Below are 53,754 nucleotides of genomic sequence, written 5' to 3' on the forward strand. Positions count from 1 at the left end.
CCAGCGAGAAGAAGATCAGGAAACGCGGCGCGATGCGGTCGGCCAGCCAACCGCTCGGCAAGTAGCTGAGCAGGAAAATCGTCCCGAGCATCGAGTACAGATAACCCAGCTCGCTGTGGTTGATCTGGAACACCTCGAGCATGGTGGTCTGGTAGACCTGGCGCAGGTACAGAATCGGATAGATCGCACCGGCGGCGAGCACCAGCAACATCAGTTGGAAATAGCGACTTCCCTTGTCGCTGTGGCTTTTCGAAGCCGAGTTGGAACCCTGAACAGCGGCAGCAGAGGATGCATGCTTGGACATTGAAGTGACCTCGGGCGACCCGTGCTCCGGGCGGCCCTGATAATTGTTTTTATAGGTGTAGCGTGAGGCGTGATGCGGTGGATCAGTACTTCATGACCACGAGTCGGGTCTGGGTGAATTCGAGCATGCCGTGCTTGCCGTCATCGCCGCCCAGGCCCGAGCGTTTCCAGCCGGCGTGATAGCCCTGATACGGATCGGCCGGGGTGCGGTTGACGTACAACTCGCCGGCCTCGATGGCGTTGGCGACTTTCTGCGCGGTGCGGTAGTTCTCGGTGTAGAGCACCGACGACAGGCCGAACTGGTGGTCGTTGGCCATGGCCAGCGCTTCGTCGATGTCGCGGTACTTGAGTACCGGCAGCACCGGGCCGAAGATTTCTTCCTGGACGATTTCCATGTCCTGGCGGCAACCGCTGAGCAGCGTTGGCGGGTAGAAATGCCCCGGGCCTTCGGGCAGCACGCCGCCGCTTTCGAGGACGGCGCCGTCGGCAATCGCGCGCTCGACCATGGCGTGAATGTTCTTCTGCGAACTGGCGTTGACCAGCGGGCCCATCAGGCTCGCGTCTGTGGCGCGGTCGCCGAACTTCACGGCGGCAATCTTGGTCTTGAGCAGCACGAGGAAACGGTCGTAGACGCTTTCCTGTACATAGACCCGCTCCACTGCCGTGCACAACTGGCCGCAGTGAGTGGTTTTGGAGGCGATGATTGCGCTCGCGGCCGCTTCAAGATCAGCGTCGGCTTCGATGATTGCCGGAGTCTTGCCGCCCAGTTCCAGCGACGGCTTGGCGATGTTGGCCTTGCAGTAATCGAGGACGATGCGCCCGGCGTTGACGCTGCCGGTCAGGGTGATCAGGCCCACGGCTTTATGCGTGCAAACGACTGCGGCGGTGGCGTGATCCATGGTCAGGATATTGATTACGCCGGCCGGCATGGCCGATTGCTCCACGGCTTTGGCGATTTCGAATGCCGAGGTCGGGGTGTTGTTGCTCGGACGCACCACCACGGTGTTGCCGGCAATCAGCGCCGGAGCGATTTTGCGCAGCAGGGTGTAGACCGGGTAGTTGAACGGAATCAGGCACGCGACGACGCCAATCGGCTCGCGGTGCAGGAACAGGTTTTCGTCGGGGCTGTCGCTGGGAATGATCTCGCCTTCGATGCGGCGCGCCCATTCGGCGTGGTAACGGGTGATCTGCGCGGCATAGCGGGCTTCGTTGCTGGCGTCGCTATGGCTTTTGCCGGACTCGGCGGCCAGTGCGGCGCCGATGGTTTCGGCGCGATCTTCAAGGGCCGTCGCAAACGCTCGCAGATGCTCGGCACGTTCGATGCTGGTGAGTTTGCCCCAGGTCTTTTGCGCCTTGGCGGCGGCATCGACTGCCGCCGTGGCTTCTTCAGCAGTGGCGGCCGATACCTGGCCGATCAACGCTTCGGTGGCCGGGTTGTAGACCGCGATCAGCGCCGCGCTGGCCGGCTCGATGAAGTGGCCGTTAACAAAATTTCGCTCGACTCGCATGTGCATCGCCCATCGTTTGTTTTTATCGATGCCGCCAGTCTTGTCATCGACAGCGGGTTCAACAAACGATTTATCCGGCGATCAAACATTCGAAAAATGCACGTTACTCAGAAAATCGCCTTCGAAGGCTCAAGCTGGCGCTGCGCCAACCAGATCTCCTCCTGCAACCACTGGCTGAACGCCTGCAGTTGCGGCATCTGCGTCTGTTCCGGGCGGGTCACCAGCCAGTAGGACTGGTGACCTTCGACATGCACGTTGTGCACCTGGGTCAACTGCCCGCTGGCCAGCTCCGAGGCAACCATATGCCAGTCGGCAATGGTGATTCCCAGACCATCGACCGCCGCCTGAATCGCCAGGTCCAGCAGGTCAAATTCATAACCGCCCTGGGTATCGACCCCGCTGATGCGCGCCGCGTCGAGCCAGTGTTTCCAGGTCAGGTAACGCTGATCCTCCCGGGCCAGCACATGCAGCAGGGTCAGGCGATTGAGGTCGATGCCCTGCTCGCCGCCCTCCCGCGCATAAAGAGTCGGCGCGCACACCGCGATGTGCCGCTCCTGTATCAGCAGTGAACTGTCGAGCCCGTCCCACTCGCCGTCGCCAAAACGGATCGCGCAATCGAGGGTGCTGGTTTCCGCGAGACTGTCCTGCAAACGGGTGGTGATGCTCAGTTCCAGTTCCGGATGCTGCTCGCGCAGGCGCCCCAGGCGTGGCATCAACCAGCGGCTGGTAAAGGTCGGTGGCGCATTGATGTGCAGGCGGTTGGCGTGGGTTTTCTGCTGAATGCTGCGCACGGTCAGTTCGATCTTGTCGAACGACTGGTGCAACGCCCGTAGCAGAATCTTGCCGGCACCGGTCAGTTCGAGATGGTGATGGCGGCGCTCCAGCAGACTCTCGCCGAGCTGCTCTTCCAGTTGCCGCACCTGACGGCTGACCGCGCTCTGGGTGACATTGAGCAACTCGGCGGCGCGGGTGAAGCTGCCGGTGCTGCCGGCCACTTCGAATGCTTTGAGTGCATTCAGGCCGGGCATTTTGCGTTTCATACAAGGCACTCGAAAACCACTGACAAGGCGCAAAGCATCCCACGATGCTGGCGAATTGTCCTACAGGATTTTCTGAGTAACATGCATTCGATGCAGGTTTCCCCACCGTTTTTATCGTTTGTTCAACCAATCGCAGATGGCAAAACTGCGCGGCATCTCTAATAAAAACAATCGAGAGCCGCTCCATGCCCTTCCCTGCCTCTTTGCGCCTGCGCACCACCTCCATCGCCCTGTTCTGCAGCTTTGCCGCCCCGGCCATGGCGGTCCAGGTCACCGACAATCTCGACCTTGGCGGCGCCATTCGTGCCCGTTGGGACGTGGACCCGGATCGCGACATCCAGAAGTTCGGTCTCGACACGGTGTTCCTCAGCGCCAAGTACAACTCCGACACCTGGATCGGTGAGGCGCAATACCGCTTCTACGGTCGCTCCTACCCGTATCAGTACACCAAGGACTACGGCGACATCCGCTTCGCCAAGTTCGCGTGGGTCGGCTACAAGTTCAACCCGGACCAGCAAGTACAGGTCGGCCTGAACACCGTACCGTTCGGCTTGCAGCCGTACTTCGGCAGCACGTTTTACGAAACCCTGGGCAACGTCATCGGCCTGGAAGACGTGCAACAGGTCGGCGCCAAGTACATCCAGCAAAGCGGCGACTGGAACGTTCAGGCCGGTTATTACCTGCGTCCGGCGTGGCAAGGCAAAGGCACCAGCAAAGGCGTGACCTATTCCAGCGTCGTGTCGGGCGCCGACAGTTATGTGGCCGACGGCAGTGACAACCAGGAACGCAACACCGTGGTGCTGCGAGTGGCCAGGTCGCTAGATCTGGGGTCGTGGAAATCCGAAGTGGGGATCTCCGGCCTGACCTCGACCCTCGAAAACAAGGACACCGACAACGACGGCCGACGCAACGCCGTGGCCGTGCATTACCTGGGCAAGAACGGCCCGTGGGGCGTGCAGTTGCAGGCGGCGCGACAGCAGATGTCGCCACGCAATGCCGGCACCGATGAACTGGTGACCCTCGGCGGTTACGACGGCACTTACAACGTGGCCAGTCGCGGCAATCTGTATGTGGCTGACCTGAGCTATGACGTCGGCGGCAAATACCTGTTCGACCAGATCAGCGGGATCAAGCTTTACGCCAACTACAGCGCGTTCGACAAGTCTGCCAGCGGGTTCAAGACGTCCGAGCGGATGATCCTTGGGACCTCGTTTTCCGTCAGCAAATTGTGGGTTGCGACCGAATGGCTGTTCGGTAAAAACGATCCGTACATCGGTGGCAGCAGCTACACCCAGAGCCTTGGTGCGGGCGGGCTGGATCAGTGGGAAAACCAGTTATATGTGAACGTCGGATATTACTTCTGACGCTCGAAAAAATCGCAGCCAGGGCTGCGATTTTTTTTGCCTGCCCGCTGCGAATTCACCTTGCATCCGCACCGTCCCGATAGTCAGATAGCCCTCATTCCAAAAAAACAAAAACCGCCCGATCCGGAGTCCCGCCTCCATGCGTCAACTGCCCTCGCTCAACACCCTGCGCGTGTTCGAAGAAGTCGCCCGTCATCGCAGTTTCAGTCAGGCCGCCATCGGGCTGAACGTCACCCAGGGCGCGGTCAGTCGCCAGATCAAACAGCTTGAAGACTACCTCGGCGTGGCGCTGTTCGTGCGCACGCCTCAAGGGCTGTCGCTGACCGAAGCCGGCAGCAATCTTTCCCCGCATCTGGCTGAAGCTTTCGACCACATCGAACGTTCTCTGCAAGCGGTGCGCGTGCCCAATCTGCGCCAACGCTTGAAAGTGCTCGCACCGCCGACCTGGGCCACCCGCTGGCTGTCGCCACACCTGCGCGCGTTCTGCCAGCGCTACCCGGACATCAACCTCAGCGTGACCAACCAGATCGGCCACGACAGCCTCACGGAAGTCGATTGCCATATCCGCTTCGGCCTCGCTGCAGCGCCCCACTGCGTCAGCCAGTTGCTGGTGATGGAACGGCACATCGCAGTGGCCAGCCCGGAACTGTTCAACGGCGATCAGCCGCCGGATCTGCGGGAGTTTCCGCTGCTGCACATCCTGCACGACGGCAAGCGCTTGAAGGTCTGGGAGAACTGGCTGGCGGCCATGGGCCGGGATGACATCGATGCCGGGCAAGGGCTGGAATTCAGCACCCTGGACCAGGTGATCCACACGGCGCTGGCCGGCGGCGGTCTGGCGGTGATCGACCGGCAGATGATCGAAAAGGAACTGGCCAACGGCAGCCTGCTGCCGATCACCCCGATTGAGGTGATCGGCCCTTATGGCTATTGGCTGGATGTGGCGAATGACAAACAGGGGTTGTCGAAGGTGAGGCTGTTTACCGAGTGGCTAGGGGTTGTCAGCAACCCCTGACCTGCACTCATCAGATGGGGGTGGCGACTTTGCCGACCGTCCCGACTCCTGCTTCCACCGGGCTCTGCGCCTTGCACGCCTGACTCAACGTCAACGACTTGGTCTCCGGCGCCCACGCCCACGACAACAACGCGCCAATCCCCAGAATCGCCGCAAGAATCCCCATCGTCGGGCTCAGACCAATCCCCGCCACACTCACCGGCAACAGGAATGTACTGACCGCCGAACCGAGGCGGCTGACGGCCGTCGCCAGACCAATCCCGCTGGCCCGCACCTCCGTCGGGAAACTCTCCGCCGGGAACACGCCCACCAGATTGCTCACCGCCGACAGCACCAGCGTGAACACACCGAACACCAGCACCATCAGCCACGCCGCGCTGCCCGGCAACACCGCCAGCAGAAACAACGCCACCGCCAGAATGATGAACGAGTTGATCAGAAACCCGCGCCGGGTGAACTTGATCGTGCACCAGATGCCGATCAGTGCGCCGAGGATCAGCAGCATGTTGAGCATCAGTTCGGTGCCGAAGCCTTCGGCCAGGCCCATCTTCTGCAGGATCGACGGCAGAAAGGTGTAGATGGCGAAGTACGGCATGACGATGCAGACGAAGAACAGGCAGTTGAACGCCGTGCGCTTGCGGTATTCGCGGCTGAACAGCACCGCATAGCCCGAGCGGGTTTCCGTGGAGCGGGTTTCATCCAGCTCGACGTTATCGCCCAAGTGCTTTTTGACGATGGCACGGGCTTCGGCCACCCGGCCCTGATTGACCAGCCAGCGTGGCGATTCCGGTGTGCCGATTCGCGCGATCAGAATCAACGCGGCGGGGATCGCCGACGACGCCAGCATCCAGCGCCAGGCATCGTCACCGAGACTGAGCATGGCGGTGCCGACAAAGGTCGCCGCGACGTAACCGAAGGTCCAGATCACGCTGAACGAGCCCAGCAACACGCCGCGATGTTTCTTCGGCGCGAATTCCGCGAGCATTGCGTGGCCGACGCTGAAATCACCGCCCAGGCCGATGCCGATCAGCACCCGACAGAGGAACAGGCTCATGGCGGTTTCGACGTAGAACTGCATCACCGAAGCGATCGTGATCAGCACGAAACTGACCAGGAAGATTTTCTGCCGGCCGACCTTGTCCGAGATCCAGCCGAAAAACAGACTGCCGAGAAACAGACCGATCAGCGCCGATGCGCCGATCAGGCCCTGCCAGAACGCATCGAGCTGCATCTGCGGGCTGAGCAAGGTGAACGCGATGCCAATCAGGCCAAGGATATAGCCGTCGGTGAAGTGCGCGCCGAAGGTCAGGCCGGCGATCTTGATGTGGAAGCGCCCGATGGGCAGGTCATCGATCTTTACGGGTTGAGCGGACATGTTCGTCTCCAATTGTTGTTATTGACGGAGAAACGGAAAGCTCTGGGAGAAACCTGCGGGAGCGAACTCCCACAGGTTTCGGGGAGGCCTAGAGACCGCCCATCAACAGGTATTTGATCTCCAGATAGTCATCCAGACCGTACTTCGAACCTTCACGCCCAAGGCCCGATTCCTTGATGCCACCGAACGGCGCCACCTCCGTGGAGATGATCCCTTCGTTGATGCCGACCATCCCGGCTTCCAGCCCTTCGGCCATGCGCCAGACGCGGCCGATGTCGCGGCTGTAGAAGTACGCCGACAGACCGAACGGCGTGTCGTTGGCGCGCGCCAGCACTTCGGCTTCGTCCTTGAAGCGGAAGCACGCGGCCACCGGGCCGAAGGTTTCGTCCTGGGCGATGAGCATGTCGCCGTTGGCTTCGGTGAGGATGGTCGGCTCGTAGAACGTGCCGCCCAAGGCATGACGACGACCGCCACACAACAGCGTGGCGCCCTTCTCCAGCGCATCGCTGACGTGGGCTTCAACCTTGGCCAGCGCAGCGGCGTTGATCAGCGGACCTTGCTCGGTGTCACCGTCCAGCGCACTGCCCACACGCATCGCCGCCACGGCTTCGGCGAGTCTGCCGGTGAAGGCTTCGTAGACGCCGTCCTGAATAAAGAAGCGGTTGACGCACACGCAGGTCTGCCCGGTGTTGCGGAATTTCGAGGCCATCGCGCCTTTCACGGCCGCGTCGATGTCGGCATCGTCGAAGACAATGAACGGCGCGTTGCCGCCCAGTTCCAGTGAGACTTTTTTCAGAGTGTCGGCGGCCTGGCGCATCAACAATTTGCCGGTGCGGGTCGAGCCGGTGAACGACAGCTTGCGCACCACGCTGGACGCTTGCAGCGCGCCGCCGATGGCCACCGCATCGCCGGAGACGATGTTGAACACACCGGCCGGAATCCCGGCCTGCTCGGCCAGCACCGCCAGGGCAAATGCCGACAGCGGGGTTTCTTCCGACGGTTTCAGGATCATCGTGCAACCCGCCGCCAGCGCCGGGCCGACCTTGCGGGTGACCATCGCCAACGGGAAGTTCCAAGGGGTGATTGCCGCGACCACGCCGATGGCTTCCTTGGTCACGATGATCCGCGCATCGGCCTTGTGGCTCGGGATCACATCACCGTAGGCACGCTTGGCTTCTTCACCGAACCACTCGAGAAAACTCGCGGCGTAGACCACTTCGCCCTTGGCTTCGGCCAGCGGTTTGCCTTGTTCGCAGCTGAGCAAGGTCGCCAGTTCCTGCTGGTTGGCGAGCATCAGATCGCTCCAGCGTTTCAGGCGCTGACTGCGCTCCTTGGCCGTGAGTTTGCGCCACGCTGGCAAGGCACGATTGGCGGCTTCGATGGCGAGGTTGGTTTCCTCGGCACCGGCCTTTTGCACGTCAGTGATCAACTCACCGTTGGCCGGGTTGCGTACCGGATAAGTCGCACCACCTTGACCCCATTGGCCGTCGATGAAGTTGCCGTGACGGATCAATTCGCTCATGCCACCGCCCCCTGCAACGTGAAGCGTTCCTGCCCTGGACGGGCCGTGCGCAGGATGCGTTTGCCGGCGGTGTAATCGTTGATCACGTCGCACGGAGTGTAGTTGCGTTCCAGCTCGTGCAGCTCTTCCGCATCGAGTCTGGTTTCCAATGCCGCCAGTGCGCTGTCGAACTGCGCGGTGGTGTCGGCGCCGACCAACATGCAGTCCACGCCCGGATGATTGGCGACCCAGGCCTGGGCGATCTGCGCGTTCGACACGCCACGGGCACGGGCCACGCGCTGCACCGAATGAGCGATTTCGAACGAGGCTTCGTCGCTGTACATCTGCTGGGTGAAGAAGTCGGTCTGGTTGCGGGTCGATTGCACATCACCGGTCAACAGGCCACGCGCCAACGGGCTGAACACCGACACGCCGATGCCCTGATCGCGGCAGAACGGAATCATCTCGCGCTCTTCTTCGCGATAAGCGCAGTTCAGTTGCAGCTGCATGTTGATCGGCTTGACCCAGCCATTGCGCTCGCAGGCCATGAGGATTTTCGCCAGCTGGCCGGTGAGCATGGTCGAGACGCCGATGTAGCGCGCCTTGCCCGAACGCACGATGTCGTTCAGTGCGCCCATGGTTTCCTCGACCGGAGTGTTCACGTCGAAGTAATGCAGCATGAACACGTCGACGTAATCCATGTCCAGACGCTTCAGCGACGCATCGATGCTGTCCATGATGTGTTTGCGCGAATGGCCGCTGGCGTTGATGCCGTTGCGGGTGCCGTAACCGACCTTGGTGGTGATCACCAGGTCTTCGCGACGGGCCAGACGCTTGACGATGCGCCCTACCACTTCCTCGCCGACACCGGCGGAATAGAAGTCCGCCAGGTCGATGAAGTTCACGCCGTTGTTGAGGGCGTGAGCGACGATCGGTTCGCTTTGTTTTTCATTGAAGATCCACGGTTTCCAGTCCGGGGTGCCCATGTTCATGGTGCCCAGGCACAGGCGGGAGACTTGCAGGCCGGAGTTGCCCAAACGGATGTATTGCATGGTGCGGACCTCAGGCTTTTGGCGTGTAGAAAGGGTTGCTGATGTGGTTGACCACATCCTTGAGCTGCGCGGTTTCCGGCTTGCCGGTCAGGGCGGCGCGGATCGCTGTGCGGCAGGCGTTGTAGTTGTTCAGGTAGACCGCATCGAGGTCATCGCAGGCCGGGTTGACCCAGTTGGCGGTGACGATCGCCCACTCGTCTTCGGCTTCCGGTGGCAGCGTGCCGTCGAGCAGCGCTTCGAGCACAGCCTTGGCGATACCGGCCTGTGAAGCGCCCCACGTCGCGTTACCGTGCAGATCGCTGCTGATGGCAGCCTTGTTGACGTACAGGGTCATCGGCTTGACCGGAATGTTCGGCTGGGCAATCACCATGAACGGGCAATGGCCCTGGCTCGGCGACGCCAGACTGTTGGCGAACGCCTGCCCTGCCGGGCCGTTGCGCGGGCCGATCAGGATATTGATGTGCGCGGCGTTCACGCCCGGGCCTTCGAAACCTTCACCGATGTACAGGTCGAGTTCTTTCATCAGTCATTACTCTTTGCGATGCAGAGGGATTTTTTTTGGGGTGATCGACAGCTCACGCAGACCGGATGGCCAACGGGATCAATAACGGACGTGGGGAGACGCGAAGGGAGAATCGGGACATGGCTGCAAACGCTCTCTGGTTGTTATTGATGAGCTGTGTTTGCGATTTTTTAACACCGGGGATCGGGCCGGCCGTAACCATTAAAAATCATGGGGCCATGAGGTTTAGTCATAGCCCCGGCGGGGGAGGATTCAGGCGGGGGTTTCTTCGGGCAGGCGATGCTCGCGACAGATCAGTTCGATTTCCGGCGGTGCCAACGCTTCGCCGGTCAATCCGCAGACGGCGCCGGCAGTCGATGCCTGGTGAAAACGACAAGTCCGGCAAAGCCCGTAACTGGGTACGTTTTCGCTGTGTTGAATGTGGCGCAGCAACTCCAGCAACAAGACCTCCAGATCGCCGGCACGCGCGCCCATGCGTTGCGCGGCATCGCTCAGGAAATCCGGCGGCATCACTGCGTCGATCAGTTCGCGCGCAGTGGTCGTCAATTCCAGATGCACGCTGCGTTTGTCTCGGGCGTCCGGAACCTTGGTCAGAAAACCATGGGTCTCCAGCGCCTTGAGTGACTGCGACACCGTGCCCTTGGTCAGGCCGAGGTAATCGGTGACCGCCAGCGGCGTATTCGAATAGCGGTTGCACCGCGCCAGATACAGCAGCGCACTGAGTTGAATCGGTTGCAGTTCGGCCAGCAGCGGGTGCTCGCGAAACCACACACGGGTCAGGCTCGACAATCTTTCCAGCAGGTCAAACAACACGGTCATCGCCTGTTTCAATGGGATCGATAAATAGTATCGTTTAAAAACCTTATTGACAAAAAACAGTGCCACCTTAGGATTGCGGTGTCGATTCGAAACTTAAACCGCACATCGAGGCATCCCATGAAAACCGCATTGGCATTGACCATCAGCACGCTTCTGGCAACACAAGCCTGGGCCCACGGACCTGAAGGCATTCACAGCGAACCCGGTAAAACCGACGCCGCGTTCGACCTGGTTCACACCCGTGTTTTCAAGGACGGCGACACGCTGGTCTTCGAACAATTGGTCGATGGCAAGGCCGGCAGCCGCGTGCCGACCGCCAAGGGTTCATTCGCCGGCGCCGAGGTTTACAGCTACGTCTGGCCCACCAGCCTCGACAGCGGCGCCGTCGGTTTTGAAGCGAACTCCGGCATCCTCGCCCTCGCCCTGACCTCGCACCCGGACTTCGATGACACCCCGCAGCTGGATGAAAACAAGGACGGCAAGAAGGACAACGACGGCGGCCTCTGGCACTCGCACTGGGTGGTCCTGAGCAAGGATGAAAGCTGCGGCCCCGGTGGGCTGAAAGTGCGCGACATCCCCAAGGACGCCAAACCGAAACTACCCGCGACCTGGCCCGGCGCGCCGATTTACATCGACTCCCCCGGCTACGACCTGAGCGTGAAACAGAACGCCGCGCAGATCCGCGTGCCGCTGGCTGCCGTCGGTTTCCCGCAAAGCTTCAACTATGACGGCGTCACCGCAGCGTTGAAGGTCAATGCCGACCTGCACAACCCGCTGCTGTGTGTCAGCAGCGTCTACGACATCGCCTCGGGCAACCTTTCGCTGCCCGGCACCTGGAAAATGCAGGAGAGCCAATAATGTTCGTCAAAGTATTCGATACCCACGTGCGCACCAAAGATGGCCGCTATCTTCATTTCGACGTGCTGACCGATCGCGAAGCCGAAGCCGCGAAGGCTTACGCCCGGCAGTTCCTGATGGACAACGGCTTGCAGGACGAAGACATTTCCCAGAGCCAGTGTCTGTTCTGCCACAGCGAGCCGGCCAATCCGCAGGTCGCCAAGGCCATCGCCGAAGACGGCTATTTCATCATCACTCTGCAAGGTTTCGAGGAGTAGCACCATGACCCGTTATCAGCCGTTGAACTGTGATCTGCACGACTACCTGGAAATCGCCTGCCTGCGCGGCTATCAGCTGGACATCGAGTTGATTGACGGTCAGCAGCTGATGGCCCGGGCCGTGACCACGCGAACCAGCAGCGACAAAGAAGAATTCCTGGTGATCGAGCAACAAGGCGCGCAACAGGAAATTCGCCTCGATCAACTGCTCGCCATCACACCTCAGGAGGCCAACGCCGAGTTCGGTCGGGTGGTCCTTGCCGGAGGAGTTTGCGGAATCTGAACGAAAAAAAATCCCGCCCGGCATCAACCGGGCGGGATTTTCTATGACACGACGTTTTACGCGACGACAGGGATCATCGGATCCGCAGCCGCCAGCGCGATGGCACGGTCAGCCGCTGGTGGGTAGATCCATTGGGTGTTGATCTGGGTTTTGAGCGACTTGCCCTCTTCTTTCACCAGTTTCACCTGACGATCCCAGCCTTCGGTGTACACCGCGCCCCAAGCGCCGAGGTCGAGGCAGGTCACGTACTTCGGTTGGCTGTACGGCGTCGGGTCTACACCCAGAATCTGCGCCGCGACGTTGTTGCCAGCGTGACGACCGAGGGAAATCGCGTGCTGGCAGGTCATCAGGGCGAAGTTGCCGACATCGTCGGTGGCCGCGTAAGCCACGTCGCCGGTGGCGAAGATGTCGTCCTGGCCGATGACTTTCAGGTTGGCATCAACGTGCAGGCGGCCCTGGCGATCTCGCTCGGCAGGAATCTGCTCGGTCAGGGAGCTGGCGCGTACACCGGTGGTCCAGACCACGGTTTTTGCCTCGATACGCTGGCCGTCCGACAGGGTCACGCCGTTTTCATCGACTGACAGCACCGACACACCCAGTCGCCATTCAACGCCCAGTTCCTCACTCGCTTCGGCAATCGACACGCTGATCGCTTCGCCCATGGAAGCGCCGACTTTCTGCGCACGGTCAACGATGATCACTTGAACATTGGCATCGTCGCCCAGCACGGCCCGCAGACGCGCCGGCATTTCAGTGGCGGTTTCGATACCGGTGAAACCACCGCCGGCGACGACCACGGTGTTGCGCGCCTGGCTTTCAGGCTGACCGATCAGGGAATCCAGATGGTTTTCCAGGCGGATGGCGGCTTCGATCTGATCGACGTCAAACGCGTATTGCGCCACGCCCGGGGTGTCCGGCAGGGCCAGGCCACTGCCGGAGGCCAGCACCAGTTTGTCGTAGTTGAACACCTGCTGCGCACCGGCTGCGTCGGTGTAGCCCACGGTTTTCGCCTGTACGTCGATGGTGTTCGCGGCGCCTTTGATGAAGTTGACGCCGACCGCGTCGAACAGATCGCCCAGCGGCGCCGCAAGCGTGTGGGCATTCGGCTCGTAGAAACGCGGACGTACGCGCAGCTCGGCTTGCGGCGCCAACACGGTTACGTCGATGTTGTCCCGATTGTGAATGTCGACCAGACGCGTGGCGCTCAACGCCGTCCACATGCCACCGAAACCTGCGCCGATTACCAGAATGTGCTGTTTCATTGTTCTCTCCAGGCACGAAGCCAAGTCACTGAATGAGGTTGAAGGATTCACATCATCGGGAGCGGACACGTCTGTATTTTTCAAGAACGCGAAAGGCTGCTCACCGGATAACGGCGACTGTATTGGTCGCCTTTAAATCCGACAAGTCAGATTTTGTGATGATTAGCATCGAAAACTTCGATAGCTCAGATTGAACTGAATCACCCTCTTTAACTCGTTGATTTAGCTGAAAACTACGAAAAACAGGATTCTCATAGCCAAAAACCCAGGGCGTTCCCGATTTGTTTGCCACGAACAACCCTGATAACATCGGCGACAAATACAGTCGGAGATAGTTATGTCGCTTTACAGTGCGGGGGTCGAGTACGGCATTCACTGCCTGGCCTTTCTGGTGGGCAGCGGCGGTGACAGTCGTGAAGCCAGCGTGCGCGACCTGGCAGAGCTGCAAGGGGTGCCGCTGGATTACCTGGCGAAGATCTTCACCAAACTGGCCAAGGGCAAACTGGTGGAGTCCACTGGCGGCGTGCGCGGCGGCTTCACCCTGGCGCGTCCGGCGGATGAAATCACCCTGCTCGACATCGTCAATGCCATCGATGGTCCCAAGAACATTTTCGAATGCCGGGACATTCGTGGACGCTGCGCGCTGTTCGACGGCTCGCCGCCGGACTGGGCGCTGGACGGCACTTGCTCGATTCACGCCGCGATGATGACCGCGCAAAAGCGTATGGAAGAAGCCCTCGCCCAGCAGACCATCCTCGACATCGCCAGAAAGGTCGGGCGCAAGGCACCGGCAGGGTTCAACAGCCAGGTGGAAGACTGGATGCAGGATCGTCGGGAAAAGAAGACCGGCGGTGCCGGCATCCCGCTCACCGATATCTCGGACTGAACTCGATCAGCAGGCAAAAAAAAGCAGAAACCGGTCACCGGTTTCTGCTTTTTTCATTTCGACCTTACAGGCAGTCGCGTACCGCTTTACGCAACGACCCGGACTTCGCCCACGGCGGCCCCTGATACAGGGAGACGCGGCTGCCGTCCTTGTACTTGACCACATCGAGAATCTCGTCGGCGGTGACGATGCTCGGCGCGGTGATCCGGTAGCCATTGGAAATCGCTGTCTGGGACGTCTTGGCAACGTCCTGCTGCCACAGCGGCAATAAACACGCGGCGTAGTCCTTGGGAGTCTTGTCGCTGGTCTTGCTGACATTCGGCTCGCCCGGCACCAGTGACGCAGGCAACGAACAACCGGCCAATGCCGCCATCAGCATCCCCCCGATCAACATCCGCATGGTGATTCCTTCATCTGAAAAAACGCGAATGTACCCTGTAACTGTTCGGACATCCATCGTAGCGCTCTGCCTGTATTCCCCGAAAACCGGGCCACTCAGCTCACCGACAGAAGACCTTGCCCCACACCGGAAAAATGCGGCTACTCTGTTTTACCGAGAATGTTCCGGAGGTGATCATGCGGCTCAATGAATACGAACACGAACTTCAGCGTGACCTGCAAAGCGTGGCATCGGACCTGAGATGGTCGGCGGTAGACCTCAAGCGCATCGCCGAGCAACTGCGCCAGTCGGGCAACGAGGCGGACGCCCAGGCGGTGCTGCGATCATGCGAGGTGCTGCAAAGCGATGAAGAACGCCTGCAACTGTATGCCCGGGAAGTGAAAGCCCGCGCCATCAGCCGAACCAAAGTCCACTGATCCTCACGCAGCCCACAGCAAAAAGCCCCGGACAACCGGGGCTTTTTCTTCACAGACCTTCAGTCTGCCTTGCGACCGCGTGCGCGGCTTTTGTACCCCGGCAGCGCGGCGGCGTACGCCAGCGCTTCCTCGCGACTGGCAAACGATGCGAGCCGGTCACCCTGCGTGCAGACCCGCCACGGGCCGTTGTTCACGCTGAGTACGTCGTAGCCATTCATGTGCATTTTGTTCAGCATCGCCATGCTCATAGGCACCTCCTGTCTGGTAACGAACTTTTCCACCTTACACCCGCAACACTCTGACGTGCCGACCGAACGTCGCACCGCAGCCGCGTCAAGTCTCCGGCACTTTTGCCGCTGCCAGGCACTCAGAAGCTGTAAACCGGTAGCGGCCCAAATATTGCTAATTCATGACAGTTTTATGACAACCGGCAATCGGGTAACACATGAAAGTACGAGCAACCGTCATCTGCGAGCAGGATCGACACATTCTCCTGGTGCGCAAACCCAGGTGCCGCTGGACGCTTCCGGGGGGCACCGTCGAACCGGGAGAAACCCGCGCGCAAGCTGCCGTCCGTGAGCTCCGGGAAGAAACCGGGCTGGACAGCGATGACATGCTCTATCTGATGGAATTGCAGAACGGCAGCACCCGCCACCACGTCTACGAGGCTTCGGTGCTGAACATTGATCAGGTTCGCCCGCTGAATGAAATCGTCGACTGTCTCTGGCACCCGCTGGATGCGGTGCAGAATCTGAACGTCAGTGACGCCACGCTGAGCATCGTCCGCGCCTTTCAGCGACGTCTTTGACCGTCAGCCGGCGAAAGCCCGGCGTCCGGCGCTCATTTCGGTGCGCAATTCACCGATGAAATTGGAGATGTCACGAATGGTGACCAGATGCTCCGGGGACACCCCGTTGAGCAACAGGTTGACCCGCCCGCTGTCGGGTTCGTAAACCTTGATCTGCAAGAGGCCCTGCGCCGTTTCGGTGCAATCGCAATACAGCGGCGAAAAGCCGGATTCGACGATGCGGCAAATGTCGGTAATGGCAATCATGGGGGCACGCCTCACAGGCGCAGGCTCGGGCGACCCGATCAGCATAGATGAGCTTTTGTCGCCTTGCTCTCACCGACACCCGCAAAATTTGCCAACCGCTTCACATCTTCAAATCGCCGCACTCAGTGGGCGTCGTGATCCCAGATCCAGTTCCAGATCCCCGGCAGGTTCACCGGTTTCGACGACTCGCCCACCGTGCGCGCCAGCGCGGCTTTTTCCAGCGCCGCGCGATCGTCATAGAACGGTTTGTCTGCCAGTCGCACGCCGGTGGCGGCGGCGCTGTCGAGCAGAATCTGCAAGTACTCGCGGGTGTGACGGGCGGTGTAGCGGTTGAGGTCATGGAAGGTCACCACCACCGGAATCACCCCGTCCACCGTTGGCAACTCGCCGAGGGCAATCCGTTCGCGGACTTCCGACAGCTGACGCAGCATGTTCGCCCGCCGCCGGGGGCTGGCGTTGAAGCCCCAGATCTTGCCGTCGTTGGCGCTCAGGTCGGTCAGCAACACCTGCATGTGGTGCTGCTCATAGGCGGCGAAGGTACGTTTGTCGTAGTTCCAGAACGGCGGACGCAGCAATGTCGGCGGCGCGCCGGTGATCGCCGCGATGTCCGCCGCGCCGTTGGTCAACGTGGTTTCGAGCTCATCCGGGTCGAGCAATCGATGATTGGTGTGCCAATGGGTGGCGGTGTGAAAGCCCAGAATGTGCCCTTCGGCGTGCCCGCGGCGCATGACCCGCCGGCCGATCTCGCTGTTGCCCGCTCGGGGCGCTCGGGTCTGCACGAAAAACACCGCTTTGATCCCCGGCTGTAGCGGGTTGTCCTTGAGGCTGTCGAGCACGGTGTCGGTGGGATTGAAAAAACTCGAAGCGCTGGGGCCGTCATCGAAGGTCAACAGAAAGCGCACAGGCGCCTGCTCTTTGAGCCGGGCTTCGGTCTGCGCGGTCATTTCGATGGGAGCGGCGATGCACCCGGCCAGCCCGACGGCCACCACCATCGCGCTGAAAAGCTTGAACCACTGTGTCATGTTTTGCCTTGAGCTCGACCGTTGCGGTCATGTTGTCGATTGGCAAAACTCCTTCGCCGCTGCTGCCTCCCTGCGACCCATTGAGATGGGCCGAGGTTGGATAAAGATACACAGGGTTTGGTTCCGGCGCTCGCTCAGCGTGCCAGTGCCTGTTGAAACGAGCTGTCGATGATCCCCGCCGTGGCCAGCGGAGCCGGCAGCGCCTTGACCTTGAACAGGAAGTCGGCGGTGCTTTGCAGATCGGCGGCGGCCTGTTGATCGACCGGGCCGACCGTCATGTGCGCCTGGCGCAACCAGTGCCGCGAAACCTGCTGATCGAGGTTGGCCTTCTTCGCCCACAGGTCGGCGTATTCGTCGGTGTGGCTGTCGACCCAGGCCCGGGCCTGCTTCAGGCGCCCGAGAAAATCGGCGATCGCTTCACGCTTGCTGTCGATGGACGGCGCCGATGCCGCAATCGCGCTCAAGCCCGGCATCAGGTTTTTCGCCGTGAGAATCGGACGCGCACCGGAGAACACGATCTGCTGGGAAATATAGGGTTCCCAGACCGGGAACGCATCGATGCTGCCTTGTGGTAGCGCGGCGGCTGCATCGATCGGCATCAGCTTGACGAAATCGACGTAATTTTCCGGTAAACCGCCCTGCTCCAGCGCTCGCAAGGTCAATTGCTGACTCCAGGCACCCGGCCAGTAGGCGACTTTCTTGCCTTTAAGGTCCTCGATGGTTTTCACCGGCGAATCCTTGGGCACCAACAGGGCGATGGTGTCCGGGTTCTGTCGCGCCACACCGATCAGTTTCACCGGCGCCTGTTTGGCAGCCAGGAACAAAAATCCTGAATCCCCCAGAAAACCCAGATCAAGCGACCCGGTCTGCAACGCCTCGGCCAATGGCGCGGCAGCCTGGAAGTGTTTCCAGTCGACCGTGTAAGGCGCGTCCTTCAACACGCCGGAAGCCTCTATGGACGCGCGGATGTTGTAGTAATTCTGGTCGCCGACGTGCAGGACCAAGGGTTCGGCAGCGTAGGTCAATGGCGTGGCAAACAATGCACTGGTCAACGCGGCGCGTAGGAAACGTGAGAGCTTCATGGCGAGTCCTGCAGAAGGGATTTTTATAGACCATAACGCTCTTACAAATCAGATTTGAAATTCGATTAGCGCATAAGCTCAGCACCTTCCCGCCTCACTGTTGGCCGAGCAACAGCGGCTCGGCACAGTGTTTTCCCTGCAACACTTAAAACCTGCAAAACCGGCGTAAAACCCCGTAAATACGGGGCAAGGCGCACATGGCACAGAGCCTGCAATATTCCATTCATGCAGGAAGCATTCGATAAAAATATCTTTTTGGACATAAGAATCTGTTGCCTTGCCGGAGCGTGCCCATGAAATCCCTCTTACCGTTTTCCCGCGTCAGAACGCTGCTCGCGGCCTGCGCAGTAGCCCTCAGCCTGCAACCAATCACCCACGCTGCCGAAGCGCCGCCCGCCGAAGTGCATCTGGATTATGCCTATTACTCGCCGGTCAGCCTGGCGCTCAAACATCTGGGCTACCTGGAAAAAGCCCTGCCCCAGAGCAAAGTCAGTTGGGTGCTGAGCCAGGGCAGCAACCGCTCGCTGGAATACCTCAACAGCGGCGGCGTGGATTTCGCCTCGTCGGCCAGCCTCGCTGCCGTGCTCAGCCGGGCCAATGGCAGCCCGATCAAATCGGTCTACGTCTATAGCCGCGCCGAATGGACCGCGCTCGTGGTGCGCAAAGACTCGCCGATCCAGTCCGTCGCCGACCTCAAGGGCAAGAAAATCGCCGCCACCAAGGGCACCGATCCGTACCTGTTCACCCTGCGCACCCTGCAACAGGCCGGGCTGAAAAAGGACGACGTGGAACTGGTGCACCTGCAACACCCGGACGGTCGCACCGCGCTGGAGAAAGGCGATGTCGACGCCTGGGCCGGTCTTGATCCGCACATGGCCGCGAGCCAAGTGCAGGCCGGTTCGCGCCTGCTGTACCGCAACCGCGACTTCAACAGCTACGGCGTGGTCAGCGTTACCGAGCAATACGCCAGGCAGCACCCGCAAACCATCGACACCGTGATCAAGGCCTATGAGCAGGCCCGCGAGTGGTCGGTGAAGAACCCCGAAGAATTGGCCAAGTTGCTCGCCAGCGAATCCGGTCTGCCGCTGGACGTGGCCAAGCTGCAGCTGTCGCGCACCGACCTGAGCAGCCCGCAACTGACCGCCAAAGACGTGCTGGCCTCGAAAGCCGCCGCGCCGATTCTGGTCTCCGAAGAACTGGTGCGCCGTGGGGTGAATGTCGATCAGGTTATCGATCAGTTGATCGACACTGGTTTCCAGCAAGTCGCCGCCGCCCAGTAACCGATCAGGCTCACGACAAGTCCGCGCCCGTCGCGGATTTGTCGTGAGCGGAGAACCGCCCATGAGCAACGACTTGCCCGCCCGCCTCGCCTTGTCGGCACCACGCCGAAAACCCTTGGCGTTGAATCCGCTCTGGCGCCGGCGCCTTAAAGGCCTGGCCTTGCCATTGCTGATCGTGATCGCCCTGGAATTTATCGTACGCATCGGCTGGCTGCCGTCCTACCAGATGCCCGCGCCTAGTGAGATCGCCCTGACCCTCACCGATCTGGCCGAAGGCGCCTTGTGGAAACACATCGGCGCCAGCCTGATTCGCGTGCTGCTGGGGTTTGCCATCGGCGCGAGTCTGGCGCTGGTGTTTGCCGCGTGGGTCGGCCTCAGCCGCGAAGCCGAGGCCTATCTGGAACCGACCTTCGCCGCGCTGCGTTCGATTCCCAGCCTGGCCTGGGTGCCGCTGTTGCTGCTGTGGCTGGGGATCGACGAGACCTCGAAGATCGTCCTGATCGCCATCGGCGCGTTCTTCCCGGTGTACGTCAACGTGGTCGCGGCGATCCGCAACATCGACCGCAAACTGGTGGAAGTCGGACACATCTACGGCTTCAGCCCGCTTCAACTGGTGCGACGGATTCTGCTGCCCGCCGCCCTGCCCGGTCTGTTCACGGGATTGCGCAGCGGCATGAGCCTGTCGTGGATGTTTCTGGTGGCGGCAGAACTGATCGCCGCGACCAAAGGGCTGGGTTACCTGCTCAGTGACGGTCGCGAAACGTCGCGGCCGGACATCGTACTGGCCGCGATCATCGTCCTGGCGCTGTTGGGCAAACTCAGCGACGGCCTGCTGGCCGTGCTGGAACGCCGCTGGCTGGTCTGGCGCGACGCCTTCACCGGCCAGGGCAGCAAGGATTGAACCGTGCAACTAAGCTCAAACCTTCAGGCAGCTGTTCGCCGGAGGGTCGGCCGATGTGCGGAAGACTGTCGCAATACCGGGGCATCCACGATTTCGTCGCGGTGCTGAGCATTCCCGACGCGCTGATCAATCATGTCGGCGACGCACCGCTGGCGCATTACAACGCCGCGCCCACCACGTCACTGGCGATCCTCCATCAGCACGAACAACGGCTCTACGCCGACAATCTGCGGTGGGGCTGGCGCCCGCACTGGGCCAAGGATCGCGCCGCGCCGATCAACGCGCGGGTGGAAAAAGTCGCCCACGGGCCGTTCTTTCGAGCGATCTGGCGTCATCGGCTGATCGTGCCGGTCGACAACTGGTTCGAGTGGGTCGATGCACCCGACAAGAGCCGACAGCCGTGGCTGATTCGTCGGGCCGATCATCAGCCGGTTTTCTGTGCCGCCATCGGCCAGTTTCCGACACCCGGCGAACCTCCACGGGGAGACGACGGCTTCGTCATCATCACCGCCAACAGCGAAGGCGGCTTGCTCGATGTGCATGACCGGCGCCCGATCGTGCTGTGCGCCGATCGGGTGCACGAATGGCTCGATCCCGCCACGCCCACCGAACGCGCCGAGCAGATGCTGCTGTTCGAAGCCGAACCCAGCGAAGCGTTCCAATGGCACAAAGTCGGCAAAGCGGTGGGCAACTCCCGCAATCAGGGCGCGGAATTGATTGAAGCGGTGACGTAAATAAATGCCGGTGCGGTGCGTTATCAAGAACAGGAATCCACGAATTGAATCCTGCGCGTTACACGCGGTGTTTCATTCGCGAAACAGGGAGCTGAAACAGTCGTTTGAGTGAACTAACCGCCTGTCTGACATTTCAATCGTCATACATACTTTTAGAAACACTACGGATAGCATGCGCGCCGCATTTCCTATTGGCATACCAGTTGACCAAAGAGTCAGCAAAACCAGGAATACCCCACAAACTAACAAGCCTTGCAGAGAACTAAGTTGCGCGACGATTTTGCAATCAAACAGGTCACAGGCCTGGAGTGTATTCATCTGTCTACGACAGAACGCTTTCAACTCGACTGTTTTATCGGCCACTACATAAAGACTCGAAACCTGCGTGACGTACCCGACATCGACCGCATCCTGCGCGCCACCCTCGAAAGCTATCCCTGCCACCCGCCGGTGATGGTCAACGAGCTGAATGCCTGGATCGACAAGACCTTGGGTTATCGGGCCTCCCACCCCGATTTCACGCAGCTGGAAGATCTTTGATGAAACGAAAAAGCCCCGCAATCGCGGGGCTTTTTCGTTGTGGCGTTCAGGGTTTCAGCGGGCGTTCCTGATCACGGTCGGACAACTCGCGGCTGTCGTCATGCTTCCAGGTCTGCTCCTTATGTTTCTCCCGCTCGATCTCTTCTTCACTCGGTTCGTCATCTTCTTCGGGACGTTTCTGCTCGGTTGCCATGTTCACCTCGCTAATGGAATTCATCCATTAAGCGTAGAACTTAAAGCCACCAGCGCAATAGAAAGAAGAACGCCATGCTCAATAGCATGCTAAGCAATGTACTACGCGTGTAGATCACCAGGCCGATTGCCACTAGTGAACTCAGCAGATAAGGGTTGTCCCACTGCAGGTTCAATTGTTTGTCGGGCATGAATACAATCGGCCCGCAAATCGCGGTCAACATGCCCGGCACGGCAAAACCGAGAAATTGCCGCGCGTTGCTGCTCAAGCGCACCGGCAGGCGCGGTTCGAGAAACACGTAACGGTTGAGGAACACCAGAATCCCCATGCCGATAATCACTGCCCAGACCATCATGTGCGCTCCCGATACAGCTTGTTGCAGATAAACCCGGCGGTCATGCCGGCCAGCCCCGACAGCACCAGCGCCGAACCCCATTGCCAGTAGCTGAACAGCACCGAGCAGAACAGCGACACCGCCACGCAGACCACCGTCGGCACATTGCGCACCACCGGGGTGATCAATGCGATGAAGGTGGCGGCAATCGAGAAATCCAGCCCCAGGTGTTCAAGCCCCGGAATGCTGCTGCCGAGCACGATGCCGGCCAGGGTGAAGAGGTTCCAGGCGATGTAGAACGTCAGGCCGACGCCCAGGGCGTACCAGCGGTTGAACTGCTGGCGGTCGTGCTGACTGGTCAGGGCGAACAGTTCATCCGTGAGCAAAAAGCCCAGGCCAATGCGCCAGCGCCCCGGCAACGGCGAAATCACGTGGCGCATGCTCATTCCATAAAGCAGATGCTGCGAGGTCAGCAGCAGCGTGGTCAGCAGAATCGAGAAAATCCCCGCGCCGCCCTTGAGCATGCCGATCGCCACCAACTGCGCAGCGCCGGCGAACACGATGCTCGACAGGCCCTGCCCTTGCAGCGGCGTGAGGTTGGCTTCGATCGCCATGGAGCCGGCCAGCAGCCCCCACGGCGCGGTCGCCAGGGATAACGGCATGATCGCCGCGGCTCCGCGAAGAAAGGCACTGCGCGGCATTAATGAGTCAGACATAACACTCTTCAACCGTGAGACAAGACCCCGGACTCTGCCAGCAAACGCCCGTTCATGGCTTGAACAATCTTGCGCAGTTGGCGCAAATCCTTCCTTCCGTCAGTCGTTTACCGGCGTAACATGGCAACCATTCACACACGCGTCAGGGAGACGACATGCTGTATCGAATAGCCGCCGACGGGCTGGTGCTGTTTCATTTGCTGTTCATTCTGTTCGTGCTGTTCGGCGGGCTGCTGGTGCTCAAGTGGCCGCGGCTGATGTGGCTGCATTTGCCGGCGGCGGCCTGGGGCGTGGCGGTCGAGGTATTGCACCTGACCTGTCCGCTGACCTATTGGGAAAACCTGATGCGCCACGCCGCCGGGCAGACCGAATACGCGGGTGGCTTCATCGAGCATTACATCTGGCCGATCATCTACCCGGCCGGGCTGACGCCGCAGATTCAGTTGGTGCTGGGCAGCGTGGTGCTGGTGGTCAACCTGCTGGTCTACGGGCGCCTGATTCGCCGCTGGAAACTCCGGCGCGCCGCGCGCATTCCGTTCTAGCGCGCTTTCAAGGTTTCCAGCCAAGCCGGATCGAGGCGCGTCTGATCGGTGTCCAGACCGAGCGCTTCCATCCGCGCCTTGTGCGCTTCGACTTCCCGATGCAATTGCGCGTGATCGCTGGAGTTGCCGTCCAGTTCATGCATCTGGGTCAGGCCGAGGTGATAGAAACGCAGCACCTTCATCGCCACCGGATCACCCTTCTCCACCGCCGCCGTCACCTGATGCATGACGTTGGTGACGCTCATCAGGCTGCGCTTGAGCCGCCAGCCATACACCGCCGGGGCCATCCAGGTCTGGTTCCAGAACCGCCCGCGCAGCAACGCCGCCGTCAGCAGAAATGCGCCAAACACCCCGCCGACATTGAACCGCAGATTATCCCCGCCCGGCTCGCCGAACAGCGCCACCGCCGCCGTCGAAAACGCCATCGCCAGCACCAGAAACAGCACCGCGATGATCAGTGTGCTGCGTCGGGTCTGTTGGCGATAAGTGATGGCATCGATCGGTTGAATCTCGAACATCGCGACAGGCTTCCATGGCTTGAAATAAAAAGAGGCCGGCGCATTATCGCCTCTGAGGCGGATTTAGCTATGCTGGAGCGCCTTTTCATCTTTTCAACGTCCAACGGGGACATGGCGATACCACGCAGATCGTGCCATCTTCATTCATGGATACACACTATTCGGATGCCATTGGCCATGCCGGCAATGACATCGTTTTAAGGATCACTGCATGACCCAACGACACGTAATCAATGCCTCGGTCAGCCCAAAGGGCAGCCTCGAAACCCTTTCCCAACGTGAAGTTCAGCAACTGAGCCAGGCCGGAACCGGCAGCACCTACACCCTCTTTCGCCAGTGCGCCCTGGCAATCCTCAATACTGGCGCCCATGTCGACAACGCAAAAACCATCCTTGAAGCCTACAAAGACTTCGAAATCCGCATCCACCAGCAGGATCGCGGCGTGCGCCTGGAACTGCTGAACGCCCCGGCCGACGCCTTCGTCGACGGCGAAATGATCGCCAGCACCCGGGAAATGCTGTTCAGTGCCCTGCGCGACATTGTCTACACCGAGAACGAACTCGACGCCTTGAGCATCGACCTCAGCACCTCCCAGGGCATCAGCGACTACGTCTTCCACCTGCTGCGCAACGCGCGCACCCTGCGTCCGGGCGTCGAGCCGAAAATCGTCGTGTGCTGGGGCGGCCACTCGATCAACACCGAAGAATACAAATACACCAAGAAAGTCGGCCACGAACTGGGCCTGCGCAGCCTCGACATTTGCACCGGCTGCGGTCCCGGCGTGATGAAAGGCCCGATGAAAGGCGCGACCATCGCCCACGCCAAGCAGCGCATTCATGGCGGCCGCTACCTCGGTCTGACCGAGCCGGGCATCATCGCCGCCGAAGCGCCGAACCCGATCGTCAATGAACTGGTGATCCTGCCGGACATCGAAAAGCGCCTGGAAGCCTTCGTCCGCGTCGGCCACGGCATCATCATCTTCCCGGGCGGCGCCGGCACCGCCGAAGAGTTCCTGTACCTGCTGGGCATCCTGATGCACCCGGACAATGCCGGCCTGCCGTTCCCGGTGATCCTGACCGGGCCGAAACATGCCGCGCCATACCTGGAACAACTGGACGCCTTCGTCACCGCCACCCTCGGCGAAGCAGCGAAAAAGCACTACGAAATCATCATCGACGACCCGGCCGAAGTGGCACGGCAGATGACCGCGGGCCTGAAGGCCGTGAAGCAGTTCCGTCGCGAACGCGCCGATGCGTTCCACTTCAACTGGCTGCTGAAGATCGACGAAGGCTTCCAGCGCCCGTTCGATCCGACCCACGAAAACATGGCCAACCTCAAGCTGCACCGCGATCAGCCGCCCCATGAACTGGCGGCCAACCTGCGCCGCGCGTTCTCCGGGATCGTCGCCGGCAACGTCAAGGACAAGGGCATCCGCCTGATCGAGGAACACGGGCCTTACCAGATCCGTGGCGACGCCGCGATCATGCAGCCGCTCGATCTGCTGCTCAAAGCCTTCGTCGCCCAGCACCGGATGAAACTGCCGGGCGGCGCGGCGTATGTGCCGTGCTATCGCGTGGTGTCCTGACCATCAATGCACAACCCTGATCCATTCTTCAGGGCATCCCATAACACTGTGGGAGCGGGCTTGCCCGCGAAGGGGCCATCGAATTCAGCATCTTTGTTGACTGACGGACCGCTTTCGCGAGCAAGCTCGCTCCCACAAAAAGAGCGTGAACCATGGATCACATCAACCACATCCTGATCGTCGACGATGACCGCGAGATCCGCGAACTGGTCGGCAATTACCTGACCAAGAACGGCCTGCGCAGCACCGTGGTCGCCGATGGCCGGCAGATGCGCAGTTTTCTGGAAGCCAACACGGTCGACCTGATCGTGCTCGACATCATGCTCCCCGGCGATGACGGGCTGGTGCTGTGCCGCGAGTTGCGCGCCGGCAAGCACAAGGCGATCCCGGTCCTGATGCTCACCGCCCGCGACGACCAGACTGACCGCATCCTCGGCCTGGAAATGGGCGCCGACGATTACCTGACCAAACCCTTCGCTGCCCGCGAATTGCTGGCGCGGATCAACGCCGTGCTGCGCCGCACGCGAATGCTGCCACCCAATCTGCTGATCACCGAAACCGGGCGCCTGCTCGCGTTCGGCCGCTGGCGCCTGGACACCACCGCCCGCCATCTGCTCGATGAAGACGACACCATGGTCGCCCTCAGCGGCGCGGAATATCGCTTGCTCCGGGTGTTTCTCGATCATCCGCAACGGGTGCTCAGCCGCGACCAGTTGCTCAACCTGACCCAGGGTCGCGACGCCGACCTGTTCGATCGCTCCATCGATTTGCTGGTCAGCCGCCTGCGTCAGCGTCTGCTGGACGATTCCCGCGAGCCGGCTTACATCAAGACCGTGCGCAACGAGGGTTATGTGTTCTCCTTCGCCGTGGAGATGCTCGCCGAATCCTGACGGATTTGTATCGCTCTGTATGAATTCGCCGCGCAGATACGTAACCCGTGTTTTCGGGCCGTAACACCACATATCAGCGATACACCCTCGCGTTTGAATGAACCCACCAGAAAGCACTGGTTCACTCATCTCAAACGCAAGGAGAAGCACCATGTTCAAGTCCTCGAAATCCCTGGTACTCGCAATCAGCCTGCTCGGCGGTCTGGCCCTGGCCGACCTGGCATCCGCCAGCTCCCAGCCGCTGGTTGCCGAGTACGGCTCGGAAAACCTGCAGAAGGATCGCATTGCCGAAGGTGGCGCGGATCGCTTGCAGGAACTGCGTGAACGCGTCGCTGAAGGCGGTGCCGACCGCTTGCAGGAACTGCGCGAACGCGTCGCCGAGGGTGGTGCGGATCGCCTTCAGGAACTGCGCGAACGTTCGGCCCGCAGCGTGCTGGTCGCCGAGAACCGTCCCGAGTTCGGTTCCAAATACCAGCGTTACTGATCGTTTGTACCCGCCGTTGTCGATTCCTGCCGGGGGCGCTCTGCCCCCGCAGCGTTCACTACCGATAAGCCTTGTTCTCTGACACAAAAGCCCCGCTGTTTCCCCACGACAGCCGTCATGGCTCGTACTAAGCTGCGCGATTGATTTGTTCAGGGACGATCCATGAAACGATTTGCCGCCTGTCTGCTGTCCATGCTGGCCCTGACGGCCAACTCGGCGGACCTGCAACTGCTCACCGACAACCATCCGCCCCTGCATTTCATGCAAGGTAATCAGCTCGCAGGATTCGGTGTTGACGTGGTGCAGGCCCTGGCGACCCAGACCGGCGACCGCATCCATCTGCAACAAGTCCCGCTGTTGCGCGCCCTGCGCATGGCCAGCGACACGCCCGACACCGGCGTATTCACCGTGCTGCGTACCGACGACCGCGACGATCGCTATCAATGGGTCGGGCCGCTGATCGAAGTCGAAACCGCGCTGTACGCCCGCGACAATCTCCAGCCTCCCGTGCACAGCCTGCGTGAAGCCGATCACCTGGGCCGGATCACCGTGCCGCGCAAATGGCTGGTCTACAGCTACCTGCAAGGGCAAGACCTGAACAACCTCTACGGCGTGGAAACTCCGGAACAGATGATGCGACTGTTCAGCCTGGGGCGTACCGATTTCGTGGTCTCCGATACCTGGTCCAAAGCTGCCCTCGCCCGCGAACAAGGCATGGAGCCGGGACGCTTGCAGTACCAGATCCCGTTGATGAAGCAGAACACCTACATTGCGTTTTCGCCGCAGACCGATCCGAAACAGGTCGCACGCTGGCAGCAGGCGCTGGATACATTGCGGGCCGACGGCCGTCTGGAGCAGCTGCGCCAGCGCTGGCTGAGCAATACCCTACCGCGCTGATCAGGCATCAACGCCTTCGATAACGACTATGCGCAAGGGTGTTTTCACATCAAAACCCTCCAGCACTAGAGTGGGCTCCATCTTCTCCCCACTCTCTGGAGCAACATCATGAAAGACATCATCGCACTCGGCTTCATCGTTTCCCTGATCGGCGCCACCTCCGCCATCGCAGCCCCACACGCCAACACCCCGGTTGTCGCGGCGGCGACCGTTGGCCAGTCCGGCACCCTGAACGTTGACACCGTCAGCATCGATGCCGAACACATGGGCAACCTGAAACTGCAACAGAACGCCGAACAGACCAAACTGTACGTCGCGGAAAACCGCCCGGAATTCGGTTCCAAATATCAGCGCTACTGAGTGATCGGTTTGAGCTGCCAGAAACAGGAAACCCCGCCGAAGCGGGGTTTCTTGCATTTGGCCGTCAGCGTACCAATCGCGCGGCCAGTGCCTTGGCCTGCGATGCCACGTCGGTGACGGCTGTGCTCTCCCACCACATGCCACGCAACGGCGGGCCCATGGCGAACAAGCGGTTCGAGACCCGGCCCTCGACATCCAGCACCGCGCCGTCCACCGCGGCTGCGATGCCCAGCGCCAACGGGCCCGGTCGAACCAGACCGCGCGCCAGCAACTGCTGCGGCAAAGGTCGGGCGACCCGGCGCCAGTCGTATTCGATACCGCTGGAATTGATCAACGCCGCACCCTGCACCACGCGGGTTTCGGTCTCACCGCGAGGGCGAATGCGGATACTCACACCGTCGCCCGATACCGGCTCAAGACCCTTAAAAGACGCCGCATGAATGCGCAATCGTCCTTCACGGTGCAGACGCTCGACCAGTTCCGCACTCAGCGGCGGTGAACGATGGTGATGACTTTCCCACCACGGCCGGACATGCCGCACGAATTGCCGGCGCTGCACATCGCTGGCCTGACTCCATAACCGGCCAATGTGCGCACGCACGGTGTCGAGCGGCGCCTGCCAGTCAATGCCTTGAGCGATGGCGTCGCGACAATGTCGGCGCAATTCGTGCAGTAACTGCCTTGGCGTGCGAATGCTGTAATCCTCGGCGAGGAAGTCAACCCACGCGGGCGGTTGCCGACGCACATGGGGCAGCAACCCGTGCCGGGAAAACACCTCGATCGGCCCGCGATGCCCGGCCTGTTCCAGCGACACCACGGCATCGACCATTGTCAGGCCGGAACCGATGATCAGCACCGTCGATTGCGGATCGAGTTGACGCATGGCGCTCACATCCCACGGATCGAGTGCCGCCGCGTTGAGACCGCTGGATTCTTTTTGCGGGGTCCGGGCAGCCGGGAACATCCCAGTCGCCAGCACGGCAAAAGCCCCGAGCAAATGCTGACCGTCACTCAAGGTGAGCTGAACCGAATCGCTGGAGGCCTGAACATCGACCACTTCGGCGCGCACATGCTCGACCGTCGAACCGTGTTGCGCGCCCACCTGCTGCGCCTCCGCCAGACGCTGCTGCACGTACACGCCGAACAAACCCCGAGGCGGAAACAGTTCGCTGACCGGCACATGTTGCTGATCCGACTCCGGCCAGCCGCCACCGGCAATGTGAGCGGTCAGCCATTGGGTTAAATCATCAGCATTGTCCGGGTCAACGCTCATCCGCGCCGCGTTGCCGTTGAGCGTGTGGCCCAGTTCCAACGCGCTGTACGCTTCGCCCCGGCCCAGCTCGGCCCGGGGCTCGATCACCAGAATCGTTCTGCGCCCCGGCAAACGCAGCAATTGCAGCGCCAGCATCGTGCCGCTGAGGCCGCCGCCGACAATCAGGATGTCGGCGTGACTGACAGACGTGGTCGAATGCTCATTTGAAACCTCATTCATGCGGTTTTCACCGTTCGCAAAGGAGTGAATGAGGGTAATACCATCGCTGATAGCTCTCAGGAAGCTATTGGCGGCAACTTAATTAAACAAAGCCAAAACCGAAGACACAGAAAATGCCCGGTCGACATCAATCGAGCCGGGCATTTCGGGGGGAGTCTCCTGCTGACTGTGTTTTAGTGTTTAATTACAAAATCTTCCTTCTCGGATTCCTCAGAATTACCGAATTGGTCCTCGGCCGTGTAATAAAACGAGGTCACAATAATACCCGCGAAGTCCAATAAAACACTCTTCGGTATTGGAAATCTGGTTTCACCGGAGAGATTGAGTGGTACTTGAGCGATACTCTTACCGCCGGCATAAACATCTGCCCTATCTCCTTGAGTCGGGTTTGGTACAGGAGGGATCACACCAGTAGCGTGAGAGTCAATTTCCGAAAGTTTAATAACCCTGTTTTTATCAGCTTCTACGATTTTGAGGCGAGCTAACATAAGTGAATTCCTTTCAGTTGATTTTCGTTAAAGTCGCTTCGTGCTGACAGGCATTACCTGCCTTGACGCGCGCTCCTGCTTATTAGGAGCGGCTCCCCAATCAACGTCTACTGTCAGAAATTACAGGTTCCTTGCTTTGTCCGACGAGTGGTCTCATCACATTCCTCATAGCTGAACAGCCATCGACATCTAGACGGACGCGACTTTTTTCTCCTGCCGATGCAGCTCGCCGAGGTTTCGATAGCCGCTGCCCGGATGAATCTCCGGCAGTCTCGGCCCTTCGCCAAACAGCTTCTCGCGCAAGGTCCCCGGCGCGTACTCAGTCTTGTAGACACCGCGCTTCTGCAACTCCGGCACCAGCAATTCCACGGCGTCGATGAAGGTTTCGTGGGTCAGTGCGTAGGCCAGGTTGAAGCCGTCGACGTCGGTTTCGTCGACCCATTCCTGCAACAGGTCCGCCACCGTTTCCGGGCTGCCGACGAACAACGGGCCGAAGCCGCCAATGCCGACCCAATCGGCCAGTTCGTTGGGGGTCCAGACTTTGTTCGGATCCGCCGTGGAGAAAGCCTCGACCGCCGACTGAATGGCGTTGGTATGCACGTGTTTGAGCGGTTCGTCCGGTTTGAAGCGGCTGAAATCGATGCCAGTCCAGCCGGAAATCAGCGCCATCGCGCCCTCGTAACTGACCCAGGATTTGTATTCTTCGAACTTGGCTTTGGCCTTGGCGTCGGTCTCGCCGAGGATCACGGTTTGCAGGTTGAAAATCAGGATCTTCGACGGATCGCGCCCGGCCTCGGCGGCGCGGCGGCGGATGTCAGCCACGGTTTTCTTCAGCAGCACTTTCGACGGGGCAGCGACAAAAACGCATTCGGCATGCTCGGCGGCAAACTGCTTGCCCCGACTGGAAGCGCCGGCCTGATAGAGAACCGGCGTGCGCTGCGGCGACGGTTCGCAGAGGTGAATGCCCGGCACCTGGAAGTGTTTCCCGTGGTGGCGGATCTCGTGGATCTTGCTCGGGTCACTGAAGATCCGCCGCTCGCGATCCCGCAAAATCGCACCCTCTTCCCAACTGCCCTCCCAGAGTTTGTAGCAGACCTCCAGGTATTCCTCGGCGAAGTCGTAGCGCGCGTCGTGTTCGGTCTGGGCTTGCTGGCCGATGTTCTTCGCGCCGCTCTCCAGATAAGAGGTGACGATGTTCCAGCCGGCTCGGCCCTTGGTCAGGTGATCGAGGGTCGACAGGCGTCGGGCGAATGGATACGGATGCTCGAAGGACAACGAAGCGGTCAGACCGAAGCCCAGGTGATCGGTGACCAGCGCCATCGGTGGGATCAACTGCAACGGATCGTTGACCGGCACCTGCGCCGCCTGCCGGATGGCTGCTTCGCCATTGCCGTTGTACACGTCGTAGATGCCCAGCACGTCAGCGATGAACAAACCGTCGAACTTGCCGCGCTCGAGGATTTTCGCCAGATCGGTCCAGTACTCCAGATCCTTGTACTGCCAGGAACGATCCCGAGGGTGAGCCCACAGGCCCGGCGACTGGTGACCGACGCAGTTCATGTCGAAGGCGTTGAGACGAATTTCGCGGGGCATCAGATGGCACTCCCGATTGTCAGGAGGCGTTTGAAGGTGTGAATTGAGGCGGTCATGTGAGGCGACTCCGTGGTTTCCGGATGAGGATCCAGAACCCATAGCAGGAGTCATGCCTGAATATATTTTCTTTATTTATCAATAGATTGAGATAACAACCTAAAGCAGTCTGCACGCAAGATGGAGCAAACTGTTTATCCGCTGTCGGCCCTGCAACAGTCAGATCACCACGTTGCGCACGAACCGCGCCGCCACTTCCCCGTCATTGCGATAGGTGTGCGGCTGGTTGCTGGCGAACATGAAAAATTCCCCGGCCGCGATGCGCTGGGGTTGGTCGCCGAGCATCAGCGTCAGGCAGCCCTCGAACACGAAAATCTGCTCGCTCCAGCCTTCGGCGTCCGGTTGCGAGGGATAGACCTCGCCCGGTTGCAGGCACCATTCCCACTGTTCCACCGCGCGAGTGGCGTTGGCTTTGGACAGCAAAACGGCTTTGCTGCCGGGGATGCTGCCGGCCCAGGCGAGTTCGTTGATACGACCGGGATCGCGGTTGTCCGGCGCCTGGATCAGATCGCTGAAGGCCACTTCGAGAGCTTCGGCGACGCGGTCGAGGGTGGTCAGGCTGACGTTCTTTTCGCCAGCCTCGATGGCCACCAGCATCCGCCGGCTGACCCCGGACTTTTCCGCGAGGGCCGTCTGGCTCATGTCGGCGGCATGGCGCAGGCGCCGGACATTCTGGCTGACGTGTTGCAGGACCGAAGCCCGCTGAACGGAATCTTTGTGCACTATATTGCTCACTGGCTGGGGTTGGGCAGTATACTGCGCAACATTTGGCGCATTGTGCGTCTCCTCCTCAAAAGTGCGCAAGGTCATGACGTCAGCCAACTCCCTCCAAACTCCCCTGCGGTTTTCCCGTTTCAGCAAAGCCGAGTGCGTGCTGGTGCTGATCACCATGCTTTGGGGCGGCACTTTTCTGCTGGTGCAGCACGCGATGACCGTCAGCGGTCCGATGTTTTTCGTCGGTCTGCGCTTTGCCGCCGCCGCGAGCATCGTTGCGCTGTTTTCCTGGAAACATCTGCGTGAACTGACCTTGTTCGAACTCAAGGCCGGCGCCTTTATCGGCGTGGCGATCATGCTCGGTTACGGCTTGCAGACCGTTGGTTTGCAGAGCATCCCGAGCAGCCAGTCGGCGTTCATCACCGCGTTGTACGTGCCATTCGTGCCGCTGCTGCAATGGCTGGTTCTCGGTCGGCGCCCGGGTTTGATGCCGAGCATCGGCATCATGCTGGCGTTTACCGGATTGATGCTGCTTTCCGGGCCGTCCGGCGCTTCGCTGAATTTCAGCCCCGGTGAAATCGCCACGCTGATCAGCGCCATTGCGATAGCGGCCGAAATCATCCTGATCAGTAACTATGCCGGGCAGGTCGATGTGCGCCGCGTAACGGTCGTGCAGTTGGCAACGACTTCGGTGCTGTCATTTTTGATGGTGGTACCGACCGGCGAGGCGATTCCGGATTTCTCGTGGCTATTGCTGAGCACCGCATTGGGCTTGGGCGCGATGAGTGCGGCGATTCAGGTAGCGATGAACTGGGCGCAGAAAAGTGTTTCGCCGACCCGCGCGACCTTGATCTACGCCGGTGAGCCGGTGTGGGCCGGGATCGTCGGGCGCATCGCGGGAGAGCGTCTGCCAGCGATTGCATTGGTGGGTGCGGGACTGATCGTGGCGGCGGTGATCGTCAGCGAATTGAAGACCAAAGGCAAAGAGACACAAACGGTCACGGAAGAATTGGAGCACGAGACCGAAGGCTAAACGCGGGTTTTACGGCTACTTTGTAGGATTCAGAGACATCCTCGCGTTTGGCGATCCGGGAGCTGGCACGTATGATGCTTCACAAACTTCCGCAGATTAGAAGCCTATGTCCCTGATAGTTCTACTGCTTCTGCCTTTTCTGGGCAGCTGTCTGGCAGCCGTGCTGCCGCACAACGCACGTAACGCCGAATCCCTGCTGGCAGGTCTGGTCGCACTGATCGGCACTGTCTCGGTCGCGCTGCTGTACCCGCAGATCGCCCACGGCGGCGTGATTCGCGAAGAATTCACATGGCTGCCCAGCCTGGGTCTGAACTTCGTCCTGCGCATGGATGGCTTCGCCTGGCTGTTCTCGATGCTGGTGCTGGGCATCGGCACCCTCGTTTCTTTATATGCCCGTTATTACATGTCGCCGGACGATCCGGTGCCGCGTTTCTTCGCGTTCTTTCTGGCGTTCATGGGCGCCATGCTCGGCCTGGTGATCTCCGGCAACCTGATCCAGATCGTGTTCTTCTGGGAGCTGACCAGCCTCTTCTCGTTCCTGTTGATCGGCTACTGGCACCACCGCCACGACGCGCGCCGCGGCGCCTACATGGCATTGATGGTCACCGGTGCCGGGGGATTGTGCCTGCTGGCGGGGGTCATGATCCTCGGCCATGTCGTCGGCAGCTATGACCTGGACAAGGTCCTGGCCGCCGGCGATCTGATTCGCGCACATGCCCTCTACCCCATCCTGCTTCCCCTCATTCTTATCGGCGCCCTCAGCAAAAGCGCCCAGTTCCCCTTCCACTTCTGGCTGCCGCACGCAATGGCGGCGCCCACACCGGTTTCGGCGTACCTGCACTCGGCGACCATGGTCAAGGCCGGGGTTTTCCTGCTGGCCCGGCTGTGGCCGTCGCTGTCCGGCAGCGAAGAATGGTTCTACATCGTCAGCGGCGCCGGCGCCGCCACGCTGTTGCTCGGCGCGTACTGCGCGATGTTCCAGAACGACCTCAAGGGACTGCTGGCCTACTCGACCATCAGCCATCTCGGTCTGATCACGCTGCTGCTGGGCCTGAACAGTCCGCTGGCTGCCGTCGCGGCGGTGTTCCACATTCTCAACCACGCGACCTTCAAGGCTTCGCTGTTCATGGCCGCCGGGATCATCGACCACGAAAGCGGCACCCGCGACATCCGCAAGCTCAACGGCCTGTTCAAACTGATTCCGTTCACCGCCACTCTGGCGATGGTCGCCAGTGCGTCCATGGCCGGCGTACCGCTGCTCAACGGTTTCCTGTCGAAAGAAATGTTCTTCGCCGAAACCGTATTCATCAACGCCACCGCTTGGGTGGAAGCCGCATTGCCAATCGTGGCAACCATCGCCGGCACGTTCAGCGTGGCGTACTCGCTGCGCTTCACCGTCGACGTGTTCTTCGGCCCGACTGCCACCGACCTGCCGCACACCCCGCACGAACCGCCGCGCTGGATGCGTGCGCCGGTCGAGTTGCTGGTCTTCACCTGTTTGCTGGTGGGGATTTTCCCGGCCCAGGTTGTAGGCCCGTTGCTGGCCGCTGCCGCATTGCCGGTGGTGGGTGGCGTGCTGCCGGAATACAGCCTGGCGATCTGGCACGGCCTCAATGCACCGATGATCATGAGCCTGATCGCCATGTCAGGCGGCATCGTGGTCTATCTGCTGCTGCGCAATCAGCTAAAGCGCGGTCGTTTCAAATTCCCGCCACTGGTGGGCCGTTTCAACGGCAAGCGCCTGTTCGAGCGCAGTCTGGTAGCGATGATGCGTCTGGCCCGACGGCTGGAGCGGCGGATCGGCACCAAGCGTCTGCAAACCCAGCTGTTCCTGATGGTATTGGCAGCGGTGCTGGCCGGCCTGATCCCGATGCTGCACAGCAGCCTGAGCTGGGGCGACCGGCCGAAGATCCCGGGCTCGATCGTGTTCGTGACCCTGTGGCTGCTGGCAATCGCCTGCGCCCTCGGCGCCGCGTGGCAAGCCAAGTATCACCGTCTCGCCGCCCTGACCATGGTCAGCGTCTGCGGGCTGATGACCTGCGTAACCTTCGTCTGGTTCTCGGCGCCGGATCTGGCCCTGACGCAACTGGTGGTCGAAGTGGTGACCACGGTGCTGATCCTGCTCGGCCTGCGCTGGCTGCCACGACGGATCGAAGAGGTTTCGCCGCTGCCAAGCAGCCTGCGCAAGGCGCGGGTACGGCGTCTGCGCGACTTGCTGCTGTCGATCGCCGTCGGTGGCGGCATGGCGCTGCTGTCCTACGCGATGCTGACCCGGCAGACGCCGAACGACATTTCCTCGTTCTACCTGAGCCGTGCCCTGCCCGAGGGCGGCGGCAGCAACGTGGTCAACGTGATGCTGGTGGATTTCCGTGGTTTCGACACCCTTGGCGAAATCACCGTTCTGGCCGCCGTGGCGCTGACCGTGTTCGCCCTGCTGCGTCGCTTCCGCCCACCGAAAGAAAGCCTGCAACTGCCGGCCCAGCAGCGCTTGCTCGCCCCCGACGTGGTCACCGATCTGGTCAACCCGCGCTCGGCCAGCGACACCGCGCTCGGTTTCATGATGGTGCCGGCGGTGCTGGTGCGCCTGCTGCTGCCGATTGCGCTGGTGGTGTCGTTCTATCTGTTCATGCGCGGGCACAACCAGCCAGGTGGCGGCTTCGTCGCCGGTCTGGTGATGTCGGTGGCGTTCATCCTGCAATACATGGTCGCCGGCACCCAGTGGGTCGAGGCGCAAATGAGCCTGCGACCGCTGCGCTGGATGGGCACCGGCCTGCTGTTCGCCACCGTCACCGGCCTCGGGGCGATGGCGGTAGGCTATCCGTTCCTCACCACCCACACCTGGCATTTCAGCTTGCCACTGCTGGGTGACATCCATATCGCCAGCGCGCTGTTCTTCGATATCGGCGTGTACGCCGTGGTGGTCGGCTCGACCTTGCTGATCCTCACCGCCCTCGCCCACCAATCGGTCCGGGGCCACAAAACCGCTGCCGCAAAAGGAGCCGTCTGATGGAAGAAGTCATCGCAATCGCCATCGGCGTCCTCGCCGCGTCCGGGGTCTGGCTGATCCTGCGGCCACGGACCTTCCAGGTGGTGATGGGCCTGTGCCTGCTGTCCTACGGCGTCAATCTGTTCATCTTCAGCATGGGCAGCCTGTTCATCGGCAAGGAGCCGATCATCAAGGACGGCGTGCCGCAGGATCTGCTCAATTACACCGACCCGCTGCCACAGGCGCTGGTGCTGACGGCCATCGTCATCAGCTTCGCCATGACCGCATTGTTCCTGGTGGTGCTGCTGGCCTCACGGGGCCTGACCGGCACCGACCACGTTGACGGAAGGGAGCCCAAGGAATGACGGCGATGACTCACCTGATCGCCGCACCGATCCTGCTGCCGCTGCTGACTGCCGCCATCATGCTGATGCTCGGCGAGAAACACCGACCGCTAAAGGCGAAAATCAACCTGTTCTCCAGCCTCCTGGGCCTCGGCATCTCGGTGATGCTGCTGCAATGGACCCAGACCACCGGCGTGCCCGGATCCATCGGCGTCTACCTGCCGGGCAACTGGCAGGTACCGTTCGGCATCGTGCTGGTGGTCGATCGTCTGTCGGCGCTGATGCTGGTGCTGACCGGAATCATCGGCGTCAGCGCCCTGCTGTTCGCCATGGCCCGCTGGGACGGCGCCGGGTCGAGCTTCCACGCGTTGTTCCAGATTCAGTTGATGGGCCTTTACGGCGCATTCCTGACGGCGGACCTATTCAACCTGTTCGTATTCTTCGAGGTGCTGCTCGCTGCATCCTACGGCCTGTTGCTTCATGGTTCGGGTCGGGCGCGGGTGTCGTCGGGGCTGCATTACATTTCGATCAACCTGCTGGCGTCGTCGCTGTTCCTGATCGGCGCGGCGTTGATCTACGGTGTGACCGGCACCCTGAACATGGCAGATCTGGCCCTGAAGATCCCGCTGGTGCCGGAAGCAGACCGTGGCCTGCTGCACGCCGGCGCGGGGATTCTGGCCGTGGCGTTCCTGGCCAAGGCCGGCATGTGGCCGCTGAATTTCTGGCTGGTGCCGGCCTACTCGTCGGCCAGCGCGCCGGTGGCGGCGATGTTCGCGATCATGACCAAGGTCGGCGTCTACACTCTTTTACGTCTGTGGACGCTGCTGTTCTCGGGCCAGGCCGGTGCTTCGGCGTATTTTGGCGGCGACTGGCTGATCTACGGCGGCATGGCCACCATGGCCGGCGCAGGCGTGGCGATCATTGCCGCGCAACGTCTGGAACGCATGGCCAGCCTGAGCATTCTGGTGTCCGCGGGGATTCTGCTGTCGGCCGTGGGTTTCGCCCAGCCGAACCTGATCGGCGCCGCGCTGTTCTATCTGGTCAGCTCGACCCTGGCGTTGAGCGCGCTGTTCCTGCTCGCCGAGTTGATCGAGCGTTCGCGCACCGCCATCGAAGTGCCGCTGGAAGACGAAAACGAACTGCTACCGCGTCCGCAGGAGTGGCAGCGTCCGGTCAAGGGCATCAACCTCGACGACGAGCAGAAAGCCGTGGTCGGTCAGGTGATTCCATGGACCATGGCGTTCCTCGGTCTGAGCTTCATTGCCTGCGCGCTGCTGATCATTGGCATGCCACCACTGTCCGGTTTCATCGGCAAGCTGAGCCTGATCGGCGCCCTGCTCAATCCACTGGGCCTCGGCGCCGGCGAACCGATCTCGAATGCCGCCTGGGCGTTGCTGGCCTTGCTGATCCTTACCGGCCTCGGCTCGTTGATGGCGTTCTCGCGCCTGGGGATCCAGCGCTTCTGGTCGCCAGAGGAGCGACCATCGCCGCTGCTGCGCAAACTGGAATGCACGCCGATTTTCCTGCTGCTCGGCCTGAGCATCGCGCTGACCTTCAAGGCTGAACCGCTGCTGCGTTACACCCAGGCAGCGGCAGATGCCCTGAACAATCCGCAGCAATACGTGATGGCGGTGCTCGGCACCCGCGCCGTGCCCAGCCCGGAAGCCAAGGCTGCGCAGCTGGAGGTGCAACCATGAAGCGCCTGTTTCCTGCTCCGTGGTTGTCGCTTGCGCTGTGGTTGCTGTGGCTGGTGCTGAACCTGTCGGTCAGCCCGGGCAACCTGCTGCTGGGTGCCGTACTCGGTTTCTGTGCCCCGCTGATGATGCGCAAACTGCGTCCGCAACGGATTCACATCCGCCGCCCGGGCACGATCCTGCGATTGTTTCTGCTGGTCGGGCGTGACGTGATCGTCTCGAACCTGCAGGTGGCCTGGGGCGTACTCAACGCCGGGCGCCGCCCGCTTCGTTCACGCTTCATCAAGGTGCCGCTGGACCTTCGCGATGCCAACGGTCTGGCGGCGCTGTCGATGATCTGTACGGTCGTGCCCGGCACGGTGTGGTCGGAGCTGGCGCTGGATCGCAGCATTCTGTTGCTGCACGTCTGGGATCTGGATGACGAGGCGCAGTTCATCCAGCACTTCAAGGTCACTTACGAGCGGCCGTTGATGGAGATTTTCGAATGAGCCCGCTGCTGTCGAACGCGATTCTGCTGACGCTGTTCCTGTTTTCCCTGGCCATGGTCCTCACGCTGGTGCGCCTGTTCAAAGGCCCGTCGGCGCAGGACCGGGTACTGGCGCTGGATTACCTGTACATCGTCGCCATGCTGATGATGCTGACCCTGGGGATTCGCTACTCCAGTGACACCTACTTCGAAGCGGCGCTGCTGATCGCACTGTTCGGCTTCGTCGGCTCGTTTGCCCTGGCGAAATTCCTCCTGCGTGGCGAGGTGATCGAATGAACGCTGAACTGTCTCTCTGGGTGGAAATCCCGGTGGCGATCCTGCTGGTACTCAGCGGCGTGTTCGCCCTGATCGGCGCGACCGGCCTGCTTCGGATGAAGGATTACTTCCAGCGCATGCACCCGCCGGCACTGGCCTCGACCCTCGGCGCGTGGTGCGTGGCACTGGCGTCGATCATCTGTTTTTCCGCGCTCAAGTCCGGGCCGGTGCTACACGCATGGCTGATCCCGATTCTGCTGTCGATCACCGTGCCGGTGACCACCTTGCTCTTGGCGCGGGCAGCGTTGTTCCGCAAGCGTATGGCTGGGGATGATGTGCCGGCCGAGGTCAGCAGCCGGCGTACTGAAACTGGCAGCTAGATCCAGGCGACAGCCAACAGCCCGGCTCCCAATATCAGACACAGCGGTGAGTAAACCCAAGTGTCGAGCCGGGCGAACCGCGATCCCTTCACTTCCTTGAAAAACCCCACCAGCTCCGAATCGCCGATCGCCCGCGCAAACATAAGCAGCGCAATCGCGCTGATCACCCATTGCAGCGCCCAGTGATGCACGGCGGGCAGCCACCACCCCACTCGCATACACACCAGTGCGGCAATCAGTAGCAGGGCTGCCGCCACCACCAGCGTGATCCAGCCTGACGGCTTGAACGCCGGCCTGAGCGTCAGCCCGCCGTTGTCCACCGGAACCTGCGGCACCACCGCCACAGCCGCCCACTGTCCACCCATCGCCCAGTACACATGCATCAGGCTGATCACCGCAAAAATCGTCACCAGCCATTGAGCCAACACAAAGGTCATGGTCGAGAATCCTTTCAAGGGATTTGAACAAAACATCCTAGTCGGCATTTTTCCATGTGCACGACCGGTCGGCGGTGCGGTAAAGTGCCGCCCCATGAAATTCACCCGTACCGATCGCTCACTGCTGGCCTGGATGCTCTATTGCTGCGTCCTGTTCAACGTGTTCGCCTGCAGCATCGGTCACGGACAAATGGTCGGCATGCAGCTCAACGGTATCGGCGGCCAGTTCTGCGCCGTCGACCCGAGCACCCAGGCTCCGCTCGCGTCGAATCCCGCCGAAGAAAAACTGCCGACCCTGGCCAAGGCCTTCAGTTGTCCGCTCTGCTCCACCGGCGGCATGGGCCCGGCGTTCAACTCCAGTCTGACCCTGGCGATCCTGCCGGAACAACACAGCCCGCCGCTGCCGGTCATCGTCAGCGCCGACCTCCCTGCCCGCTTCATCTGGCCTTCGGCCAACCCTCGCGCCCCGCCGCTCGCCTGAGTGTCCTTGCCTTTTTGATTTGTCAGCCCACTGCGCCAACGCGCGGCGTTCGCCTGTGCGCTGACTCCTAGACAAGCATTCAGGATTCAATCGATGAAACAACTTACCTTGCTGGCGAGCCTGTGCGGCTGCCTGTCCGTCAACGTCTGGGCGCAATCCACCGTGGATCTGGCGCCGATCACCATTGACGGCGAATCCGGTGCCGAGCCTGGCCTGAGCCTTGACCAGTCCAGCGGCATGGCCTCGCGCCTCGGCCTCAGCGTGCGCGACACCCCGGCTTCGGTGGCCATCGCCAACCGCAACGACATCGAACGTCACGGCTCGCAAAACTTTCAGGACGCGGCCAACACCTTGCCGGGGGTGAACGCCAGTGCGCCGCCGGGCTTTGGCGGATTCGTCTCCTATCGCGGTTTCACCAGCAGCCAGATCACCCAGATGTTCAACGGTGTAAACGTTTCCGGCGGACTGGCGCGGCCCGTGGATTCGTGGATTTATGACCGGGTGGAACTGGTCGGCGGCCCGTCATCGCTGATCAACGGCGCCGGCTCGGTCGGTGGCTCGCTGAACTACGTGACCAAACTGGCCACCCGCGACGAGCAAGCGATCGAAGGCCGAGTCAGTTATGGCACCTACGACACCACCGAAACCGCGTTCGGCCTCAACCACGCGCTGACCGACCCCGGCGCCGACGTGCAGCATTACGCGCGTCTCGACGTCAGTCACAACACCAGCAACGGCTACATCGACCGCCAGGAACGCGATGCCTGGAGTGTGGCGTTCTCTTTGCTCAGCGACCTGACGCCAAACCTGTCGCACACCCTGGCCCTGGAATATCAGGATGAACACGAAGACAGCCCGTACTGGGGCACACCGGTGCTCAACCCCAAGGCCGGCGAGTTGAAGATCGACAAGCACAACCGCTTCAACAACTACAACGTCGAGGACGGCCGCTACGAGCAGCGGACGATCTGGGTGCGCTCGATCATCGACTACCGGATCAACGACAGCACCACCCTGCGCAACACCCTCTATCACCTCGACAGCCAGCGCGATTACCGCAACCTGGAAACCTATCAATACAACGCCGACAACAGTGCGGTGAACCGCTCCACTGCGTATCAGGTTCGACACCAGGGCGAGCAGAATGGCAACCAGTTCGAACTGCGCCACGACAACACCCTGTTCGGCCTCGACACCACCTGGTCCGGCGGTTTCGAGTACAAGGTCAATCAGACCACCAACTCGCCGCTGAACGTCAAAGGCGCCAGCACGGTGAACCCGAACAACTACCGACCGGGGCATTTCTATGACATCCCCGGAACGATGCCGGGTTTTGTCAGCGACAAGACCAACGAAGTCACCACCAAAGCGCTGTTTGCCGAAAACCGCCTGGCACTGACCGACAAGCTTTCGTTGCTCACCGGCCTGCGCTACGACGACATCGACCTCGACGTGACCAACCATCGCACGGTGACCGCGAGCAACCCGCGCCATCTCAAACGCAGCTGGGAGCCGGTCACCGGGCGCGTCGGCCTGACGTATCAGTTCATTCCGTCAGCCAATGTGTACGTGCAATACAGCACCGCCGCCGAGCAGCCCAATGGCACCCAGGACTTCGATGTCTCGACCGGCAAGCAATGGGAAATCGGCAGCAAGTTTGACTATCTGAACGGGCGCGGCTCGGCGACGGTGGCCGCCTACACCATTGAGCGCAAGGACTTCGCGGTGACGGATCCACTGGATCCGACCAGCAGCATTCCGGTCGGCCAGCAGACTTCGAAGGGCATCGAGATTGCCAGCTCGTTGCGGATCACCGACAAGTTGCTGGCCGAAGGCAACTTCGCCTGGGTCGATGCGCAATACGACGAGTTCAACGAGAAAAACGCCGCCGGTGTGGTGGTTTCCCGCAAGGGCAACACACCGACCAACGTGCCGGACCGGGTCGGCAATCTGTGGCTGACCTACGATTTCTCGCCGCAATGGCAAGGTGGGGTCGATGCTCGGTATGTGGCATCGGTGTTCGCCGACACGGCCAACACCATGACCGTGCCGTCGTACACACTATTTGGCAGCTTCCTCAGCTACAAGGTGGATTCGCACACCACCGTGACCGGGCGGGTGCGCAACCTGACGAATGAGGTGTACGCCGAGTTCGCCCATGTGTCGCCGGCGTATTACCTCGGTACACCGCGCACATTCGAGCTGGCTGTGCAGACGCGGTTCTGATTCAACTCGGCGAGGGCCTGGCGCCCTCGCCACATCGCTACAGACCTGCCTGAACCTTCTGCGCCACATCCTTCGGCAACCATCCCTGCCACACATCCGGATGCGCCTTCATGAACGCCACCGCTGCGTCACGAGGCGCCGTGTGTTTCTCGCTCATCTCGGCCAGCGCCTTGTTCAGGTCATCAATCGGAAAATCGACCTTGCTGAAGAACTCGGCAATCTGCGGATACTGCTTCTGGAACGGTGTGGACACCCCGATCGACAGCTTCGAGGCCAGTGAACGGGTCGGTTTCGGATTGGGATTATCGGCGTCGGTCAGGGTCTTCCAGGCCTCGGCATCGAACGGCGGTTCTTCCAGTTGAACCAGTTTGAACTTGCCGAGCAAAGGCGTCGGCGACCAATAATAGAACAGCACCGGCTTACCCCGACGGATCGATGAACTGATCTCGGCATCGAGTGCCGCACCGGAACCGCTGCGGAAATTGACGAAATCGTCCTGCAAGCCATAAGCCGTGAGCTTCTGCTTGTTCACCACCTCCGACGTCCAGCCGATCGGGCTGTTGAGGAACCGGCCCTTGCTCGGGGTTTCCGGATCCTTGAACACGTCCTTGTACTTCTTCAGATCGCTGACACTGCGCAGGTCTGGCGCCAGTGGCTTGATGCCCTTCGCCGGGTCGCCCTTGATCACGTATTCCGGCACCCACCAGCCTTCGGTGGCGCCTTTGACCGTGTCGCCCAGGCTGGCGACCTTGCCTTCGGCCTCGGCCTTGACCCATACCGGGCTGCGTCCGGCCCACTCTTCGCCGATGACCTGAATGTCATTGTTGGCCAGCGCGGTCTCAAGGGTGATGGTGGTTCCCGGCAAGGTGTCGGTCGGCAGGCCGTAGCCCTTCTCGACGATGATGCGCAGGACATCGGTGATCAGGCTGCCGCTTTCCCAGTTCAGGTCGGCAAAGTGGATCGGCGCCTGTGCCACGCTCACCGCAGGCACCGCCGTCATCAAGCCGAAGGTGGTCAGGCCAGCGGCCAGCAACCGTCGAAATCCGTTCATGCTTTTGCACCTCGTGCTGTTCACAGCAATAGCAGGATGGCCTGACAGAAGACCGCAAGCCTCTGAATACTCAGTCAACTGACTGTAGACGAGGTTCCTGCTTTTTCAGGGGCATGACACGGACAAGGCTACTTTTCAGAAATTTCCTGCAGGCTCTTCAGCTCGCGTCTGACCATGCTGGCGTATTCCGCAGGCTGCAGGGCATAGATCTGCGAGGCGACCCAACCCAGCCAGGCGCCCTGCAATTCAGCCTTTGCCGTGAACAATCGACGTGCTTCTTCGCGGGCGCTGTCGAGGTTCTGCAAATGGAAATCGGCGCGGCTCACTCGCTGGCCTTGAACGTCACCAGTTCGCCCTTGCGCCACTTGGCGGCTTTGGCGGTGACGGCTTTCAGGGTTTTGGTCAGGCCTTCCTGCAGTTGTTCATTGGCGGCGAACACGGTAACCGCGCTGTGGCCTTCCTTGAACACGATGGCATGGCCGTCGGCCGTGGTGACAAACGCGTAGTCGCCCAGACCGTAGACCGTCATTTTGATTTCGCGAAAACGGATGTCCATCTTGCCGCCTTCACGGCTCGGCAGCACCGACGCGCTGAAATGATCGCCGACCTTGAGTTTGAGGCCAGGTTTGTCATCGACCACCAATGCGCTTTCGGTGTCGATCTCGGCAACGTAAATGCCTTCGGCGTTCTGCTCGGTGATGTAAACAAAACGCGATTGAAACTGCTTGACCAGCTTTGCCCGCAAATCACCCAGCACGAACAAAGCATGCATATCGAGGTTACTGACTGCCAAAGAAACATCCCCACACTTGAAAAGAGTGCCGTACGCGAAAAGCGCGCACGGCAGAAAAAGTCGGCCAGGCCGAAGGTGTTGCGCGATGACTCGAATATACGCCTGAGCGAGCGAAGTGCTCATTCAACGCGAGTTGCACAAGACTACTGGAATGCCACTCGCGAAACCTGCAAAGACGTTCTCCAAATGTTGAAGGAAAACGCGTCACGGCCGGCCAGAGAAAACTGACTACGAACTTTAGGGAAAAAACTCACCAAGAAAATCACTTTTCCGACATATCGCACGCAAAAAATTGCTTTAGATAGCGCCATGCCGTCAACAGGTGTTGGCGATTCTAGAGCAGCGATGCTGTTCGCGACTACCCGCAACACCCTGTAAATGCGGGTCAATCCATGAAAAGGACTTCATATGTGCACTATGACGCATTTTGCCGTGACTCACGAACCCGCCTTTGCCTTGAACGCTCCAGTGTTCGAGACAGCTCCTACAATCGAGTCTTGCGGTCAGGCACCTTTGTTTCAGGTGATCCCGGCGGGCAACGGCTTTTTCCATATCAGGGAAAAGTCGACGGGTCTTGTCAGAGGTTTCCGCGAGAATCACAACGCCGCCTGCGCCCTCGCCCGTTCACTGGAATCGCGAATCGAACTCCTGGCCAGCGAGCACCTCAGATAAAGAGAGTGACAGACCCCGCCATCCTTCAAGGAGCACACCATGGAACTGCCTGCTTACAACCTGACAACCCTGTTCGATCAATTAGGGCTGCCTTCGGAGGAAACGGCGATCGACGACTTCATCGAAGCCCATCCGCTGGAAGCCGGTACCAAACTGATCGACGCCGAATTCTGGAGCCCGCAGCAGGCGCAATTGCTCAAGGAATGGCTGCGTGCTGATGGTGAAGAAGCGGTGATGGTCGATGAACTTAACGTGCGCCTGCACCGGGGCAAATGATTTCAATCAGTGCAGGCTGTCTCCGGCTCCGGCGCCCAATTGCGCGAGCCACGCCGCCCTGCACTCCTCGGCTTCGTCGCGACTGGCAAAAGCGGTGCCGCGCTGCTCGCCATTGAGCAGCACCACCCAGCAGACACTTTGCCCCATCGCGCGCAGCCCGGCGGGAACACCGCTGCCGATCATCACCGCGACATCGACTCTGCATTGCATGCTGACCTCCCAACTTCATTAGCAACCTAACTATGTAGGCATGTTAATGATCTGGATCAAGAGGAAACAGCGACGCCGCTGCACAGCTTAATTGCAGTTCCGGCAACAATGCCTCAGCGCGGATTTTCGGGTTTGTAGCCCAGACGCAACCCGCCCCAATGCCGGCCCTTGATCATGATCGGCACCGACAAATCATGCATCAGCTCGCCGGTATCGCGGGTGTAAGTCTGCAACAACACCGGTTGCTGATGGCTGCCGCAGCGGATGCCGGTGCGGTCGGCGAATTTGCGTTTGGTGCGATTGTTGACGGTGTCGACCTGTGCATCCCCGGTCAGCGGCTGGCTGAACGCCTGATTGTGGGTCGGCACATAACCCTGCTGCGTACAGGCGATGGCAAACACCAGACCTTCGTGGCGCGGCAACAATGGTTCCTGAATGGCCGGCAGCACCTGATCGGTGTAGCGATCGAAACGGGTCTGGAACTTCGCGGGTTGTGTATCGGGAATCGGCTGATACTGGCGGTCGAACAGGTCTTCAAGGCTGATACGCCCTTGCTCCACATCGGCCTCGAACCGCGCGGCAATCTGACTGGCCCCTTCGCGGGCGAGGTCGTAGATGCGCTGGTGATAGTCATCCAGCCCGACTTCAGCCAGACGTTCGCTGATGGTTTCTGCCTGCCCTTCCATCTGCACGGCCGCCTCGGCCAGGCGCCGGGTCTGTTGGTCGCTGATCGCCAGATCGCTGCGCATCTGCTCGATGGCGGTGAACAGGCTGTCGAGCTGTTCACGATTGGTTTCTGCGCCTCGAGCGATTTCGCCGACCTGGGTTTCCACCCCGGCCGCCAGTCGCGCGATATTTTCCAGGTGCTGACCGGTGTGTTCGACCTGCTCGACACCCGTGTGCAAATCGCCGGAGAGCTGACGAATCTGCTCCACCACCTGCGCCGTGCGTTGCTGGATGTCGGCGACCATCTCGCCCACTTCGCCGGTGGCTGTCGCGGTTCGGGCCGCCAGACCGCGCACTTCATCCGCCACCACCGCAAAACCGCGACCGTGCTCACCGGCCCGGGCCGCTTCGATGGCGGCGTTCAATGCAAGGAGGTTGGTCTGGCTGGCGATGGATTGAATCACCAGCGTCACGCGCTGAATGTCATCACTGCGCTGGCTCAAGGCTTCGATCAGTTCGCGGCTGGCACTGGCGCGCTGGCTGAGCTGATGCATGCGCGAGATCGAATCCACCAGTTCGGTGCGCCCCGCTGCGCTGCTGTGATGGGCTTCGCTGGCAGCGCCCAATGCCTCGCGGCTGAGCTGCGAAGTGGCCTGCTCAGTGGCGATCATGACTTCAGCGTTGTTGACGATCTGCGCGGCGGCGTCGAGTTGCGATTGCAGCTTGCCGGCCAATTCCTTGACGGAAAATGCCACGCCAGCGGCTGACAGCGCGTTATGACTGGTGGTGTAGGAAAGATCGCGAGTCAGCTCGGACATCGCGCTGCTGCTGTCGACAGGTTGCGCATCGGGGACGGCCCGAGAACGCAGGCGCGGCAGCCAGATAATCAGCACCGCCAGCGGCATGCCGACGTACAAGGGCCATTCGCCCAGGCTCATCCCGGCCAGCAACAGCATCAGGGCGATGCTTTGCAGGGTCGGCGTCAGCCAGCGATTCTTCGGCAAAACAACTGGTGCAGGCAGAGCCGCAACCAGAGATCCATCTCTCGTCATTTCGTTACCCCACGCTTGTTCTCATTGTTGTGACTGCATTAAACGCCACTACAACGCCATTATCCATGGTCCGTTAGTCGTGGGTCTGTGGCAGGTCAATGGAATCGTGCGGGGACTTTCCGGCAGACGAGAAAAAGCAAAGATCGCAGCCTTTTGCAGTTCCCGGGGGAGCTGCAAAAGGCTGCGATCTTTTCGCGACGACCCGCATTGAAGGGGTCGCCTCAGGAATCAGGCCTGACGCTGATGCTTGTCGATCTGCTCGTGACGCTCTTGAGCTTCGATGCAGTACTTGGTGGTCGGGCTGATCAGCAGGCGTTTCAGGCCGATCGGCTCGCCGCTGTCGTCGCACCAGCCAAAGCTGTCTTCCTTGATACGCTCAAGGGCCTGCTCGAGTTGCGGCAGCATGCGCTGGTCGCGATCGATCGCGTTTACCAGCCAGGTGCGCTCTTCTTCCACCGATGCGGCGTCCGCCGGGTCAGCCGGGGTGTCCAGGCTTTCGATGGCAATACGGTTCTGCTCAATGCGCTCATGGGTTTCGACTTTCATGTTCTGCAACAGCTCGCTGAAGAAAGCGTGTTGCTCGGCATTCATGTAGTCATCTGCCGGCATGGCCAGCAACTTGTCCTTTGTCATTGATATCTCTATAAAAAAACGTGCATTAAGGCGAATTAGGGAGCGTTCCGGCGAACCGCCTGCGGTCATCGGAAAGGCATCGTTTATTGCAAACGCCACCCGGCACTCAATTTACGAAGGGGCGGCAGTCTAAGGCCCGTTTGAGGCCTCAGCAACTGTAAATACCGGGAATTTGTCCGACAAGGCCCGGAAACTGCTCTGACACAGGCTTCACAGCGCTCATCGGAGTGCGTTTATAGCAAGAAATTCAGTCGAGCGGCTGTATATAGAAGACAAACGTCGGACGAGCGGCGCTTTGTCGCATTTTCTGACGGCAGAATCCCCAAATTTGTACGCGCCAACCAATGCCTCGCACGGGCTGGCGTTGTGCATGAGCAGAAACTCAAGGTTGGCGAATCTGTGGCTGCGGTAGACTTTCCTCCAATAAATCGCGAACGGACTTGGGAAGGAGTTTCGGGTCTACATTTTCCTTGATCAACACCACGACTCTGTCGTTCGATGGTTCCAGTTCTCCGAGGTTCTGTGCAGTTACTGGAGGTGGAAGCAACGACTCAATGCTGTAGTTGATACCCCGGTACCCGATAGCAACCGGCCGAGCAAATGCCTGACGCAAGGTCACACCCAACGCGGAGGACCTGACTACCGACCCCGTAACGCCCGGCAAATCAGGAGCAACTTTGTTCACCCGGTCACGCAGTTGAGAATTGACCTGCTCCAACTCAGCTTCCAACTCGTCGATTCTGGCTTGACTGGTTGTCGACACTGCCGCGGCTGCGGTTTTTACCTCAGGCTGGGGCTTATCAGACTTTTGAGGGTCAGCCGGTTTGGTTTCCTTGTCTTCTTGAGTTTGAACCTTGCCTTCAGCACCAGCACCAGCACCAGCACCAGCATTTGGCTCCTTGCGGAGTTTGAGCAACTGCGCTTCGATGCTTTTCTTCTTGTCACTCAGATCAACCATCGCCATGGTCAATGCCGAGAACGTGGCACTCATGCCCTCCTCAGAAGAAACACTCACATCAATGGCTCGGGCCAGGTATACGTCCGTGATCAAAACCAATACCGACTGCGCCCCCTCAGAACCTCTTCCGCTCGTACTTAATGCCTGCGCGGCCTCCTTTAACATTTGACGATCCTTTATGGTGTAACGCGTCGGCGCCACCTCGTTGAACCGGCGTCGTGCCTCCAGATAGCTCACACCATAGGTCTCCGCCGCCGGAACCGAGTAGGACACGCTGTATTGTGATCGACGTCCCAACCCGATAAGCGCACCGATAGCATTGCTGGTGACATTGACGCCAACATCACTTTCAGCCAGTGAAGCAAAGGTAAATCCTGGGAAAGCTACCAAGCTATTTATCACCCGGTCACGAACCTTCAATGGTAAAACCTTTCTGGTCTGGACAGTACCAATGCCCGTGCCATCATCGTAGGTATCCGAAGACTCGAAGGTCACTGTTGGTGCAGACCGGTACAACTCCTCACTCAGATCGATGTGATCGACGCGGATCGATCCCAACACATAATCGGCAGTCTTGCTTTTCTGGCCTTTCCCAACAGAACGCGCAACAAAAACATCACCGACCTCAAACTGTGCCCGAGGTGGGTATATCGCCTGAATGCCTAATTGCTCTGTATTGGTTGCCCAGTTTTCGGCGACCACGCCGGGAGTCGGTCTCGAGCCACATCCTGTTAATGCGCCCGCCCCTACCAGACACCAAATTAAATAACTGTGCTTGTACATGCTTTAACCCTCCCTTGAGTTTCCATAGCACGCCTTTGCGCATCGATCGCGCGCAGGTCGGCGCCTCAACGATCGAGGGGTCATGGACTACAAGGGAGTAATACAAACGAGTACTGAGTCAGAGGGCCTGAACTCGCTTAACTTTTCCATCCCTGGTCGGTGCTGGCACTTTGACTATAGATCCGGCACAAACCTCCGCAAGGGCCGTCCCGGCCTTTATTTTCGGGTGTTTCATCGGTGATACGCTCAGCAACGACCGTCGACCCGTTGTCACGAGGTAGTCAGCCCACAGACTTTGCCGCTACATTCGTCACCCACATCACCAGATCGTCGCCTCCAGGGAAGTGCACATGAAACTGATCGGAATGCTCGACTCACCCTATGTCCGCCGCGTGGCGATCTCCGCCAAGTGCCTGGGTATTGAACTGGAACACGACCCAGTGTCGGTGTTTCGCCACTTCGAACGTTTCCAGCAGATCAACCCGGTGGTCAAGGCGCCGACCCTGGTGTTCGATGACGGCGAAGTACTGATCGACTCGACCCTGATCCTCGACTACCTCGAAGCCCTGTCCGGCAAAACCCTGCTGCCCACCGACCTGCCGCAACGGGTCAAAGCCCTGCGCCTGATCGGCCTCGGCCTCGCCGCCTGCGAAAAAGCCGTGCAGCTCTACTACGAACGCAACCTGCGCCCGACCGACATCCAGTACCAGCCGTGGGTCGAACGCGTCGAAGGCCAACTCGCCGCCGCCTTCACCGCCCTCGAACACGAACTCGAAAAACACCCGCTGCCCACCGACGGCCCCCTCCAACAGGACGGCATCACCCTCGCCGTCGCCTGGAGCTTCACCGGCCTCGTCGTCCCCGACCAGATCGACGCGGATCGCTTCCCGCGCATCGCCCAATACACCGCGTACGCCGAAAGCACCCAGGCGTTCATCAGCACCCCGATGACCTGACCATGAGCACCACCGAAACCGCCGCCCCGGCCCTCAAAGAAATCTTCAACGCCGAACGCCTGCAACACATCGCCACAGAAATGAGCGCCGTGTACCCGGCATTCAAGGCCAAGGCCTTTCTCAAGCACGCCAACGACGGCCTCGCCGACCTCTCCGTCATGCAACGCATGGCCCGCGTCAGCGAAAGCCTGCATCACGTGCTCCCGCTGGATTACGCAGATTCCCTCGCTGTCCTGTGCGAACTCGCCCCCCGCCTGAACAGCGGCTTCGTCAGCATGTGCCTGCCGCACTACGTCGCGAGCTACGGCGCGCACGCGTTCGATACATCGATGGAAGCCCTGAAGTACTTCACCACCTTCGGTTCCTCCGAATTCGCCATCCGCCACTTCCTGCGCAGCGACCTGGAACGGTCGCTGGAACTGATGCACGACTGGACGCGAGACGAAAACCACCACGTCCGAAGACTCGCCAGCGAAGGCAGCCGCCCTCGCCTGCCGTGGTCCTTTCGACTGGAACCGGTGCAGGCTGATCCGCTGTTGGCTGCGGGGATTCTTGATCGGTTGAAGGCGGATGAGAGTTTGTACGTGCGTAAGTCCGTGGCGAATCATTTGAATGACGTGACGAAAGAACATCCTGAGTGGGTGCTGGATACGGTTGAGGGGTGGTCGCTGGACAACAAACACACGGCGTGGATTGCCAAACATGCTTTGCGGAGTTTGATCAAACAGGGGAATTCTCGAGCGCTCACTGTTATTGGCGCGGGGGCGAAGGCTGAGGTTGAATTGCTGGATGTGAAGGTGGAGCCGGCGGTTGTTCGGCTTGGGGAGACGATTACCTTGTCGTTTACGGTGCGGTCGTTGGTGCCGGTGGAGCAGCGGTTGGTGATTGATTATGCGATTGATTATGTGAAGGCGAATGGCGGGACTTCGGCCAAGGTTTTCAAGTTGAAGGCGTTGGAGTTGGCGGGGTTTGGGAGTGAGGTTGTGGCGCGGCGGCAGGTGATTAAGGATTTCACTACGCGCAAGCATTATGCGGGGGTGCATGCGGTATATGTCGTAGTTAATGGAGAGCGATTAGGGAGTACTGCCGTTGACATCCTCATTTAACAAGTGTGAAAAAACAGTTGTTTAACAGGTAAAAAAGCTAGTGGCGAACGCATCGGGTATGCCCGTTTTTGGCCAGAAGCAAATGGTTACAGGGGGGAAAATTGATCTGCCCCGCTCCTCCTTACCTCATCGGCAAGCAAAGAAACCAGGGATCGCATGGCAACCACTGACTACATCATAACCACATTACTAAATGTCAAATTATGGCCTGATACACTGCGAGATCGAAAAACCATAGATTCGTTTCCGGCTGTTTACGCGCTAACACTTGACCAAAGATTCCCCAGACTAGTTGGCACTTCTAGAGTGCTCTACATTGGACAAACTGGGCAACTCGGAGGAAATTCAGACAGGTCCCGCCTATATGGACACACATATCCATCTGGAAAACATGGTCGATTACTCAGATCAAGGCTAGACCATCTCATCAGCCTCGGACATGAGATCACCTTTCGCTGGCTGATAGCGGCAGACGAAGAAGAATCCAGGTATTTGGAGAGAAGCCTTCTGCATATGCACATAACCGAGCATCTTGAATTTCCGCCTTTTAACGGAAAGTCATAAAAATGGGGACGCATCTATTTATCAAAAGACCCGTCCTATCTTTTCCGACTCGCCCCCCGTTTCCCAAAAATTACCAACTGCCATATGGAATGCCGAATTGGTCGATATAACGCTTGGACTTTTCACTGACCGGATAAGCGTAACGCCCTTGGTTCTTACCCTGACTCGGACCTAGCGGTTCGATTTCTGCTTTGGCTTTCGCCACTTTCACCGGATGGTGACACGAGTCCCTGACCCAGACTTGTACAACCCCACCGGGAGCCAGCCCCAGGTAGATAGAAGCGGAATAACTCGCTTGCTCCTTCGGCGTTTCCGAACAACGCTGATTGACCGACGCCCTCATTAACTGTCTGGCCTCTTCGGGCACATCCAACCAAACACTATAGGTCTGAGGTTCGACAATCGATTGCCAACGCACGTAAATGCGTTTGGGGAGATCGGCACCAATCACTGGCTTTGCAGCAGCTCCCAATGCGTGCCAGCCTCGTGCAGATTCTTTACCGTCTTCAGGCTCCCCGCCTGCAGCCGTACCTCCTCCCGTACGCTTGAACAGCTTGCCGTTTATATCTTCGACAGCACTGTCCTCCACCCACACTTTCATGTAGTAAGGCTCAGTAAATGCGAGCTCCCACGACTCGGACTTAGGGTCGTTTTTGGCAGACAGCGGGTCCGCAGACTGACAGCCAGTCATGAACAAAGCACAAAACAGGGTTACAAAAACTCTCATTACCAAAGCGTCCAATCAGGTACGTGTGGGTGTAGCACGCGGATGGCATCGGCGGTCGGGGCGTTGATGTATACCGCATTTAGTCCGCTGCCATCTCTTCGGCCGAGTGGATGGTTCCAGTTTGCGGACATATGAATGTACTTGAGTTTCAGCAGCTGCTCCTCTTCAGGCGTGGTGCTGTAGTTACCCGCAACGAACCGATCACACAAAGCCTGAAGTTCTGCGGGGACGGTCAAATCCGGAGTGTCAGGAATATCGTTGAATCGAGCGCCTTTCTCTTTTGCCAGATGATGCATCACTCTCAGGTAAACCCTGGATAGCATGCCACTCACCGGACGCTTGAGCTGTACAGCTGCGTAAACACGTTTAGCGCTTGGACTCAGCCGATCTTGCGGACTATTCGGCACCAGAAGCGCTTCTGAAGCCACAATCTCAAGCATGTCTGCAGGCCATCCCTTGGATAACCACTGGTTTCTAACATTAACCGCATCGCTGTAGATCGAGGTAGTCACGACGTCGGTGTTCAATGGCACGATCAGTGTTTGCATTGGGCTAACAAGAACACACTCCTGCGCTTCCTCCAGATACCCTCCGCCGATGTCGGAATGCACTCCGGGCAGAATAATTTCCAGATGATCAGGTTTGA

General features: G+C 60.1%; 63 protein-coding genes (2 of these 63 running past the window's edge). 31 read left to right on the forward strand and 32 right to left on the reverse strand.

The window, feature by feature from the left end; translation table 11 throughout:
- From PMI24_RS00495 to PMI24_RS00505, 3 genes are all read right to left on the reverse strand, one after another.
- Positions 1–304, reverse strand: the 5' end (the start) of a protein-coding gene (locus tag PMI24_RS00495) for an MFS transporter (protein ID WP_007950484.1). Its footprint begins 1,016 nt before the window's first position; only the first 304 of its 1,320 coding nucleotides appear in the window; the start codon lies at positions 302–304; the stop codon falls past the left edge of the window.
- 82 nt (positions 305–386) lie between these two features.
- Positions 387–1,811 (reverse strand): aldehyde dehydrogenase, encoded by a 1,425-nt coding sequence (gene aldA, locus PMI24_RS00500; protein WP_045121622.1) that lies wholly within the window; start codon positions 1,809–1,811, stop codon positions 387–389.
- Positions 1,812–1,918: 107 nt separating this feature from the next.
- On the reverse strand, positions 1,919–2,851 hold the full coding sequence (locus tag PMI24_RS00505; RefSeq protein ID WP_007950486.1) for a LysR substrate-binding domain-containing protein: 933 nt from the start codon (positions 2,849–2,851) through the stop codon (positions 1,919–1,921).
- A gap of 185 nt (positions 2,852–3,036) precedes the next feature.
- Here PMI24_RS00505 and PMI24_RS00510 point away from each other — a divergent pair, with 185 nt between their 5' ends.
- On the forward strand, positions 3,037–4,215 hold the full coding sequence (locus PMI24_RS00510; protein ID WP_007950487.1) for a hypothetical protein: 1,179 nt from the start codon (positions 3,037–3,039) through the stop codon (positions 4,213–4,215).
- A gap of 139 nt (positions 4,216–4,354) precedes the next feature.
- On the forward strand, positions 4,355–5,230 hold the full coding sequence (locus PMI24_RS00515; RefSeq protein ID WP_007950489.1) for a LysR substrate-binding domain-containing protein: 876 nt from the start codon (positions 4,355–4,357) through the stop codon (positions 5,228–5,230).
- A 10-nt stretch (positions 5,231–5,240) separates the two neighbouring features.
- Here the strand turns inward: PMI24_RS00515 and PMI24_RS00520 are convergent, their stop codons facing one another.
- The 5 genes from PMI24_RS00520 to PMI24_RS00540 form a co-directional block, all read right to left on the reverse strand.
- Entirely contained in the window at positions 5,241–6,605 is a 1,365-nt protein-coding gene (locus PMI24_RS00520; RefSeq protein WP_007950490.1) for an MFS transporter, read from the reverse strand.
- An 88-nt stretch (positions 6,606–6,693) separates the two neighbouring features.
- Entirely contained in the window at positions 6,694–8,127 is a 1,434-nt protein-coding gene (locus PMI24_RS00525) for an NAD-dependent succinate-semialdehyde dehydrogenase (RefSeq protein WP_007950491.1), read from the reverse strand.
- On the reverse strand, positions 8,124–9,158 hold the full coding sequence (locus PMI24_RS00530; RefSeq protein WP_007950492.1) for an aldo/keto reductase: 1,035 nt from the start codon (positions 9,156–9,158) through the stop codon (positions 8,124–8,126). Before PMI24_RS00530 ends, PMI24_RS00525 begins: the two co-directional genes overlap by 4 nt.
- Positions 9,159–9,168: 10 nt before the next feature.
- Entirely contained in the window at positions 9,169–9,681 is a 513-nt protein-coding gene (gene fae, locus PMI24_RS00535) for a formaldehyde-activating enzyme (protein ID WP_007950493.1), read from the reverse strand.
- A 252-nt stretch (positions 9,682–9,933) separates the two neighbouring features.
- The gene (locus PMI24_RS00540) at positions 9,934–10,500 is read right to left on the reverse strand and encodes a MarR family winged helix-turn-helix transcriptional regulator (RefSeq protein ID WP_007950494.1); all 567 of its coding nucleotides are present in this window, start codon (positions 10,498–10,500) and stop codon (positions 9,934–9,936) included.
- 117 nt (positions 10,501–10,617) lie between these two features.
- On the opposite strand from PMI24_RS00540, the gene PMI24_RS00545 reads away from it, so the two are divergent.
- Genes PMI24_RS00545 through PMI24_RS00555 form a run of 3 tightly spaced genes read left to right on the forward strand, consistent with a single transcriptional unit; the run spans position 10,618 to position 11,898 of the window.
- Positions 10,618–11,358 (forward strand): hypothetical protein, encoded by a 741-nt coding sequence (locus PMI24_RS00545; protein WP_007950495.1) that lies wholly within the window; start codon positions 10,618–10,620, stop codon positions 11,356–11,358.
- Positions 11,358–11,615 (forward strand): DUF2024 family protein, encoded by a 258-nt coding sequence (locus PMI24_RS00550; RefSeq protein WP_007950496.1) that lies wholly within the window; start codon positions 11,358–11,360, stop codon positions 11,613–11,615. Before PMI24_RS00545 ends, PMI24_RS00550 begins: the two co-directional genes overlap by 1 nt.
- 4 nt (positions 11,616–11,619) lie before the next feature.
- On the forward strand, positions 11,620–11,898 hold the full coding sequence (locus PMI24_RS00555; protein ID WP_007950497.1) for a Rho-binding antiterminator: 279 nt from the start codon (positions 11,620–11,622) through the stop codon (positions 11,896–11,898).
- Between the two features lie 56 nt (positions 11,899–11,954).
- Here PMI24_RS00555 and PMI24_RS00560 read toward each other — a convergent pair whose 3' ends face one another.
- On the reverse strand, positions 11,955–13,160 hold the full coding sequence (locus PMI24_RS00560; protein WP_007950498.1) for an NAD(P)/FAD-dependent oxidoreductase: 1,206 nt from the start codon (positions 13,158–13,160) through the stop codon (positions 11,955–11,957).
- A gap of 337 nt (positions 13,161–13,497) precedes the next feature.
- Between PMI24_RS00560 and PMI24_RS00565 the strand changes: the two genes are divergently transcribed.
- Positions 13,498–14,046, forward strand: a complete 549-nt coding sequence (locus tag PMI24_RS00565; protein WP_007950499.1) for an RrF2 family transcriptional regulator — start codon at positions 13,498–13,500, stop codon at positions 14,044–14,046.
- Between the two features lie 64 nt (positions 14,047–14,110).
- Here the strand turns inward: PMI24_RS00565 and PMI24_RS00570 are convergent, their stop codons facing one another.
- Entirely contained in the window at positions 14,111–14,446 is a 336-nt protein-coding gene (locus PMI24_RS00570; RefSeq protein ID WP_007950500.1) for a hypothetical protein, read from the reverse strand.
- A 176-nt stretch (positions 14,447–14,622) separates the two neighbouring features.
- On the opposite strand from PMI24_RS00570, the gene PMI24_RS00575 reads away from it, so the two are divergent.
- The gene (locus PMI24_RS00575; protein ID WP_007950501.1) at positions 14,623–14,862 is read left to right on the forward strand and encodes a hypothetical protein; all 240 of its coding nucleotides are present in this window, start codon (positions 14,623–14,625) and stop codon (positions 14,860–14,862) included.
- A 59-nt stretch (positions 14,863–14,921) separates the two neighbouring features.
- Here the strand turns inward: PMI24_RS00575 and PMI24_RS00580 are convergent, their stop codons facing one another.
- A complete protein-coding gene (locus PMI24_RS00580; RefSeq protein WP_007950503.1) occupies positions 14,922–15,110 on the reverse strand; it encodes a hypothetical protein in 189 nt (62 codons plus the stop codon).
- A gap of 197 nt (positions 15,111–15,307) precedes the next feature.
- Between PMI24_RS00580 and PMI24_RS00585 the strand changes: the two genes are divergently transcribed.
- Positions 15,308–15,670 (forward strand): NUDIX hydrolase, encoded by a 363-nt coding sequence (locus PMI24_RS00585; protein ID WP_007950505.1) that lies wholly within the window; start codon positions 15,308–15,310, stop codon positions 15,668–15,670.
- A 3-nt stretch (positions 15,671–15,673) separates the two neighbouring features.
- Here PMI24_RS00585 and PMI24_RS00590 read toward each other — a convergent pair whose 3' ends face one another.
- The 3 genes from PMI24_RS00590 to PMI24_RS00600 all read right to left on the reverse strand — a co-directional run bounded on the left by PMI24_RS00590 (position 15,674) and on the right by PMI24_RS00600 (position 18,020).
- Positions 15,674–15,916, reverse strand: coding sequence for a DUF1652 domain-containing protein (locus tag PMI24_RS00590; protein WP_007950507.1), 243 nt, complete (start codon positions 15,914–15,916; stop codon positions 15,674–15,676).
- Positions 15,917–16,038: 122 nt separating this feature from the next.
- A complete protein-coding gene (locus PMI24_RS00595) occupies positions 16,039–16,938 on the reverse strand; it encodes a polysaccharide deacetylase family protein (protein ID WP_007950508.1) in 900 nt (299 codons plus the stop codon).
- Positions 16,939–17,072: 134 nt separating this feature from the next.
- On the reverse strand, positions 17,073–18,020 hold the full coding sequence (locus PMI24_RS00600; RefSeq protein ID WP_007950509.1) for an ABC transporter substrate-binding protein: 948 nt from the start codon (positions 18,018–18,020) through the stop codon (positions 17,073–17,075).
- A 293-nt stretch (positions 18,021–18,313) separates the two neighbouring features.
- Here PMI24_RS00600 and PMI24_RS00605 point away from each other — a divergent pair, with 293 nt between their 5' ends.
- The 4 genes from PMI24_RS00605 (at position 18,314) to PMI24_RS00620 (ending at position 21,475) form a co-directional block, all read left to right on the forward strand.
- On the forward strand, positions 18,314–19,300 hold the full coding sequence (locus tag PMI24_RS00605) for an aliphatic sulfonate ABC transporter substrate-binding protein (RefSeq protein WP_007950510.1): 987 nt from the start codon (positions 18,314–18,316) through the stop codon (positions 19,298–19,300).
- A 61-nt stretch (positions 19,301–19,361) separates the two neighbouring features.
- On the forward strand, positions 19,362–20,201 hold the full coding sequence (locus PMI24_RS00610; protein WP_007950511.1) for an ABC transporter permease: 840 nt from the start codon (positions 19,362–19,364) through the stop codon (positions 20,199–20,201).
- 53 nt (positions 20,202–20,254) lie between these two features.
- Positions 20,255–20,935 (forward strand): SOS response-associated peptidase family protein, encoded by a 681-nt coding sequence (locus tag PMI24_RS00615; RefSeq protein ID WP_007950512.1) that lies wholly within the window; start codon positions 20,255–20,257, stop codon positions 20,933–20,935.
- 267 nt (positions 20,936–21,202) lie between these two features.
- Complete coding sequence (locus PMI24_RS00620) at positions 21,203–21,475, forward strand: hypothetical protein (RefSeq protein WP_007950513.1); 273 nt, start codon at positions 21,203–21,205, stop codon at positions 21,473–21,475.
- Between the two features lie 46 nt (positions 21,476–21,521).
- On the opposite strand, the gene PMI24_RS29310 is transcribed toward PMI24_RS00620, so the two are convergent.
- The 3 genes from PMI24_RS29310 to PMI24_RS00630 are packed head-to-tail and all read right to left on the reverse strand — an operon-like array spanning position 21,522 to position 22,718.
- Positions 21,522–21,668, reverse strand: a complete 147-nt coding sequence (locus PMI24_RS29310) for a hypothetical protein (protein WP_007950514.1) — start codon at positions 21,666–21,668, stop codon at positions 21,522–21,524.
- A gap of 40 nt (positions 21,669–21,708) precedes the next feature.
- Entirely contained in the window at positions 21,709–22,023 is a 315-nt protein-coding gene (locus tag PMI24_RS00625) for an AzlD domain-containing protein (protein WP_007950515.1), read from the reverse strand.
- Positions 22,020–22,718, reverse strand: a complete 699-nt coding sequence (locus tag PMI24_RS00630) for an AzlC family ABC transporter permease (protein WP_045121617.1) — start codon at positions 22,716–22,718, stop codon at positions 22,020–22,022. The genes PMI24_RS00625 and PMI24_RS00630 overlap by 4 nt, the downstream gene beginning before the upstream one ends.
- A gap of 155 nt (positions 22,719–22,873) precedes the next feature.
- Between PMI24_RS00630 and PMI24_RS00635 the strand changes: the two genes are divergently transcribed.
- A complete protein-coding gene (locus tag PMI24_RS00635) occupies positions 22,874–23,260 on the forward strand; it encodes a DUF2784 domain-containing protein (protein WP_007950517.1) in 387 nt (128 codons plus the stop codon).
- Here the strand turns inward: PMI24_RS00635 and PMI24_RS00640 are convergent.
- On the reverse strand, positions 23,257–23,778 hold the full coding sequence (locus PMI24_RS00640) for a DUF3087 domain-containing protein (RefSeq protein ID WP_007950518.1): 522 nt from the start codon (positions 23,776–23,778) through the stop codon (positions 23,257–23,259). The genes PMI24_RS00635 and PMI24_RS00640 overlap by 4 nt on opposite strands.
- 211 nt (positions 23,779–23,989) lie before the next feature.
- Between PMI24_RS00640 and ppnN the strand changes: the two genes are divergently transcribed.
- From ppnN to PMI24_RS00665, 5 genes are all read left to right on the forward strand, one after another.
- Positions 23,990–25,363 carry a nucleotide 5'-monophosphate nucleosidase PpnN gene (gene ppnN / locus PMI24_RS00645; RefSeq protein WP_007950520.1) on the forward strand — a complete coding sequence of 458 codons (1,374 nt, stop codon included), beginning with the start codon at positions 23,990–23,992 and terminating at the stop codon, positions 25,361–25,363.
- 152 nt (positions 25,364–25,515) lie between these two features.
- A complete protein-coding gene (locus tag PMI24_RS00650; RefSeq protein ID WP_007950522.1) occupies positions 25,516–26,253 on the forward strand; it encodes a response regulator in 738 nt (245 codons plus the stop codon).
- Positions 26,254–26,404: 151 nt separating this feature from the next.
- Positions 26,405–26,737, forward strand: a complete 333-nt coding sequence (locus PMI24_RS00655) for a hypothetical protein (RefSeq protein WP_007950523.1) — start codon at positions 26,405–26,407, stop codon at positions 26,735–26,737.
- A gap of 162 nt (positions 26,738–26,899) precedes the next feature.
- Positions 26,900–27,634: a substrate-binding periplasmic protein gene (locus PMI24_RS00660; protein WP_007950524.1), complete on the forward strand. Its 735-nt coding sequence runs from the start codon at positions 26,900–26,902 to the stop codon at positions 27,632–27,634.
- Between the two features lie 108 nt (positions 27,635–27,742).
- Positions 27,743–27,994 carry a hypothetical protein gene (locus PMI24_RS00665; protein WP_007950525.1) on the forward strand — a complete coding sequence of 84 codons (252 nt, stop codon included), beginning with the start codon at positions 27,743–27,745 and terminating at the stop codon, positions 27,992–27,994.
- Positions 27,995–28,058: 64 nt separating this feature from the next.
- Here PMI24_RS00665 and PMI24_RS00670 read toward each other — a convergent pair whose 3' ends face one another.
- The 4 genes from PMI24_RS00670 to PMI24_RS00685 form a co-directional block, all read right to left on the reverse strand.
- Complete coding sequence (locus tag PMI24_RS00670) at positions 28,059–29,486, reverse strand: FAD/NAD(P)-binding protein (protein WP_007950526.1); 1,428 nt, start codon at positions 29,484–29,486, stop codon at positions 28,059–28,061.
- 173 nt (positions 29,487–29,659) lie between these two features.
- Complete coding sequence (locus PMI24_RS00675; RefSeq protein ID WP_007950527.1) at positions 29,660–29,974, reverse strand: hypothetical protein; 315 nt, start codon at positions 29,972–29,974, stop codon at positions 29,660–29,662.
- 189 nt (positions 29,975–30,163) lie between these two features.
- Positions 30,164–31,567, reverse strand: coding sequence for an LLM class flavin-dependent oxidoreductase (locus PMI24_RS00680; RefSeq protein ID WP_007950528.1), 1,404 nt, complete (start codon positions 31,565–31,567; stop codon positions 30,164–30,166).
- Positions 31,568–31,783: 216 nt separating this feature from the next.
- Positions 31,784–32,347, reverse strand: a complete 564-nt coding sequence (locus PMI24_RS00685) for a helix-turn-helix domain-containing protein (protein ID WP_007950529.1) — start codon at positions 32,345–32,347, stop codon at positions 31,784–31,786.
- 85 nt (positions 32,348–32,432) lie between these two features.
- Between PMI24_RS00685 and PMI24_RS00690 the strand changes: the two genes are divergently transcribed.
- The 7 genes from PMI24_RS00690 (at position 32,433) to PMI24_RS00720 (ending at position 39,517) form a co-directional block, all read left to right on the forward strand.
- Positions 32,433–33,371, forward strand: a complete 939-nt coding sequence (locus PMI24_RS00690) for a DMT family transporter (protein WP_007950530.1) — start codon at positions 32,433–32,435, stop codon at positions 33,369–33,371.
- Between the two features lie 106 nt (positions 33,372–33,477).
- Positions 33,478–36,378, forward strand: coding sequence for a monovalent cation/H+ antiporter subunit A (locus PMI24_RS00695; protein ID WP_007950531.1), 2,901 nt, complete (start codon positions 33,478–33,480; stop codon positions 36,376–36,378).
- Positions 36,378–36,722 carry a Na+/H+ antiporter subunit C gene (locus PMI24_RS00700; protein ID WP_003192163.1) on the forward strand — a complete coding sequence of 115 codons (345 nt, stop codon included), beginning with the start codon at positions 36,378–36,380 and terminating at the stop codon, positions 36,720–36,722. Before PMI24_RS00695 ends, PMI24_RS00700 begins: the two co-directional genes overlap by 1 nt.
- Positions 36,719–38,398: a monovalent cation/H+ antiporter subunit D gene (locus PMI24_RS00705; protein ID WP_007950532.1), complete on the forward strand. Its 1,680-nt coding sequence runs from the start codon at positions 36,719–36,721 to the stop codon at positions 38,396–38,398. Before PMI24_RS00700 ends, PMI24_RS00705 begins: the two co-directional genes overlap by 4 nt.
- Positions 38,395–38,883 carry a Na+/H+ antiporter subunit E gene (locus tag PMI24_RS00710; RefSeq protein ID WP_007950533.1) on the forward strand — a complete coding sequence of 163 codons (489 nt, stop codon included), beginning with the start codon at positions 38,395–38,397 and terminating at the stop codon, positions 38,881–38,883. Before PMI24_RS00705 ends, PMI24_RS00710 begins: the two co-directional genes overlap by 4 nt.
- Positions 38,880–39,158, forward strand: a complete 279-nt coding sequence (locus tag PMI24_RS00715; RefSeq protein ID WP_007910754.1) for a K+/H+ antiporter subunit F — start codon at positions 38,880–38,882, stop codon at positions 39,156–39,158. Before PMI24_RS00710 ends, PMI24_RS00715 begins: the two co-directional genes overlap by 4 nt.
- Complete coding sequence (locus PMI24_RS00720; protein WP_007950534.1) at positions 39,155–39,517, forward strand: Na+/H+ antiporter subunit G; 363 nt, start codon at positions 39,155–39,157, stop codon at positions 39,515–39,517. The genes PMI24_RS00715 and PMI24_RS00720 overlap by 4 nt, the downstream gene beginning before the upstream one ends.
- Here PMI24_RS00720 and PMI24_RS00725 read toward each other — a convergent pair.
- Complete coding sequence (locus tag PMI24_RS00725; RefSeq protein ID WP_007950535.1) at positions 39,514–39,954, reverse strand: DUF3995 domain-containing protein; 441 nt, start codon at positions 39,952–39,954, stop codon at positions 39,514–39,516. The two genes, PMI24_RS00720 and PMI24_RS00725, sit on opposite strands and share 4 nt — an antisense overlap.
- A 94-nt stretch (positions 39,955–40,048) precedes the next feature.
- Between PMI24_RS00725 and PMI24_RS00730 the strand changes: the two genes are divergently transcribed.
- Both PMI24_RS00730 and PMI24_RS00735 read left to right on the forward strand, forming a co-directional pair.
- Positions 40,049–40,435: a DUF2946 domain-containing protein gene (locus PMI24_RS00730; protein WP_007950537.1), complete on the forward strand. Its 387-nt coding sequence runs from the start codon at positions 40,049–40,051 to the stop codon at positions 40,433–40,435.
- A gap of 93 nt (positions 40,436–40,528) precedes the next feature.
- Positions 40,529–42,661, forward strand: a complete 2,133-nt coding sequence (locus PMI24_RS00735; RefSeq protein WP_007950538.1) for a TonB-dependent receptor — start codon at positions 40,529–40,531, stop codon at positions 42,659–42,661.
- 37 nt (positions 42,662–42,698) lie between these two features.
- On the opposite strand, the gene PMI24_RS00740 is transcribed toward PMI24_RS00735, so the two are convergent.
- The 3 genes from PMI24_RS00740 to PMI24_RS00750 form a co-directional block, all read right to left on the reverse strand.
- Positions 42,699–43,712, reverse strand: coding sequence for an ABC transporter substrate-binding protein (locus PMI24_RS00740; protein ID WP_007950539.1), 1,014 nt, complete (start codon positions 43,710–43,712; stop codon positions 42,699–42,701).
- 128 nt (positions 43,713–43,840) lie between these two features.
- Positions 43,841–44,038 carry a hypothetical protein gene (locus PMI24_RS00745; RefSeq protein ID WP_007950540.1) on the reverse strand — a complete coding sequence of 66 codons (198 nt, stop codon included), beginning with the start codon at positions 44,036–44,038 and terminating at the stop codon, positions 43,841–43,843.
- The gene (locus PMI24_RS00750) at positions 44,035–44,505 is read right to left on the reverse strand and encodes a hypothetical protein (protein WP_007950541.1); all 471 of its coding nucleotides are present in this window, start codon (positions 44,503–44,505) and stop codon (positions 44,035–44,037) included. Before PMI24_RS00750 ends, PMI24_RS00745 begins: the two co-directional genes overlap by 4 nt.
- Before the next feature lie 408 nt (positions 44,506–44,913).
- On the opposite strand from PMI24_RS00750, the gene PMI24_RS29460 reads away from it, so the two are divergent.
- Together PMI24_RS29460 and PMI24_RS00760 are read left to right on the forward strand one after the other, a co-directional pair.
- Positions 44,914–45,177, forward strand: a complete 264-nt coding sequence (locus PMI24_RS29460; RefSeq protein ID WP_007950542.1) for a hypothetical protein — start codon at positions 44,914–44,916, stop codon at positions 45,175–45,177.
- Between the two features lie 39 nt (positions 45,178–45,216).
- Entirely contained in the window at positions 45,217–45,453 is a 237-nt protein-coding gene (locus tag PMI24_RS00760; protein ID WP_007950543.1) for a DUF2789 family protein, read from the forward strand.
- A 6-nt stretch (positions 45,454–45,459) separates the two neighbouring features.
- Here PMI24_RS00760 and PMI24_RS00765 read toward each other — a convergent pair whose 3' ends face one another.
- The 4 genes from PMI24_RS00765 to PMI24_RS00780 form a co-directional block, all read right to left on the reverse strand.
- Positions 45,460–45,663: a hypothetical protein gene (locus tag PMI24_RS00765; protein WP_007950544.1), complete on the reverse strand. Its 204-nt coding sequence runs from the start codon at positions 45,661–45,663 to the stop codon at positions 45,460–45,462.
- Between the two features lie 113 nt (positions 45,664–45,776).
- Complete coding sequence (locus PMI24_RS00770; protein ID WP_007950545.1) at positions 45,777–47,381, reverse strand: methyl-accepting chemotaxis protein; 1,605 nt, start codon at positions 47,379–47,381, stop codon at positions 45,777–45,779.
- 228 nt (positions 47,382–47,609) lie between these two features.
- Positions 47,610–48,014 (reverse strand): TraR/DksA family transcriptional regulator, encoded by a 405-nt coding sequence (locus PMI24_RS00775; RefSeq protein ID WP_007935965.1) that lies wholly within the window; start codon positions 48,012–48,014, stop codon positions 47,610–47,612.
- Between the two features lie 382 nt (positions 48,015–48,396).
- The gene (locus PMI24_RS00780; protein WP_007950546.1) at positions 48,397–49,755 is read right to left on the reverse strand and encodes a hypothetical protein; all 1,359 of its coding nucleotides are present in this window, start codon (positions 49,753–49,755) and stop codon (positions 48,397–48,399) included.
- 350 nt (positions 49,756–50,105) lie between these two features.
- Between PMI24_RS00780 and PMI24_RS00785 the strand changes: the two genes are divergently transcribed.
- A complete protein-coding gene (locus PMI24_RS00785; protein WP_007950547.1) occupies positions 50,106–50,711 on the forward strand; it encodes a glutathione S-transferase in 606 nt (201 codons plus the stop codon).
- Positions 50,712–50,713: 2 nt separating this feature from the next.
- Positions 50,714–51,817, forward strand: a complete 1,104-nt coding sequence (locus PMI24_RS00790; RefSeq protein ID WP_007950548.1) for a DNA alkylation repair protein — start codon at positions 50,714–50,716, stop codon at positions 51,815–51,817.
- Between the two features lie 634 nt (positions 51,818–52,451).
- Here the strand turns inward: PMI24_RS00790 and PMI24_RS00795 are convergent.
- The gene (locus tag PMI24_RS00795) at positions 52,452–53,108 is read right to left on the reverse strand and encodes a DUF2931 family protein (RefSeq protein WP_007950550.1); all 657 of its coding nucleotides are present in this window, start codon (positions 53,106–53,108) and stop codon (positions 52,452–52,454) included.
- On the reverse strand, positions 53,108–53,754 hold the final stretch of the coding sequence (locus PMI24_RS00800; RefSeq protein ID WP_007950551.1) for a phospholipase effector Tle1 domain-containing protein. 883 nt of this gene lie beyond the right edge of the window; 647 of the gene's 1,530 nt are visible here — the last part of the coding sequence; the start codon falls outside the window, past its right edge; the stop codon is at positions 53,108–53,110. The genes PMI24_RS00795 and PMI24_RS00800 overlap by 1 nt, the downstream gene beginning before the upstream one ends.

Origin of the sequence: Pseudomonas sp. GM25, from assembly GCF_000282255.1 — a bacterium.
GTDB classification, from domain to species: domain Bacteria; phylum Pseudomonadota; class Gammaproteobacteria; order Pseudomonadales; family Pseudomonadaceae; genus Aquipseudomonas; species Aquipseudomonas aphyarum.

Excerpts from the sequence above, each read along its gene's own strand:
- PMI24_RS00520 (WP_007950490.1), bottom strand. The coding sequence starts at position 6,605 with ATGTCCGCTCAACCCGTAAAGATCGATGACCTGCCCATCGGGCGCTTC.
- PMI24_RS00725 (WP_007950535.1), bottom strand. The coding sequence starts at position 39,954 with ATGACCTTTGTGTTGGCTCAATGGCTGGTGACGATTTTTGCGGTGATC.
- PMI24_RS00770 (WP_007950545.1), bottom strand. The coding sequence starts at position 47,381 with ATGACGAGAGATGGATCTCTGGTTGCGGCTCTGCCTGCACCAGTTGTT.
- PMI24_RS00630 (WP_045121617.1), bottom strand. The coding sequence starts at position 22,718 with ATGTCTGACTCATTAATGCCGCGCAGTGCCTTTCTTCGCGGAGCCGCG.
- PMI24_RS00775 (WP_007935965.1), bottom strand. The coding sequence starts at position 48,014 with ATGACAAAGGACAAGTTGCTGGCCATGCCGGCAGATGACTACATGAAT.
- PMI24_RS00540 (WP_007950494.1), bottom strand. The coding sequence starts at position 10,500 with ATGACCGTGTTGTTTGACCTGCTGGAAAGATTGTCGAGCCTGACCCGT.
- PMI24_RS00715 (WP_007910754.1), top strand. The coding sequence starts at position 38,880 with ATGAGCCCGCTGCTGTCGAACGCGATTCTGCTGACGCTGTTCCTGTTT.
- PMI24_RS00730 (WP_007950537.1), top strand. The coding sequence starts at position 40,049 with ATGAAATTCACCCGTACCGATCGCTCACTGCTGGCCTGGATGCTCTAT.
- PMI24_RS00790 (WP_007950548.1), top strand. The coding sequence starts at position 50,714 with ATGAGCACCACCGAAACCGCCGCCCCGGCCCTCAAAGAAATCTTCAAC.
- PMI24_RS00560 (WP_007950498.1), bottom strand. The coding sequence starts at position 13,160 with ATGAAACAGCACATTCTGGTAATCGGCGCAGGTTTCGGTGGCATGTGG.
- PMI24_RS00655 (WP_007950523.1), top strand. The coding sequence starts at position 26,405 with ATGTTCAAGTCCTCGAAATCCCTGGTACTCGCAATCAGCCTGCTCGGC.
- PMI24_RS00510 (WP_007950487.1), top strand. The coding sequence starts at position 3,037 with ATGCCCTTCCCTGCCTCTTTGCGCCTGCGCACCACCTCCATCGCCCTG.
- PMI24_RS00550 (WP_007950496.1), top strand. The coding sequence starts at position 11,358 with ATGTTCGTCAAAGTATTCGATACCCACGTGCGCACCAAAGATGGCCGC.
- aldA (WP_045121622.1), bottom strand. The coding sequence starts at position 1,811 with ATGCGAGTCGAGCGAAATTTTGTTAACGGCCACTTCATCGAGCCGGCC.
- PMI24_RS29310 (WP_007950514.1), bottom strand. The coding sequence starts at position 21,668 with ATGGCAACCGAGCAGAAACGTCCCGAAGAAGATGACGAACCGAGTGAA.
- PMI24_RS00735 (WP_007950538.1), top strand. The coding sequence starts at position 40,529 with ATGAAACAACTTACCTTGCTGGCGAGCCTGTGCGGCTGCCTGTCCGTC.
- PMI24_RS00710 (WP_007950533.1), top strand. The coding sequence starts at position 38,395 with ATGAAGCGCCTGTTTCCTGCTCCGTGGTTGTCGCTTGCGCTGTGGTTG.
- PMI24_RS00650 (WP_007950522.1), top strand. The coding sequence starts at position 25,516 with ATGGATCACATCAACCACATCCTGATCGTCGACGATGACCGCGAGATC.
- PMI24_RS00525 (WP_007950491.1), bottom strand. The coding sequence starts at position 8,127 with ATGAGCGAATTGATCCGTCACGGCAACTTCATCGACGGCCAATGGGGT.
- PMI24_RS00675 (WP_007950527.1), bottom strand. The coding sequence starts at position 29,974 with ATGTTAGCTCGCCTCAAAATCGTAGAAGCTGATAAAAACAGGGTTATT.
- PMI24_RS00785 (WP_007950547.1), top strand. The coding sequence starts at position 50,106 with ATGAAACTGATCGGAATGCTCGACTCACCCTATGTCCGCCGCGTGGCG.
- PMI24_RS00545 (WP_007950495.1), top strand. The coding sequence starts at position 10,618 with ATGAAAACCGCATTGGCATTGACCATCAGCACGCTTCTGGCAACACAA.
- PMI24_RS00665 (WP_007950525.1), top strand. The coding sequence starts at position 27,743 with ATGAAAGACATCATCGCACTCGGCTTCATCGTTTCCCTGATCGGCGCC.
- PMI24_RS00795 (WP_007950550.1), bottom strand. The coding sequence starts at position 53,108 with ATGAGAGTTTTTGTAACCCTGTTTTGTGCTTTGTTCATGACTGGCTGT.
- PMI24_RS00515 (WP_007950489.1), top strand. The coding sequence starts at position 4,355 with ATGCGTCAACTGCCCTCGCTCAACACCCTGCGCGTGTTCGAAGAAGTC.
- PMI24_RS00590 (WP_007950507.1), bottom strand. The coding sequence starts at position 15,916 with ATGATTGCCATTACCGACATTTGCCGCATCGTCGAATCCGGCTTTTCG.
- PMI24_RS00660 (WP_007950524.1), top strand. The coding sequence starts at position 26,900 with ATGAAACGATTTGCCGCCTGTCTGCTGTCCATGCTGGCCCTGACGGCC.
- PMI24_RS00635 (WP_007950517.1), top strand. The coding sequence starts at position 22,874 with ATGCTGTATCGAATAGCCGCCGACGGGCTGGTGCTGTTTCATTTGCTG.
- PMI24_RS00765 (WP_007950544.1), bottom strand. The coding sequence starts at position 45,663 with ATGCAATGCAGAGTCGATGTCGCGGTGATGATCGGCAGCGGTGTTCCC.
- PMI24_RS00720 (WP_007950534.1), top strand. The coding sequence starts at position 39,155 with ATGAACGCTGAACTGTCTCTCTGGGTGGAAATCCCGGTGGCGATCCTG.
- PMI24_RS00705 (WP_007950532.1), top strand. The coding sequence starts at position 36,719 with ATGACGGCGATGACTCACCTGATCGCCGCACCGATCCTGCTGCCGCTG.
- PMI24_RS00740 (WP_007950539.1), bottom strand. The coding sequence starts at position 43,712 with ATGAACGGATTTCGACGGTTGCTGGCCGCTGGCCTGACCACCTTCGGC.
- PMI24_RS29460 (WP_007950542.1), top strand. The coding sequence starts at position 44,914 with ATGTGCACTATGACGCATTTTGCCGTGACTCACGAACCCGCCTTTGCC.
- PMI24_RS00505 (WP_007950486.1), bottom strand. The coding sequence starts at position 2,851 with ATGAAACGCAAAATGCCCGGCCTGAATGCACTCAAAGCATTCGAAGTG.
- PMI24_RS00575 (WP_007950501.1), top strand. The coding sequence starts at position 14,623 with ATGCGGCTCAATGAATACGAACACGAACTTCAGCGTGACCTGCAAAGC.
- PMI24_RS00640 (WP_007950518.1), bottom strand. The coding sequence starts at position 23,778 with ATGTTCGAGATTCAACCGATCGATGCCATCACTTATCGCCAACAGACC.
- PMI24_RS00700 (WP_003192163.1), top strand. The coding sequence starts at position 36,378 with ATGGAAGAAGTCATCGCAATCGCCATCGGCGTCCTCGCCGCGTCCGGG.
- PMI24_RS00585 (WP_007950505.1), top strand. The coding sequence starts at position 15,308 with ATGAAAGTACGAGCAACCGTCATCTGCGAGCAGGATCGACACATTCTC.
- fae (WP_007950493.1), bottom strand. The coding sequence starts at position 9,681 with ATGAAAGAACTCGACCTGTACATCGGTGAAGGTTTCGAAGGCCCGGGC.
- PMI24_RS00680 (WP_007950528.1), bottom strand. The coding sequence starts at position 31,567 with ATGCCCCGCGAAATTCGTCTCAACGCCTTCGACATGAACTGCGTCGGT.
- PMI24_RS00570 (WP_007950500.1), bottom strand. The coding sequence starts at position 14,446 with ATGCGGATGTTGATCGGGGGGATGCTGATGGCGGCATTGGCCGGTTGT.
- PMI24_RS00695 (WP_007950531.1), top strand. The coding sequence starts at position 33,478 with ATGTCCCTGATAGTTCTACTGCTTCTGCCTTTTCTGGGCAGCTGTCTG.
- PMI24_RS00605 (WP_007950510.1), top strand. The coding sequence starts at position 18,314 with ATGAAATCCCTCTTACCGTTTTCCCGCGTCAGAACGCTGCTCGCGGCC.
- PMI24_RS00670 (WP_007950526.1), bottom strand. The coding sequence starts at position 29,486 with ATGAATGAGGTTTCAAATGAGCATTCGACCACGTCTGTCAGTCACGCC.
- PMI24_RS00625 (WP_007950515.1), bottom strand. The coding sequence starts at position 22,023 with ATGATGGTCTGGGCAGTGATTATCGGCATGGGGATTCTGGTGTTCCTC.
- PMI24_RS00760 (WP_007950543.1), top strand. The coding sequence starts at position 45,217 with ATGGAACTGCCTGCTTACAACCTGACAACCCTGTTCGATCAATTAGGG.
- PMI24_RS00600 (WP_007950509.1), bottom strand. The coding sequence starts at position 18,020 with ATGAAGCTCTCACGTTTCCTACGCGCCGCGTTGACCAGTGCATTGTTT.
- PMI24_RS00530 (WP_007950492.1), bottom strand. The coding sequence starts at position 9,158 with ATGCAATACATCCGTTTGGGCAACTCCGGCCTGCAAGTCTCCCGCCTG.
- PMI24_RS00615 (WP_007950512.1), top strand. The coding sequence starts at position 20,255 with ATGTGCGGAAGACTGTCGCAATACCGGGGCATCCACGATTTCGTCGCG.
- PMI24_RS00780 (WP_007950546.1), bottom strand. The coding sequence starts at position 49,755 with ATGTACAAGCACAGTTATTTAATTTGGTGTCTGGTAGGGGCGGGCGCA.
- ppnN (WP_007950520.1), top strand. The coding sequence starts at position 23,990 with ATGACCCAACGACACGTAATCAATGCCTCGGTCAGCCCAAAGGGCAGC.
- PMI24_RS00690 (WP_007950530.1), top strand. The coding sequence starts at position 32,433 with ATGACGTCAGCCAACTCCCTCCAAACTCCCCTGCGGTTTTCCCGTTTC.
- PMI24_RS00565 (WP_007950499.1), top strand. The coding sequence starts at position 13,498 with ATGTCGCTTTACAGTGCGGGGGTCGAGTACGGCATTCACTGCCTGGCC.
- PMI24_RS00595 (WP_007950508.1), bottom strand. The coding sequence starts at position 16,938 with ATGACACAGTGGTTCAAGCTTTTCAGCGCGATGGTGGTGGCCGTCGGG.
- PMI24_RS00555 (WP_007950497.1), top strand. The coding sequence starts at position 11,620 with ATGACCCGTTATCAGCCGTTGAACTGTGATCTGCACGACTACCTGGAA.
- PMI24_RS00580 (WP_007950503.1), bottom strand. The coding sequence starts at position 15,110 with ATGAGCATGGCGATGCTGAACAAAATGCACATGAATGGCTACGACGTA.
- PMI24_RS00610 (WP_007950511.1), top strand. The coding sequence starts at position 19,362 with ATGAGCAACGACTTGCCCGCCCGCCTCGCCTTGTCGGCACCACGCCGA.